Annotated in this window: 55 protein-coding genes, 7 tRNA genes and 1 riboswitch (2 of these 63 only partly in view); of the genes, 30 read left to right on the top strand and 32 right to left on the bottom strand. The window is 67.7% G+C overall.

The genetic code is table 11. The features are described 5' to 3' along the window. Positions 1–752 carry the 3' portion of an ROK family protein gene (locus OG817_RS17145; protein WP_406055829.1) on the top strand. The gene continues 469 nt to the left of window position 1, outside the view, so the window shows 752 of its 1,221 coding nt (coding positions 470–1,221); the start codon falls outside the window, past its left edge; it ends in the stop codon at positions 750–752. A gap of 60 nt (positions 753–812) precedes the next feature. Here OG817_RS17145 and OG817_RS17140 read toward each other — a convergent pair whose 3' ends face one another. From OG817_RS17140 to OG817_RS17115, 6 genes are read right to left on the bottom strand one after another with little or no spacing between them, the layout of a single operon-like run. Beyond that, positions 813–2,165 carry a GH1 family beta-glucosidase gene (locus OG817_RS17140; RefSeq protein ID WP_406055827.1) on the bottom strand — a complete coding sequence of 451 codons (1,353 nt, stop codon included), beginning with the start codon at positions 2,163–2,165 and terminating at the stop codon, positions 813–815. Beyond that, positions 2,162–3,109, bottom strand: a complete 948-nt coding sequence (locus tag OG817_RS17135; RefSeq protein ID WP_406055825.1) for an aldo/keto reductase — start codon at positions 3,107–3,109, stop codon at positions 2,162–2,164. Before OG817_RS17135 ends, OG817_RS17140 begins: the two co-directional genes overlap by 4 nt. Then, on the bottom strand, positions 3,106–3,882 hold the full coding sequence (locus OG817_RS17130; protein WP_406055823.1) for a VOC family protein: 777 nt from the start codon (positions 3,880–3,882) through the stop codon (positions 3,106–3,108). The genes OG817_RS17135 and OG817_RS17130 overlap by 4 nt, the downstream gene beginning before the upstream one ends. Before the next feature lie 18 nt (positions 3,883–3,900). Then, complete coding sequence (locus OG817_RS17125; RefSeq protein WP_406055821.1) at positions 3,901–4,740, bottom strand: carbohydrate ABC transporter permease; 840 nt, start codon at positions 4,738–4,740, stop codon at positions 3,901–3,903. Next, entirely contained in the window at positions 4,737–5,690 is a 954-nt protein-coding gene (locus tag OG817_RS17120; RefSeq protein ID WP_406055819.1) for a carbohydrate ABC transporter permease, read from the bottom strand. The genes OG817_RS17125 and OG817_RS17120 overlap by 4 nt, the downstream gene beginning before the upstream one ends. 4 nt (positions 5,691–5,694) lie before the next feature. Further along, the gene (locus tag OG817_RS17115) at positions 5,695–6,996 is read right to left on the bottom strand and encodes an ABC transporter substrate-binding protein (RefSeq protein WP_406055816.1); all 1,302 of its coding nucleotides are present in this window, start codon (positions 6,994–6,996) and stop codon (positions 5,695–5,697) included. A gap of 152 nt (positions 6,997–7,148) precedes the next feature. Here OG817_RS17115 and zapE point away from each other — a divergent pair, with 152 nt between their 5' ends. Both zapE and OG817_RS17105 read left to right on the top strand, forming a co-directional pair. Beyond that, positions 7,149–8,159, top strand: coding sequence for a cell division protein ZapE (zapE, locus tag OG817_RS17110; RefSeq protein ID WP_406055814.1), 1,011 nt, complete (start codon positions 7,149–7,151; stop codon positions 8,157–8,159). Positions 8,160–8,314: 155 nt separating this feature from the next. Further along, the gene (locus OG817_RS17105; protein ID WP_406055812.1) at positions 8,315–9,193 is read left to right on the top strand and encodes a polyphosphate kinase 2 family protein; all 879 of its coding nucleotides are present in this window, start codon (positions 8,315–8,317) and stop codon (positions 9,191–9,193) included. Positions 9,194–9,212: 19 nt separating this feature from the next. Here the strand turns inward: OG817_RS17105 and OG817_RS17100 are convergent, their stop codons facing one another. Further along, positions 9,213–10,304, bottom strand: coding sequence for a Clp protease N-terminal domain-containing protein (locus tag OG817_RS17100; protein ID WP_406055810.1), 1,092 nt, complete (start codon positions 10,302–10,304; stop codon positions 9,213–9,215). Next, positions 10,304–10,531, bottom strand: coding sequence for a ribbon-helix-helix protein, CopG family (locus OG817_RS17095; RefSeq protein WP_406055808.1), 228 nt, complete (start codon positions 10,529–10,531; stop codon positions 10,304–10,306). The genes OG817_RS17100 and OG817_RS17095 overlap by 1 nt, the downstream gene beginning before the upstream one ends. Before the next feature lie 53 nt (positions 10,532–10,584). On the opposite strand from OG817_RS17095, the gene OG817_RS17090 reads away from it, so the two are divergent. Then, positions 10,585–10,965, top strand: a complete 381-nt coding sequence (locus tag OG817_RS17090) for a VOC family protein (protein ID WP_360439183.1) — start codon at positions 10,585–10,587, stop codon at positions 10,963–10,965. Positions 10,966–11,081: 116 nt separating this feature from the next. On the opposite strand, the gene OG817_RS17085 is transcribed toward OG817_RS17090, so the two are convergent. Genes OG817_RS17085 through OG817_RS17060 form a run of 6 tightly spaced genes read right to left on the bottom strand, consistent with a single transcriptional unit; the run spans position 11,082 to position 16,620 of the window. Beyond that, positions 11,082–11,879, bottom strand: a complete 798-nt coding sequence (locus tag OG817_RS17085) for a sirohydrochlorin chelatase (protein WP_396390093.1) — start codon at positions 11,877–11,879, stop codon at positions 11,082–11,084. Then, on the bottom strand, positions 11,876–13,162 hold the full coding sequence (locus tag OG817_RS17080) for a sulfate adenylyltransferase subunit 1 (RefSeq protein ID WP_396390095.1): 1,287 nt from the start codon (positions 13,160–13,162) through the stop codon (positions 11,876–11,878). The genes OG817_RS17085 and OG817_RS17080 overlap by 4 nt, the downstream gene beginning before the upstream one ends. Continuing rightward, positions 13,162–14,067, bottom strand: coding sequence for a sulfate adenylyltransferase subunit CysD (gene cysD, locus OG817_RS17075; RefSeq protein ID WP_393384783.1), 906 nt, complete (start codon positions 14,065–14,067; stop codon positions 13,162–13,164). The genes OG817_RS17080 and cysD overlap by 1 nt, the downstream gene beginning before the upstream one ends. 38 nt (positions 14,068–14,105) lie before the next feature. Further along, entirely contained in the window at positions 14,106–14,792 is a 687-nt protein-coding gene (locus OG817_RS17070; RefSeq protein WP_360439174.1) for a phosphoadenylyl-sulfate reductase, read from the bottom strand. Then, positions 14,789–14,938, bottom strand: coding sequence for a hypothetical protein (locus OG817_RS17065; protein WP_360439171.1), 150 nt, complete (start codon positions 14,936–14,938; stop codon positions 14,789–14,791). The genes OG817_RS17070 and OG817_RS17065 overlap by 4 nt, the downstream gene beginning before the upstream one ends. Beyond that, positions 14,935–16,620 carry a nitrite/sulfite reductase gene (locus OG817_RS17060; RefSeq protein WP_406055804.1) on the bottom strand — a complete coding sequence of 562 codons (1,686 nt, stop codon included), beginning with the start codon at positions 16,618–16,620 and terminating at the stop codon, positions 14,935–14,937. Before OG817_RS17060 ends, OG817_RS17065 begins: the two co-directional genes overlap by 4 nt. A gap of 409 nt (positions 16,621–17,029) precedes the next feature. Between OG817_RS17060 and OG817_RS17055 the strand changes: the two genes are divergently transcribed. The 3 genes from OG817_RS17055 to OG817_RS17045 all read left to right on the top strand — a co-directional run bounded on the left by OG817_RS17055 (position 17,030) and on the right by OG817_RS17045 (position 20,773). Next, the gene (locus OG817_RS17055) at positions 17,030–17,599 is read left to right on the top strand and encodes an ArsR/SmtB family transcription factor (protein ID WP_406055802.1); all 570 of its coding nucleotides are present in this window, start codon (positions 17,030–17,032) and stop codon (positions 17,597–17,599) included. Continuing rightward, the gene (locus OG817_RS17050) at positions 17,596–18,810 is read left to right on the top strand and encodes an MFS transporter (protein ID WP_406055800.1); all 1,215 of its coding nucleotides are present in this window, start codon (positions 17,596–17,598) and stop codon (positions 18,808–18,810) included. Before OG817_RS17055 ends, OG817_RS17050 begins: the two co-directional genes overlap by 4 nt. A gap of 103 nt (positions 18,811–18,913) precedes the next feature. Then, the gene (locus tag OG817_RS17045; protein ID WP_406055798.1) at positions 18,914–20,773 is read left to right on the top strand and encodes a glycoside hydrolase family 9 protein; all 1,860 of its coding nucleotides are present in this window, start codon (positions 18,914–18,916) and stop codon (positions 20,771–20,773) included. Between the two features lie 68 nt (positions 20,774–20,841). Here OG817_RS17045 and OG817_RS17040 read toward each other — a convergent pair whose 3' ends face one another. The 3 genes from OG817_RS17040 to OG817_RS17030 are packed head-to-tail and all read right to left on the bottom strand — an operon-like array spanning position 20,842 to position 23,000. After that, a complete protein-coding gene (locus tag OG817_RS17040; protein ID WP_406055796.1) occupies positions 20,842–21,879 on the bottom strand; it encodes a CU044_5270 family protein in 1,038 nt (345 codons plus the stop codon). Continuing rightward, positions 21,876–22,469: an RNA polymerase sigma factor gene (locus OG817_RS17035; RefSeq protein WP_406055794.1), complete on the bottom strand. Its 594-nt coding sequence runs from the start codon at positions 22,467–22,469 to the stop codon at positions 21,876–21,878. Before OG817_RS17035 ends, OG817_RS17040 begins: the two co-directional genes overlap by 4 nt. Before the next feature lie 60 nt (positions 22,470–22,529). Beyond that, positions 22,530–23,000 carry a GbsR/MarR family transcriptional regulator gene (locus tag OG817_RS17030; protein WP_406055792.1) on the bottom strand — a complete coding sequence of 157 codons (471 nt, stop codon included), beginning with the start codon at positions 22,998–23,000 and terminating at the stop codon, positions 22,530–22,532. Positions 23,001–23,063: 63 nt separating this feature from the next. On the opposite strand from OG817_RS17030, the gene OG817_RS17025 reads away from it, so the two are divergent. Beyond that, positions 23,064–24,617 carry an MFS transporter gene (locus tag OG817_RS17025; RefSeq protein ID WP_406055790.1) on the top strand — a complete coding sequence of 518 codons (1,554 nt, stop codon included), beginning with the start codon at positions 23,064–23,066 and terminating at the stop codon, positions 24,615–24,617. Positions 24,618–24,670: 53 nt separating this feature from the next. Here OG817_RS17025 and OG817_RS17020 read toward each other — a convergent pair whose 3' ends face one another. Together OG817_RS17020 and OG817_RS17015 are read right to left on the bottom strand one after the other, a co-directional pair. After that, positions 24,671–26,119: a glycine hydroxymethyltransferase gene (locus tag OG817_RS17020; protein ID WP_406055788.1), complete on the bottom strand. Its 1,449-nt coding sequence runs from the start codon at positions 26,117–26,119 to the stop codon at positions 24,671–24,673. A gap of 28 nt (positions 26,120–26,147) precedes the next feature. Beyond that, a riboswitch (ZMP/ZTP riboswitch) is annotated at positions 26,148–26,229 on the bottom strand. A gap of 26 nt (positions 26,230–26,255) precedes the next feature. Further along, positions 26,256–27,881: an acyl-CoA dehydrogenase family protein gene (locus OG817_RS17015; RefSeq protein WP_406055786.1), complete on the bottom strand. Its 1,626-nt coding sequence runs from the start codon at positions 27,879–27,881 to the stop codon at positions 26,256–26,258. 18 nt (positions 27,882–27,899) lie between these two features. Between OG817_RS17015 and OG817_RS17010 the strand changes: the two genes are divergently transcribed. The 4 genes from OG817_RS17010 (at position 27,900) to OG817_RS16995 (ending at position 32,308) form a co-directional block, all read left to right on the top strand. After that, positions 27,900–29,297 (top strand): YhjD/YihY/BrkB family envelope integrity protein, encoded by a 1,398-nt coding sequence (locus OG817_RS17010; RefSeq protein WP_406055784.1) that lies wholly within the window; start codon positions 27,900–27,902, stop codon positions 29,295–29,297. Positions 29,298–29,444: 147 nt separating this feature from the next. Further along, entirely contained in the window at positions 29,445–30,512 is a 1,068-nt protein-coding gene (gene rsgA / locus OG817_RS17005; RefSeq protein ID WP_406055782.1) for a ribosome small subunit-dependent GTPase A, read from the top strand. A 31-nt stretch (positions 30,513–30,543) separates the two neighbouring features. Further along, positions 30,544–31,287: an SDR family NAD(P)-dependent oxidoreductase gene (locus OG817_RS17000; RefSeq protein ID WP_406055780.1), complete on the top strand. Its 744-nt coding sequence runs from the start codon at positions 30,544–30,546 to the stop codon at positions 31,285–31,287. A gap of 175 nt (positions 31,288–31,462) precedes the next feature. Beyond that, positions 31,463–32,308, top strand: coding sequence for an EamA family transporter (locus OG817_RS16995; protein WP_406055777.1), 846 nt, complete (start codon positions 31,463–31,465; stop codon positions 32,306–32,308). A 429-nt stretch (positions 32,309–32,737) separates the two neighbouring features. Here the strand turns inward: OG817_RS16995 and OG817_RS16990 are convergent. The 4 genes from OG817_RS16990 to OG817_RS16975 all read right to left on the bottom strand — a co-directional run bounded on the left by OG817_RS16990 (position 32,738) and on the right by OG817_RS16975 (position 34,078). Then, positions 32,738–32,809 (bottom strand) — tRNA-Val (locus OG817_RS16990). A gap of 32 nt (positions 32,810–32,841) precedes the next feature. Then, positions 32,842–32,912 (bottom strand) — tRNA-Cys (locus tag OG817_RS16985). A gap of 32 nt (positions 32,913–32,944) precedes the next feature. Continuing rightward, positions 32,945–33,017 (bottom strand) — tRNA-Gly (locus OG817_RS16980). A gap of 191 nt (positions 33,018–33,208) precedes the next feature. Next, a complete protein-coding gene (locus OG817_RS16975; protein ID WP_406055775.1) occupies positions 33,209–34,078 on the bottom strand; it encodes a sigma-70 family RNA polymerase sigma factor in 870 nt (289 codons plus the stop codon). A 91-nt stretch (positions 34,079–34,169) separates the two neighbouring features. Between OG817_RS16975 and OG817_RS16970 the strand changes: the two genes are divergently transcribed. Next, a complete protein-coding gene (locus tag OG817_RS16970; RefSeq protein WP_406055773.1) occupies positions 34,170–34,613 on the top strand; it encodes a pyridoxamine 5'-phosphate oxidase family protein in 444 nt (147 codons plus the stop codon). A 6-nt stretch (positions 34,614–34,619) separates the two neighbouring features. Here OG817_RS16970 and OG817_RS16965 read toward each other — a convergent pair whose 3' ends face one another. Next, complete coding sequence (locus OG817_RS16965) at positions 34,620–35,561, bottom strand: hypothetical protein (RefSeq protein WP_406055771.1); 942 nt, start codon at positions 35,559–35,561, stop codon at positions 34,620–34,622. Between the two features lie 284 nt (positions 35,562–35,845). Then, positions 35,846–36,745 carry an aminoglycoside phosphotransferase family protein gene (locus OG817_RS16960; RefSeq protein ID WP_406055769.1) on the bottom strand — a complete coding sequence of 300 codons (900 nt, stop codon included), beginning with the start codon at positions 36,743–36,745 and terminating at the stop codon, positions 35,846–35,848. A gap of 672 nt (positions 36,746–37,417) precedes the next feature. Between OG817_RS16960 and OG817_RS16955 the strand changes: the two genes are divergently transcribed. Further along, complete coding sequence (locus OG817_RS16955; RefSeq protein ID WP_406055767.1) at positions 37,418–39,052, top strand: DUF6119 family protein; 1,635 nt, start codon at positions 37,418–37,420, stop codon at positions 39,050–39,052. Between the two features lie 17 nt (positions 39,053–39,069). Here OG817_RS16955 and OG817_RS16950 read toward each other — a convergent pair whose 3' ends face one another. Further along, positions 39,070–39,603 carry a flavoprotein gene (locus OG817_RS16950; protein ID WP_406055765.1) on the bottom strand — a complete coding sequence of 178 codons (534 nt, stop codon included), beginning with the start codon at positions 39,601–39,603 and terminating at the stop codon, positions 39,070–39,072. Continuing rightward, positions 39,600–40,793 (bottom strand): helix-turn-helix domain-containing protein, encoded by a 1,194-nt coding sequence (locus OG817_RS16945; protein WP_406057457.1) that lies wholly within the window; start codon positions 40,791–40,793, stop codon positions 39,600–39,602. The genes OG817_RS16950 and OG817_RS16945 overlap by 4 nt, the downstream gene beginning before the upstream one ends. Positions 40,794–41,342: 549 nt before the next feature. Between OG817_RS16945 and OG817_RS16940 the strand changes: the two genes are divergently transcribed. The 9 genes from OG817_RS16940 to OG817_RS16900 all read left to right on the top strand — a co-directional run bounded on the left by OG817_RS16940 (position 41,343) and on the right by OG817_RS16900 (position 48,424). Continuing rightward, a complete protein-coding gene (locus OG817_RS16940; RefSeq protein WP_406055763.1) occupies positions 41,343–41,591 on the top strand; it encodes a DUF6284 family protein in 249 nt (82 codons plus the stop codon). Further along, positions 41,588–41,812: a hypothetical protein gene (locus OG817_RS16935; protein ID WP_406055761.1), complete on the top strand. Its 225-nt coding sequence runs from the start codon at positions 41,588–41,590 to the stop codon at positions 41,810–41,812. The genes OG817_RS16940 and OG817_RS16935 overlap by 4 nt, the downstream gene beginning before the upstream one ends. Further along, the gene (locus tag OG817_RS16930; protein ID WP_406055759.1) at positions 41,809–42,660 is read left to right on the top strand and encodes an ABC transporter permease; all 852 of its coding nucleotides are present in this window, start codon (positions 41,809–41,811) and stop codon (positions 42,658–42,660) included. Before OG817_RS16935 ends, OG817_RS16930 begins: the two co-directional genes overlap by 4 nt. Continuing rightward, complete coding sequence (locus tag OG817_RS16925; RefSeq protein ID WP_406055757.1) at positions 42,657–44,861, top strand: cell division protein FtsK; 2,205 nt, start codon at positions 42,657–42,659, stop codon at positions 44,859–44,861. Before OG817_RS16930 ends, OG817_RS16925 begins: the two co-directional genes overlap by 4 nt. Positions 44,862–45,048: 187 nt before the next feature. After that, positions 45,049–45,387, top strand: coding sequence for a hypothetical protein (locus OG817_RS16920; RefSeq protein ID WP_406055755.1), 339 nt, complete (start codon positions 45,049–45,051; stop codon positions 45,385–45,387). Beyond that, entirely contained in the window at positions 45,387–45,956 is a 570-nt protein-coding gene (locus OG817_RS16915) for an RRQRL motif-containing zinc-binding protein (RefSeq protein ID WP_406055753.1), read from the top strand. The genes OG817_RS16920 and OG817_RS16915 overlap by 1 nt, the downstream gene beginning before the upstream one ends. Positions 45,957–45,978: 22 nt before the next feature. Beyond that, positions 45,979–46,851 (top strand): bifunctional DNA primase/polymerase, encoded by an 873-nt coding sequence (locus OG817_RS16910; RefSeq protein WP_406055751.1) that lies wholly within the window; start codon positions 45,979–45,981, stop codon positions 46,849–46,851. Next, complete coding sequence (locus tag OG817_RS16905; RefSeq protein WP_406055749.1) at positions 46,848–48,143, top strand: DUF3631 domain-containing protein; 1,296 nt, start codon at positions 46,848–46,850, stop codon at positions 48,141–48,143. The genes OG817_RS16910 and OG817_RS16905 overlap by 4 nt, the downstream gene beginning before the upstream one ends. Further along, on the top strand, positions 48,140–48,424 hold the full coding sequence (locus tag OG817_RS16900; protein WP_406055748.1) for a helix-turn-helix domain-containing protein: 285 nt from the start codon (positions 48,140–48,142) through the stop codon (positions 48,422–48,424). The genes OG817_RS16905 and OG817_RS16900 overlap by 4 nt, the downstream gene beginning before the upstream one ends. Before the next feature lie 133 nt (positions 48,425–48,557). Here OG817_RS16900 and OG817_RS16895 read toward each other — a convergent pair whose 3' ends face one another. Beyond that, complete coding sequence (locus OG817_RS16895) at positions 48,558–48,710, bottom strand: hypothetical protein (RefSeq protein WP_406055746.1); 153 nt, start codon at positions 48,708–48,710, stop codon at positions 48,558–48,560. Between the two features lie 171 nt (positions 48,711–48,881). On the opposite strand from OG817_RS16895, the gene OG817_RS16890 reads away from it, so the two are divergent. Then, positions 48,882–49,643 (top strand): tyrosine-type recombinase/integrase, encoded by a 762-nt coding sequence (locus tag OG817_RS16890; RefSeq protein WP_406055744.1) that lies wholly within the window; start codon positions 48,882–48,884, stop codon positions 49,641–49,643. A 63-nt stretch (positions 49,644–49,706) separates the two neighbouring features. Here OG817_RS16890 and OG817_RS16885 read toward each other — a convergent pair. Further along, positions 49,707–49,778, bottom strand: a tRNA-Val gene (locus OG817_RS16885). 106 nt (positions 49,779–49,884) lie between these two features. Between OG817_RS16885 and OG817_RS16880 the strand changes: the two genes are divergently transcribed. Then, positions 49,885–50,451: a CGNR zinc finger domain-containing protein gene (locus tag OG817_RS16880; protein WP_238164653.1), complete on the top strand. Its 567-nt coding sequence runs from the start codon at positions 49,885–49,887 to the stop codon at positions 50,449–50,451. A gap of 59 nt (positions 50,452–50,510) precedes the next feature. On the opposite strand, the gene OG817_RS16875 is transcribed toward OG817_RS16880, so the two are convergent. Further along, complete coding sequence (locus tag OG817_RS16875) at positions 50,511–51,329, bottom strand: aminotransferase class IV (protein ID WP_406055742.1); 819 nt, start codon at positions 51,327–51,329, stop codon at positions 50,511–50,513. Positions 51,330–51,507: 178 nt separating this feature from the next. Here OG817_RS16875 and OG817_RS16870 point away from each other — a divergent pair. The 5 genes from OG817_RS16870 (at position 51,508) to OG817_RS16850 (ending at position 53,193) form a co-directional block, all read left to right on the top strand. Beyond that, positions 51,508–51,580: transfer RNA gene (locus OG817_RS16870), tRNA-Gly, on the top strand. Positions 51,581–51,612: 32 nt separating this feature from the next. Next, positions 51,613–51,683: transfer RNA gene (locus OG817_RS16865), tRNA-Cys, on the top strand. Between the two features lie 32 nt (positions 51,684–51,715). Next, positions 51,716–51,787 (top strand) — tRNA-Val (locus tag OG817_RS16860). A gap of 444 nt (positions 51,788–52,231) precedes the next feature. Then, the gene (locus OG817_RS16855) at positions 52,232–52,711 is read left to right on the top strand and encodes a GNAT family N-acetyltransferase (protein WP_406055740.1); all 480 of its coding nucleotides are present in this window, start codon (positions 52,232–52,234) and stop codon (positions 52,709–52,711) included. Next, a complete protein-coding gene (locus tag OG817_RS16850) occupies positions 52,711–53,193 on the top strand; it encodes a GNAT family N-acetyltransferase (RefSeq protein WP_406055738.1) in 483 nt (160 codons plus the stop codon). The genes OG817_RS16855 and OG817_RS16850 overlap by 1 nt, the downstream gene beginning before the upstream one ends. On the opposite strand, the gene OG817_RS16845 is transcribed toward OG817_RS16850, so the two are convergent. Both OG817_RS16845 and OG817_RS16840 read right to left on the bottom strand, forming a co-directional pair. Next, positions 53,172–53,783, bottom strand: coding sequence for a formylglycine-generating enzyme family protein (locus OG817_RS16845; RefSeq protein ID WP_406055736.1), 612 nt, complete (start codon positions 53,781–53,783; stop codon positions 53,172–53,174). The two genes, OG817_RS16850 and OG817_RS16845, sit on opposite strands and share 22 nt — an antisense overlap. A gap of 18 nt (positions 53,784–53,801) precedes the next feature. Next, positions 53,802–55,102: the 3' portion of an ArnT family glycosyltransferase gene (locus OG817_RS16840; protein WP_406055734.1), read on the bottom strand. The gene runs 157 nt beyond the window's last position; the window shows 1,301 of its 1,458 coding nt (coding positions 158–1,458); its start codon lies beyond the right edge, outside the window — the gene reads right to left on this strand; its stop codon occupies positions 53,802–53,804.

Below are 55,102 nucleotides of genomic sequence, written 5' to 3'. Positions count from 1 at the left end.
GGCTGCGGCTGCTGCGCACCGACCCGGAGAAGTACGCCTGGGAGCCGTTCGCCGTTCGCGACACGTTGATGGAGACGATCGACCACCCGATCGTGGTGGAGAACGACTCGACCTGCGCCGCCATCGGCGAGTTCTGGGCCGGCCGCATCCCGTCGGCGAACGACTTCGCCACCGTCTACATGGCGGCAGGGTTCGGCCTCGGCCTGGTCACCAACGGCGACGTGTACCGCGGCTCCTCGTCGAACGTCGGCGAGATCGGCCACATGGTCCTCGACGTGAACGGACCGGAGTGCTGGTGCGGCGGAATCGGTTGCCTGGAGAGTCTCGCCGCGCCGGCCGCGGTGGTGAAGCGTGCCGAGCAGGACGCGTCGCTGGTGACCGCGCTCGGGCTCCGCGGCCGCCGGACGTCGATCCGCTCGGACTTCGCCAAGATCGCGCGGCTCGCCGCCGCCGGCCATCCGCGCTGCACCGAGCTGATCGAGGAGTCGGCGACGTACCTGGCCAAGGCCCTGCTGTCGATCACGAATCTGCTGGACCTCGACCAGGTCATCCTGGCGGGCCCGGGCTTCAGCGAGGCGGGTGACATCTACGTCCGGATCACGACGACGGAGATCAACCGCCTGTCGTTCGTCCGCGCGATGCACCCGACCCGCGTCGAGCAGTCCAAACTGGGCCCGAGCGCCGCCGCCCTCGGCGCCGCGTCACTTGTCCTCCACAGCCAACTCACCCCCCACCAGAAGTCCGGCCGCTAACGGATTGTTTCATCGCTGCCGGACTGTAGCCGGTCAGCGAGCAAACAACCCGCCAGTCGGCTAGCTGGTGAGGAAGTCCTTCAGCCAGCGGCCGCTCTTCTTGACGGTCCGCTGCTGGGTCGCGTAGTCGACGTACACGATCCCGAAGCGGCGGCTGAAGCCCCAGGCCCACTCGAAGTTGTCCATCAGCGACCAGGCGAAGTACCCCTTGAGCGGGAAGCCCTCGGAGACCAGGTCCCGGCAGACCGCGATGTGCTGCTCCAGGTACTCCTGCCGCTCGTCGTCCTCGACGGTCCCGTCCGCGGTCACCTCGTCGAGGTACGCCGCTCCGTTCTCGGTCACGTACAGCGGGAGCCCAGGCGCGAGCTTGTTGATCGTGACCAGGATGTCGCGCAGCCCGGTCGCCTGGATCGGCCAGCCCATCTGTGTGCGCGGCAGACCGGTGTCGACGGCAACGACGTTCTCGCTGCCCGGCTGCGTGCTCGGCTGACCGGGGGAGGAGATCGGGCCCTCGGGTGCGGCCACCGTGGTCGGGCAGTAGTAGTTCACGCCGATGAAGTCCAGCGGCGCACCGATCAGTGGCAGGTCGGCTTCCTGCTCCGCGAACCAGCCGGTCAGCCCGGTGTCCTCGAGTACGTCGGCCGGGTACTTCGCCGCCAGCAACGGATCCAGGAACATCCGGTTCCGCAGTCCGTCGATCCGGCGCGCCGCGTCCAGGTCCGCGGCCGAGTCCGAGGCCGCGTGGATCGGCGCCGGGTTGAGCGCGATGCCGTACGTGCCCTCGTCCGACCGGATCGCGTCGAGCGCCAGCCCGTGCCCGAGCAGCAGGTGATGCACCGCCTTGAGTGCGTCAGTGCCCTCGGTCCGGCCCGGCGCGTGCTCGCCGTTCCCGTAGCCGAGGAACGCCGAGCACCATGGCTCGTTCAGCGTCATCCAGTGCTTGATCACGTCCGACAGCCCGGCGTGCGTGATCGCCGCGTAGTCGCGGAACCGCTCGGCCGTGTCCCGCACGAGCCAGCCGCCGGCGTCCTCGAGCGGCTGCGGCAGGTCCCAGTGATACAGCGTCGCGTACGGCGTCACGCCGTTCTCCAGGCATGCCTCAGCCAGTCGGCGGTAGAACGCCAGGCCCCCGGGATTGGTGACGCCGGACCCGGCCGGGATGATCCGCGACCAGGCGATCGAGAACCGGTACGCCGTCAGACCGAGGTCGGCGAGCAGCCGGATGTCCTCGGCGAACAGGCGGTAGTGGTCGTCGGCGACGTCGCCGGTCGTGCCGTCGGCGATGCGGCCAGGGGTGTGCGCGAAGGTGTCCCAGATGCTCGGGGCGCGTCCGTCCGTGGCGACCGCGCCTTCGACCTGGTACGACGCTGTCGCCGTGCCCCAGGCGAAGCCGGGTGGGAAGCCAGTGGTCACGTTGTCTCCTTTTGGCCTTCGAGCCAGTACTGCGGGTTGGGTAGCAGGGTACCTAACCGGTTAAGTAGCTCATCGGGCAGGTCGGTTTCGAGCGCGGCGACCAGCGCGGCGACCCGGGCCGGCTTGGTGATGCCGACCACGGTCCCTGAGACGTCCGGGCTGTCGACCGAGTGCCGCAGTGCCGCGGTGGCGAGGTCGGTGCCGTACTCCCGGCACGCCTTGTCCATCGCCGCGACAGCGTCGAGTACGGCGCCCGGCGCATCGCGGTAGCCGTACTTCGTGGCGCCGTCGGGGTTGGCGAGGATGCCGCCGCCGTAGACGGCCGCGTTGACCACCGCGATCCCCTCGCCGAGTGCCCGCCGGAACAGGTCACCGGCCGAGTGGTCGACCAGGCTCCAGCGGTTGTGCACGAGCAGCACCTCGAATCCGCCGAGGTCGAGGTAGCGCCCGAGCTCGGTCGTGTTGCCGCCGGCCAGCCCGACGTGCCCGATCTCGCCGTCTGCCTTGAGCTGCATCAACGTGTCGACGGCGTCACGCATCGAGTCGAAGTCGTGGAACTCCGGGTCGTGCAGGTGGACCAGCGGCAGGTCGTCGAGGCCGAGCCGCTCCTTGCTCTCGGCGACACTCGCCCGGACCCGCACACCGGAGTAGTCCCTGCCCCGGGCATCGACCTTGGTCGCGACCAGGAATCCTTCGGGCAGGCCGCCGTACTCCTTGATGGCCTGACCGATCCTCAGTTCGCTCTCGCCGTCGCTGTACCCGTTCGAGGTGTCGATCCAGGTGAGCGGGCCGTCGAAGACACGGAGTACGAGGTCGACGGCCTCCTGCCGGGTCACGTCGTACCCGAACACCTCGGGCATGCCCCCGATCCCACTGCCGCCGGCACAGACGGCGGAGACGGTCAGGCCGGTGGATCCGAGCGGCCGCAGCCAGTTGTCCTTCATGCCTCGGAGCCTACGGCGAACGCGAACCCGTCGCGATCGACGTAGACCTCGGTTCCATCGGGAGCGGTGTCCGCGGGCAGGTCCGGCGGGTTGCCCGCGAGCTCGGCGTACGCGAACCCGGCGACGTCGAGCTGCGGTGCCCGCGAAGTCTTCTCGACCTCGTAGGTGAAGACCTCGATGACCGTGTCGCCGCCCTTCAGGTAGCCGATGTGGAAGCCGCGCTGGTCGTGCGGCTGCTCGATCGTGCCGATGAACGAGAAGCCGTAGTTGTCGCGGTAGAACTCGCTGGTCTTGTCCCGGTCGTCGATCGTGACCGCGACGTGGTCGAACCGCGGCCGCCGCGGTACGCCGAGTGCCCGCTCCCGCGCCACGCCGTCGGCGTCGAGTACGGCGGCGTACTGCAGGTCGCCCTGGATCATCTCCAGCAGCGTGCCGTCGGGGTCGTAGAAGAAGCAGATCCGGACCTTGCCCTCGGCATCGAGCGGGTCGAGCTTGAACTCGACCCCGGCCGCCTTGAGTACGCCGGCCCGCTCGTCCAGCCGGTCGACCTTGAAGCCGATGTGCCGGAAGCCCTTCTGCAGATCGTCCGGCGACCACGTGGTCTGATCCCGGCCGTTGCCCACGGCCCGCAGTTCGATCGTCGCGGTGACCGCGTCCAGGACGGCGCGCTCCGGGGTCGGCTCGCCCACCACCGGCAGCTCCAGGAACTTCGTGTAGTACTCGACCGAGCGCTGGACGTCCGTGCAGTTGACCACGAGGTTCTTGATCGGCATAAGGCCTCTTTCTGTGTGCTAGTTCTTGACGGCGCCGAGCATCATCCCGGCGACGAACTGCCGCTGCATCCGGACGTACACGACGATGACCGGTACGACGGACAGGGTGAGGCCGGCGGTGAGGGCCGGCCAGTTGGTGGAGTACTGGCCCATCAAGGTGAACAGCACCGGCTGCAGGGGGAGCGCGTCGGTGTTGCGCAGCACCGTGTTGGCGATCAGGAACTCGTTCCAGGTGGACAGGAACTGGAAGATCACCACGGTCGCGATGCCGGGCCGGGTGAGCGGCAGGATGACGCGGCGGAAGATGGTGAACTCGCTGCCGCCGTCCACCCGGGCAGCCTCGATCAGTTCGTCCGGCAACGTCTGGAAGAACGCCCGCATCAGGAACATCGCGAACGGCGCCGAGCCGGAGATGTAGAGCACCAGCAACCCGACCTGGCTGTCCAGCAGACCGAGCGACTTGAGCTCCAGGTACAGCGGGATGATCAGCGCCGTCGACGGCATCATCAGTGTGGTCAGCAGTAGCACGAACAGCGTGTTGCGGAACGGGAACTCGAGCTTGGCGAACGCATAGCCGCTGAGCGTCGCGAAGACGAGGACGCCGATCACGGTGACCGAGGTGATCCAGACGCTGTTCCAGAAATGCAGCGGGAACTCGATCGAGGTCCACGCCTCTTTGTACGCCGAACCCGTGAACGACCGCGGGATGATCGGCCCGTTGAAGATCGTGTTCGGCTCCCGCAGTGAGGTGAGCAGCATCCACACGAACGGGAACGCCATCAGCGCACAGAACGGCAGCAGCACGAAGCTGGCGAACGACTTGCCGACCCATGGCCTTCGCGCGTTGGAGGCGCTCATCGGTCCGCCCTCCGCGTCAGCCAGAGCTGGGCGATGACGGCCAACGTGCAGAGCACCATTGTCACGACGCTGAACGCACTCGCGTAGCCGAGCTGCGGGATCGAGCCCGAGGTGGACCCGAAGGCGAGCGAGTACAGATAGGTGCCGAGCACCTCACTGGCGTGGTTGGGCCCGCCGCCGGTCATCACGAAGATCACGTCGAACGCCTTGAAGCCGTTCAGCAGGCCGAGGCTGACGATCAGGCCGGTGACGACTCGCAGACTCGGGACGGTGATGTGGCGGAACTGCTGGACGGTGTTGGCTCCGTCCATGGCCGCCGCTTCGTAGAGGTTCGGGTCGATGCTCTGCAGGCCGGCGTAGTAGATCAGCATGTTGAAGCCGATGCCGCCCCAGACCGTCACCACGATGATCGCCGGGAGCACGGTCTTCTGATCGGCCAGCCAGGCATGCTGCAGGCTGTCCAGGCCGATGGCCCCGAGCATCCGGTTGAGTGTGCCGATGTTCGGGTCGTAGATCAGCCGCCACAACACCGCCGACACCACGAACGAGACGATGCCGGGGATGAACAGGATCGTCCGGACCAGCACACCGACCTTCGACCAGACCGCGTTGACCAGCACGGCCGTGACGAGGCCGAGGAAGGTCAGCAGCACGGTGGTGACGCCGGTCAGTACCAGCGTGACGATCATCGCCCGGCGCGCGACCGGGTCCGACAGCATCCGGCTGTAGTTGTCGAAGTTGACGAACCGCGGCGTACCGAAGCCTCCCCAGGAGGTGAGGCTCAGGTACGCCGTGTAGAGGATCGGCCAGAGCACGAAGCCCAGGAACAGCACGAACGTCGGCCCGATGAAGACGTACCCCGCGACCCGCTGCGACTTCCGGAGCGGAGAACCGAACTTGTGCGTTGTGACCGTCGCGGTCCGGCTCGCCTTGTAGGTTGCCGTCGCCATCCGATCAGCCGCCCTTGGCGTTCAGCACGGCCTGCTGCATCTCCTTCGCGACCGCTGCCGGATCGCCGGAGCCGTCGAAGATCTTCGCGAGTGGATCGCCGGCCGCGACCGAACCGGGACCGAACGGGATGTGCGGGCAGCCGTCGCCGTCGAGCAGCCACGACGTCATCTGCTTCATGATCGGCAGCTCGATCCGGGTCGCCGCGCTCTTCGTGGCCGGCATCGAGTTGGACTCGTTCATGGTGGGGGAGTACTCGTCCGCGGAGTACAGGAACTTGAGGAACTCCAGCGCGGCGTCCTTGTTCTTGCTGGTCTCCGAGACCGCCCAGCCGGCTCCGGCCTGGTTCGCGGTCCAGTGCCGCTTGCCGGCCGCGATCGCCGGGGTCTTCATCACCTTGTACTTCTTCACGAAGGCCGGCGGAGCGTCGGTGGTCAGGCCCTGTGGCGTCCACGAGCCGTTGAACAGCATCGCGGCCTTCTCGGTGTAGAAGATCACCGGCGCCTGCTCGCCGCTGGTACCGGTGGTGCCGGGCTGGAAGACGCCGCCCTTGACGATCTTCTTCTGCAGCTCGATCGCCTGCACGACCTTCGGGTCCTCGTACGTCGCCCCGTCCTTCAACTGGTCGAGCTTGAGGTAGAAGGTCGGGTCGTCGGCGACCTGGGTGATGAGCGGCAGGAAGAAGTCCAGCGAACTCGTCGTCGGGTTGCAGCTGAGCGCGACCGGGAACTTGCCGATGGCCTTGATCTTGGCCGCCGCGGCGATCAGGTCGTCCCAGGTCTCGATCTCGTCCTCGCCGACCCCGGCCTGCTTGAGCAGGTCCGGGTTGTAGAAGATCCCGAACGTCTGCGCCATCCAGCCGACCGCGTACTGCTTGCCGTCCAGGGTGTACTCCTGGTTGGCCGAGTCGAAGAAGTCCTTCAGGAAGTCGTCGCCGAGATCCTTCTTCAGGTCGGCGGAGACGCCGCCGGTCCCGTAGGTGAGCGCCCGGGTGTGCGGCGCGAAGATCTCCGGGACGTCGCCGCCCGCCACTGCCGCCTGAAGGGCGGGCAGGTACTGGTCCGGGGTGCCGAAGACCCGGTTCTCGATCTTGATGTTGCTGTGTGCCGCTTCGAACTTCTCGACCAGCTTGGGGAACTGCTTCTCCTGTTCGCCGTACCAGGACCACATCCGGACGACGGCCTTCCCGCCGCTGGTCGTCCCGCCGCTGCTGTCGCTGCCACCACAGGCCGCGAGCGCCGACCCGAGTCCGAGCGCGCCCACCGCTCCCTTGAGTACTGTCCGCCGCCGTACGTGCCGTTCGCCCATTGCCGACTCCTAGTCGCTCACCTCACGAACCCCACATCAACTTCCTAACTGAAAGTAAGAAAGCGGTCAAGGTCGCGGCCGGGTTTCCGGACCTTTCCATCCGCAGAAGAACGGATCGTCATCCGCAGAGCGGATAGCCCTAAGGTTGAGACATGGTGATCCGGCTGAGTGAGCTGTGGCCGGAGGTCAGTTCCGATCGGCTGCTGTCCGAGTGCGTGCCGCCGCCGCGCTTCGCCGAGGTCCGCTTCGCGACGTACCGGCCGGATCCGGACGAGCCCTCGCAAGCCGACGCGTTGAGGGTGCTCGGCGAACGCGCGGTGCAGTTGGCCCAGCCGCGGCAAGCGCCGAGTTTCTGGTCGCGCTTCCGCGGACGTGGTGCCACCCCAGCCGGCAAGCCGGGCATCTACCTGGACGGCGGCTTCGGTGTCGGCAAGACACACCTGCTCGCGTCGCTGTGGCACGAGGCGGCCGGGCCGAAGATGTACTGCACGTTCGTCGAGCTCACCAACCTGGTCGGTGCTCTCGGTCTCCGCGCCGCCGTCGAGGCCTTGTCGTCGTACCGGCTGATCTGTATCGACGAGTTCGAGCTGGACGACCCGGGCGACACGATGCTGATCTCGCGGCTCCTGGGTCAACTGGTGGCCGCGGGAGTCGAGCTGGCCGCGACCTCGAACACGTTGCCGGACAAGCTGGGGGAGGGCCGGTTCCAGGCGATCGACTTCCTCCGCGAGATCCAGGCGCTGGCGGCCCACTTCGACGTACGGCGGATCGACGGGCCGGACTACCGCCATCGCGGGCTGCCGGTCGCGCCGGAGCCTCGGCCGGACGAGCAGGTCGAGAAGATCGCGGCCGAGCGGCCGGGTGCGTCGTGCGACCACTTCGTCGACCTGCACCGCCACCTGGCAGAGCTGCATCCGAGCAAGTACGGCGCTCTGCTCGACGGCGTGGAGGCCGTCGCGATCACCGATATCCGGCCACTGACCGACGAGAACGTCGCACTGCGGCTCGTTGTTCTGGCCGACCGCATGTACGACCGGGACCTGCCGCTGCTCGCCGGCGGCGTACCGCTCGACCAGCTGTTCTCCGTGGAGATGCTCAAGGGCGGCTACCGGAAGAAGTACCTGCGCGCCCTGTCGCGATTGATCGCCCTGTCCCGGGCATGACTGTCTGAGTGCATGAGCGCCGGTCGGTGGCTCGTCCGCGCCGCCGCCTGATCGCCATCCCCATGTGCCTCGTGGCGATCGTGGTGATCGAGTTTGTGCGGTGGCGTCGTACCAAAAGGCGCTGAAGTTGGGGATGGATGAGGCAGGATGGGCGAATGGCGAAGGAGAAGAAGAGCCAGAAAGCTGAGAATGCGGAAGCTGGGGGACTGGCCGCGCAACTGCGAGTGCCGTCGGGTCCGGTCGACCTGACGAAGTACGACACGCGCGCGACGACCGGGTTCGACGGGTCCAAGGAGGACGGCAAGCTCGCGCTGGAGGGCCTCGGCGCCGAGGTGTCGGACTGGCAGGAGAAGCTGTTCGCCGAGGGGCGCACGGGCGGCCAGCGCAGCATCCTATTGGTGCTGCAAGGGATGGACACGTCCGGCAAGGGCGGCGTGATCCGGCACGGCGCGGGTCTGATGGATCCGCAGGGCCTGAAGATCACCTCGTTCAAGGCGCCGACGCCTGCCGAGAAGCGCCGCGGCTTTCTGTGGCGGATCAAGCAGGCGCTGCCCGACCCCGGCCTGATCGGCATCTTCGACCGGTCGCACTACGAGGACGTGCTGATCGCCAGGGTTCGCAACCTGGTCACCCCGACTGTGTGGAACCGGCGCTACGAGCAGATCAACGACTTCGAGGCCGAGCTGGACGCGAACGGCGTGACGCTGGTGAAGTGCTACCTGCACATCTCCGAGGAGGAGCAGAAGGAGCGGCTGCAGGCCCGGCTGGACGACCCGACGAAGCACTGGAAGTACAACACCGGCGACGTCGACGAGCGCAAGTTCTGGCCGGACTACATGGAGGCGTACCACGCCGCGCTGGAGCGCTGTAACAGCGCCGAGGCGCCGTGGTACGTGATCCCCAGCGACCGCAAGTGGTACCGCAACTGGGCCGTCACGACGATCCTGCTGGAGACGCTGAAGGCGCTCGACCCGCAGTGGCCGGTGGCCGACTACGACGTGGCGGCCGAGAAGAAGCGCCTGGCTGCCACCTGACCGGCCTCAGCCGCGGGCCTCAGCTGTCCGGGTCGATGTCGTGCTTGCGGAGCAGGTCGCGTAGCCGCGTGACCTGCTCGTGCAGGCGTTCGTTCTCGTCGAGTACGGCGTTCAGCTCGTGGACCAGGTGGTGCCGCCGGCCGTAAGTGGTCCAGGTCGACGGGTCCTCGGTGAGCATGTCGGTGACCACTGCCTCGGTCCGCTGCCGGCGGTCGATCCACTGCTCGATCCGCGCGCGAAGGTCGTCGAGCTTGCCGCCGAGCCTCGTCAGGACCTGGGCGGCGACGCCTTCGCCATCGTGGAGCAGGGCGAGCAGGATGTGCTCGGGCCCGAGCTGCTCGGCGCCGAGCCGGCGCGACTCGTGGTACGCCTGCTCGAGCGCGTGCTTGGCTCGCGGTGTGAACGGGATGTGTCCGCCCGATGCCTTGTGCGCGCCACGTCCGATGATCTCCACCACCAGGTCGCGCACCGCCGGCGCCACGATCCCCTTGTCGGACAGGACTTTCGCCACCCCGCCCTGCCCCTCCTCGATCAGTCCGAGGAGGAGGTGCTCCGTCCCGATGAAGCTGTGATCGAGGCTCCGCGCCTCCTCCTGCGCCACCACGACGGCCCGCCGGGCCTCGTCGTTGAACCGCTCGAACATGCCTTCTCCTCTCCACTGCCAGTCGGTGTGCAGTGCTGCGACCTCGTCCTCCAGCAGCAGATCGAGCCGGAGGGGCTCGTGCAGGTCGGCGGCGGTCATCCCGAGGTGCTCGAGCCGGTCCTGGATGAAGCCGGCGACCTCATGCCGGTTGATCTCGTCGGCCACGATCCGGTCCAGTAGGTTGTCCAGTTCGTCCACCGGCTCCAGCCGCAGGTCGGCCTGGTTGAGCGTGACGAACTGCAGCACCACCGTGACCGTGACCGTCCGGTTCGCTCCGCTGAACACCCGGGACCGGATCAGCCCGGACAGCAGGACACCGGCCGCCTCGGCCAGTCCGCTGGTACGGCGTACGTCGGACAGTGCGCGTTCGACCGCGTCCAGGTCGGTCCGGCGTACGGCGTCCTCGGAGCTGCACCGGAGCACCCGGGCCGCCACCGCCAGGACGTCGTACACGCCGAGGTAGAGCATCAGTCGTCTCCGCGGAGGCGGCGCAGCGACTGCTCGTGCCGAGTGAGGTTCTCCTCCAGCAGCTGGCTGAACCGGCTGTCTTCTCGCCGGCGATCCACCAGTGCGGCGATCGCTTCGCGCGCGACGTCCGACACCGATCGGCCCTCGACCGAGGCCACCGTCTGCAGCTGCTCCGCCAACTCCGGATCCAGCCGCAGCAGGATGTTCTTCGTCGCATCCTTCGTCATAGATAGCAAGATATCACGCTATCTCCGCCAGGCCTCGTGAAAGGATCGGGGGCATGTTCAGGGCGCCCCAGATCACGTTCTACTCCGAGCAGCTCCCGGTGCTGCGCGACTTCTACCTCGGCCTCGGCTTCGCGCAACGCTTCCAGCACCCGCCCGAGGGCGATCCGATCCACGTCGAACTGGTCCTCGAAGGCTTCAACCTCGGCATCGCCGATGTCGCCTCCGCACGCAAGGACCACGGTCTCTCACCGGATCTCACCGGCCGGGCCGCCGAGCTCGTGCTCTGGTGCGAGGACACCGACGGCGAGTTCGCCCGCCTGACCGCGGCCGGCTGTGCGTCGCTGTCCGCGCCACACGACTGGCTCAGCAGCCTGCGGATCGCGTGGATCGCGGATCCCGACGGAAATCCGATTCAACTGGTGCAGAGCCGGTGACCGCCGAGCATGACTCGGCGACTGGTCGCCAACTCATGACGAAGGAGACGCCGTACGCCGACGTCTCCTTCATCGATCCGCTGCGCTTCGGCTGAGATCCGTAGCGCGGCGGTTGATCAGGCGGTGCGGACGAGCTCCGGGCGGCTGATCACTGTCGGGCGCGCGACCGGGGCCAGGGTCAGCAGGTCGAGGCCGGCCACGCCGTAGCGCAGCAGCACCAGCCGGGCGACCTCAGCACTCACACCCAGCGGCCGTGACACCGCGACGGCACCGGCCCGGCGAGCGGTGGACTCGGCTTGGTCCGGCAGGACGCCAGGCGCGAGGAACAGCGAACCGACGGCCACGTGACGGCGGCCCTCGAGCCGCCACTGCAGCACGGCCTCAGCCGGCGACGGCGAGGCGGCAGCGGTGAAGGCCGCGGTGACCGGCAGCTTGTGCCGCTGACCCCACAACCGCGCCAGCCGCGTCACGCTCGCGTTCGCCTGCGAGTCGCTCGACCCAGCGCACGCCAGCACGAGCGCGTCCAGCTCCCGCACCCGGCCGTCCTTGAGCTCGGCGCGCATCCGGCGATCCAGTACGTCGAGCAGCGTCTCGTCGTACCCGAGCACGTCGGAAGCGATGATCCGCAGGTCCGGGAACCGGCTGCGCGCCTCGTCGACGACGGCCGGGACGTCCACCCGGGCGTGGTACGCCGACGACAGCAGCAGCGGCAGGACGACGACCTCTTCCACGCCCTCGGCGGCGAGCTTGCCGATGACCTGGTACGGCGTGGGCGGGCAGTGGTCGAGGAAGGAGGCTTCGATCCGCAGGTCGTCGCGCAGGTCACGCAGGCACTTCACGAGGCCGTGGACGGTGGCGGCCGAACGCGGATCGCGGCTGCCGTGGGCGAGGATCACGAGCGCTGGAGCAGTCACAGCAGTTCCCCTTCTTCGTCGTCGATCATGCCGGCCGCGAGCGTCCACCCGTCGTGGGCGTCGATCAGCAGGAACGATCCGGTGATGGCGTTGCTGGAGTACGGATCGGCGGCCAGCGGTGCGGCTGCCTTGAGCTGCACCTTGCCGATGTCGTTGAGGCCCAGCTCGGTGGCATCGATGACGCCGAGTGAGTCGAGGTCCAGCGCCCCGTTGATCTTGGTGACGATCGCCTGGGCGGTCGTGGTGGTGTGCTTGATCAGCACCCGGGCGCCCACCGTCAGTGGGCGGTCGGACAGCCAGCACACCGTCGCTGCGACCTCCCGGCGGGTGCCGGGGGAGGCTTCGGCGGCCACGATGACCGAGCCGCGGGCGACGTCGATGTCGTCGGCCAGCCGGACGGTCACGGCCTCACCGGCAACCGCCGACGGCCGCTCGGCGACCGCGGTGCTGGTGGCGGTGACCACGGGCCGGTCGATGCCGGCGATCGACGTACGGCGACCGGCGGGCAGCACGATCACCGGGTCGCCGACCGCAACGGTGCCGGAGGCAACGGTGCCGGTGTAACCGCGGTAGTCGCGGTACTCGTCGTCGGTCTGCGGCCGGATCACGTACTGGACCGGGAAGCGCAGCGGCTGGTCGGAGGAGTCGATCCGGCCCTTCGCGTTCTCCAGGTACTCCAGCAGCGTCGGCCCGTCGTACCAGCTGGTCTCGGTCGAGTGGTCGACCACGTTGTCCCCGACCAGCGCGGACACCGGGATGGCCTGGACATCGGCGATCCCGAGCTGGTCGGCGAGCTGCGCGACGTCCTTCGCGATCCCGGTGAACACGGCTTCGTCGTACCCGACCAGGTCGATCTTGTTCACCGCGAGTACGACGTGCGGCACCCGGAGCAGTCCGGCGACGGCCAGGTGCCGGCGGGTCTGCTCGAGTACGCCGTGCCGCGCGTCGACCAGGATGATCACCACATCCGCGGTGGACGCGCCGGTCACGGTGTTGCGGGTGTACTGCACGTGGCCCGGGCAGTCGGCCAGGATGAACTTGCGCTTCTCGGTCGCGAAGTACCGGTAGGCGACATCGATGGTGATGCCCTGCTCGCGTTCGGCCCGCAGGCCGTCGGTGAGCAGTGCGAAGTCGAAGTCACCGCCGCGGGCCGCGGAGACGGACTCGACGTGGGCGATCTGGTCGGCCAGGATCGCCTTGCAGTCGTGCAGCAGGCGGCCGACCAGCGTGGACTTGCCGTCGTCGACCGAGCCGGCGGTGGCCAGGCGGAGGAGCGTGGTCATCAGAAGTACCCCTCTCGCTTGCGGTCTTCCATCGCGGCTTCGCTGACGCGGTCGTCGGCACGGGTCGCGCCGCGCTCGGTCAGCTCGCTGGCCGCGACCTCGACGACGACCTCGGCCGCGGATGTCGCCGTACTGGCGACTGCGCCGGTGCAGGACATGTCACCGACGGTGCGGTAGCGGACCACCCGGCGTTCGACCGTCTCGTCCTCGCGCGGCTGCGAGTAGGGGCCGACGGCAAGCAACATGCCGTCGCGCTCGAACACGTCCCGCTGGTGCGCGTAGTAGATGTCCGGCAGCGGGATCTGCTCGCGCTCGATGTAGTTCCAGACGTCCAGCTCGGTCCAGTTGGACAGCGGGAACACCCGGACGTGCTCACCCGGGCGGTGCTTGCCGTTGTAGAGCGACCACAGCTCGGGTCGCTGGTTGCGCGGGTCCCACTGGCCGAACTCGTCGCGCAGGCTGAAGATCCGCTCCTTCGCCCGGGCCCGCTCCTCGTCCCGCCGCCCGCCGCCGAACACCGCGTCGAACCGGTGCCCGTTGATTGCGTCCAGCAACGGAATCGTCTGCAGCGGGTTCCGGGTCCCGTCCGAGCGTTCCCGCAGCCGGCCGTCGGCGATGTAGTCCTCGACGCTGGCCACCTCGAGCCGCAGCCCGAGCGACTCGACCGTGGCGTCGCGGAACGCGAGCACCTCGGGGAAGTTGTGCCCGGTGTCGACGTGCAGCAGCGCGAACGGGACACCGGCCGGCGCGAACGCCTTCCGGGCCAGGTGCAGCATCACGATCGAGTCCTTGCCGCCGGAGAACAGGATCACCGGCCGCTCGAACTCCGCCGCCACCTCACGGAACACGTGAATGGACTCGCTCTCCAGAGCATCCAGCTCGGTGACTGTCTGAGTGGCGCTCATGGTGGTCAGGATGGCCTCCGGGGCGTCAATGATGGCGGTCATGTGTGGAGCCCGCATTCGATCTTTCCCTGGCCGGCCCAACGGCCGCTGCGAGGATCCTCGCCCGGTGCGACGCGCTGGGTGCACGGTTCGCAGCCGATCGACGGGTAGCCGTCGTACTGCAGGAGGTTGACCAGTACGCCGTTGTCGCTGATGTAGCTGTCCAGATCCTCCTGCGTCCACGGGGCGATCGGGTTGAGCTTCACCATGTCGCGCTTCTCGTCGTACTCGACGATCTGTGTGTTGGCCCGCGTCGGCGCCTCTTCGCGCCGTACGCCGGTCACCCAGGCCTTGTAGCCGGACAGGTACCGGTTCAGCGGCTCGACCTTGCGGAGCGCGCAGCACTGGTCGGGGTTGCGGTCGTGCAGCTTCTCGCCGTACTCCGCGTCCTGCTCCGCGACGGTCTGCTTCGGGAGCGCGTTGATCAGGTTGATCGGCAGCGTCGCCGCGACCGCGTCCCGGGTCCCGATCGTCTCGGCGAAGTGGTAGCCGGTGTCGAGGAACAGTACGTCGACACCGGGAGCCGCCTCGGCCGCCAGGTGGGGGAGTGCACCGTCGGCCATGGAGGCGGTCACCACCAGCTCGTCACCGAAGGTCTCCCGTGCCCACGCCAGCACCTCGAGCGCCGTGGCGTCGCCCAGTCGTTCGTTCGCCTCCTCGGCGAGCGTCTTCAGATCTGTACTCATTCAACCGCCACCCGCAGTCCGATCATCTTCAGCTGGAACACCCGTGCACACGGCCGGCACTCCCAGGTGCCGTGCCCGTCCTCCGCCGGCCGGAGGTCCTCGTCCCCGCAGTACGGGCAGTACAGCGGTGCAGCGCGCTCACTCATTGGAGTGCCTCCTCGTCCGCTCGGGTGGCCCACTGGGCGAAGCGCTCGCCTTCGTTGCGCTCCTTCAGGTAGTTCTGCGTGATCCGCTCGACGTAGTCGGCCAGATCCGCCGAGGTGACCTTGTGGCCGCGCAGCTTCCGGCCGAAACCGGCGTCCAGTCCGAGGCCGCCGCCCAGGTGGACCTGGTAGCCCGGGACCTGGTTGCCCTCGGCATCGCGGACCAGCTGACCCTTCAGGCCGATGTCGGCGACCTGGATCCGGGCGCAGGAGTTCGGGCAGCCGTTGACGTTCACGGTGATCGGTACGTCGAGCTCCGGGATCCGCTCCTCCAGCTCGTCGATCAGCTGGGCGGCGCGCGCCTTGGTCTCGACGATCGCCAGCTTGCAGAATTCGATGCCGGTGCAGGCCATCGTGTTCCGCCGCCAGGCCGACGGGTTGGCCTGGAAGCCGAGCGCGTGCAGCGCGGCGACCAGCGAGTCGACCTGCGACTCCTCGACGTCGAGTACGAGCAGCTTCTGCTGGGCGGTGGTACGGATCCGGTTCGACCCGTGCGCCGCGACCACGTCGGCCACCTTGCCGAGCGACGTACCGGAGACCCTGCCGACCACCGGCGCGACGCCGACGAAGTACTTGCCGTCGTTCTGCTTGTGAACGCCGACGTGGTCACCCTGGACGGCGGGGATCTCAGGCGCGGGCCCGTCGATCAGCTTCCGCTTGAGGTACTTCTCCTCCAGCACCTCGCGGAACTTCTCCACACCCCAGTCGGCGACCAGGAACTTCAGCCGGGCCCGGTTGCGCAGCCGCCGGTAGCCGTAATCGCGGAAGATGCTGGTGACACCCCACCAGGCCTCGGCGACCTCGTCGCTCGGGATCCAGGCGCCGAGCCGCTGCGCGAGCATCGGGTTCGTCGACAATCCACCGCCGACCCACAGGTCGAAGCCCGGCCCGTGTTCGGGGTGGACCACCCCGACGAACGCGATGTCGTTGACCTCAGGTACGACGTCGTGCGACGGGTGACCGGTCAGCGCGGTCTTGAACTTGCGCGGCAGGTTGGAGAACTCCGAGGAGCCGATGTACTTGTCGACGATCTCGTCGATGGCCGGCGTCGGGTCGATGATCTCGTCGGCCGCGATCCCGGCGACCGGGCTGGCGATGACGACGCGCGGTACGTCGCCGCAGGCCTCGGTCGTGTACAGGCCGACCGACTCCAGCTTCTGCCAGATCGCCGGCACGTCCTCGATCCGGATCCAGTGCAGCTGGATGTTCTGCCGGTCGGTGATGTCGGCGGAGTCGCGCGCGTAGTCGGTCGAGACTTCCGCGATCGCCTTGAGCTGCTCGGTGCTGAGCTGGCCACCCTCGACCCGGACCCGCATCATGAAGTAGCGGTCGTCCAGCTCCTCGGGCTCCAGCGTCGCGGTCTTGCCGCCGTCGATCCCGGGCTTGCGCTGGGTGTACAGCCCCCACCAGCGGAACCGTCCGCGCAGGTCGGCCGGGTCGATCGAGTCGAAGCCGGTGTGCGCGTAGATGTTCTCGATCCGGGCCCGGACATTGAGGCCGTCGTCGTTCTTCTTGTTCTCCTCGTTCTTGTTCAGCGGCTCGCGGTAGCCGAGGGCCCACTGTCCTTCGCCCTTGCCCTTGCGCGGGCGGGCCGGTTTGCGGGGAGCTGAGGTGACGCCAGTCATCGGGAACGTGTCCTAGTCCTCGTGACAGGTGCGTCCGCAGGCGGCGAGATCGAAGCGTCGTCGGTTCGATGCGTTCCGCGCGGTGCGCACCCAGCGGTGATCGGGGGTGATCAGGGGCCGTCATCGGGCCCGGCGGGGTCGCTGTCAGAACATCGAAGGACAACAGATGGCGCTGCGCATCCGCCCGAGGTCGACATGAATGCGACCTACGAGGTGGGTGGACTGGGCAGCGAGCATGTCCACAAGAGTCAGCTCCAGCGGCTGACAAATCAACCCACAATCCCACATCCTGAGCGCCGGTCTCACGATACGGCTATGTCTACCAGTCTGATGGAGATTGTTTCGGGCTCCGGATCTGTTCCACAAGAACTCTTGCACAAGAATTCTTGTGGAAGCTAGCGTGCTGCCCATGACACCCGCCAACCGACGGTCGGTGACACCGTCCGTACTCGCCGCGATCCACCATCCGCTCCGCCGCCGGATGCTCGACATCATCTATGTCGACGGCCCCGCGACCGCCTCCCGGCTGGCCGAGGCCACCGGTGAACTGGTCGGCAACATCAGCCATCACCTCAAGGTTCTGAGCGCGGCCGGGGTGATCGTCGAGGCCCCCGAGCTGGCCAAGAACCGGCGGGAACGGTGGTGGAGGCTCGGCGAGACGTCGTCGTACTCCTGGTCCATCGCGGATGCCCAGGGCGACCCGGCCGGCGAGTTGGTCGCGGCCACGGCCGAGGATCAGAACCTCGCTCATCACGTCGGCAAGGTGCGGCAGTGGTTCGACATCAGGTACCAGTTCGACGAGTCCTGGGTGCGGGCGGCGTACGCGACCGAGAGATGGCTCACATTGACGCCCGAGCGGCTGGACGAGCTCAGTGAGCGGATCGAGGTTCTGGTCCGCGAGTACTACGACGAACCGTCCGAGGGGGAGGACGCCCACCGGGTCTTCTTCTTCGCTCACGCGGTGCCGGCCCGGCCATGAGCGAGCTTCCGCCCACTGCTCCCGCCGTCGTGTTCCCGCCGCTGCGCCGGGACACCCAGGTGCACGCCTGGATCTTCGCAGCCGCCGTCTCGAAGGTCGGCGACATGGCCTGGTACGTCGGTCTGGCCTGGAGCGCCGCGCAGATCACGACGCCGGCCGGCGCCGGACTCGTGATGGGTATCGGCGCGCTTCCGCAGGCGCTGGTGCTGCTGTTCGGCGGGGCGCTCGCCGACCGTATCGACGGACGCCGGGTGATGGTCCTGGCGAATCTGGGCCGGATCGTCGTCCTGACCGTGGGCGCCCTGGTCGCTTCGATGTGGGGGTTGTCCCTGGCGTTGCTGCTCGCGATCGCGGTGGCGTTCGGCGTGGTCGACGCGATCTACACGCCGGCCGCCGGGACGTTGCCGCGCCGGATGGTGCAGCCGGACGACCAGGTGAAGCTGATGGCCGGCAACCAGTTGGCGGTCCGCCTCGCCATCTTCGTCGGGGCCCCACTCGGTGGCGTGCTGGTCGCGCACGGCGGCCTGGTCACAGTGATGCTCGTCGACGCGGTGTCGTTCGCGGTGATCGCGGCTGTCCTGGCGTTCCTGGTGAAGCCGCGGCTCCCACAACCCGCGTCCACCGGTACGTCGATCCGCGCGGACCTGAAGGAGGGCTTCGCCTACCTCGGCCGCGACGCCAAGGCGCGGACGCTGGTGATCGCGTTCTCCGGGCTGAACCTCTGCGTCGGCCCGGTGCTGGCGGTCGGTCTGGTGCAGCGGACGCATCTGGACGGGTGGGGACCGACCGCGCTCGGCTGGTTCGAGGCCGTCTCGGGGATCTCGGCCGCGGCCGGTGCGATCGTCGCGATGCGCTGGAAGCCGGCGAACCTTGCCCGCAGCGGGCTGATCGCGCTGATCTTCCAGGCGGCCGGCTGCGTGATGATCGGTGTGATGCCGCGGGCCGGCATCTTCCTGGCCATGGTGATGATCGGCAGCACGGCCGGGATCGCGTCCGCCCAGTTGTCGGCCGTGTTCCAGTTGTCGGTCGACGCGTCGTACCTGGGCCGGAGCTTCAGCATCGTGCATCTGTCCGACCAAGGCCTGATGCCGGTCGCGATGGTCGCCTTCGGTGCGTTCATCACGCTGGCGGGGATCTCGGTGGCGTGTGTGGTGATCGGTTCGGCCTTCGCTGCGCTGATGGTCTGGGCGGTCGTCCGGGTAGGACGCTGAACTCTGTACTCCGGCGGGGGACTGCGCTACCTTCCGACAAAATCAACAGGAAACTTTCCTATTGGTCGGGTCGACGTTGCTGGTCGGGTGGGAGGAGTCGCTCGTGAGGTCGTTGCGCCGGGTGGGGTCGATCGTCATGGCCGCGGGATTGGCCGCGGGATTGGTGGTGGGGCCGGTGCGTACGGTGTCCGCTGCCGCGTCCGGCGGGGTGGTGCGGGTGAGTCAGCTCGGGTACGGCGCCTTGGACGGCAAGGCGGCGTACGTGATGACGCGGGACGCGGCGGCCGGGAAGACGTTCCAGGTGGTCGACCGGCACGGGCACAGGGTGCTGACCGGGCGCGTCGGCGGTGACGCGGGGGAGTGGAATGCGACGTACCAGCATGTGTACCAGTTGGACCTGTCCGCGCTGAAGGTGCCGGGGACCTACCGGGTCGAGGTGCCCGGGGTCGCGTCGTCGGCGGCGTTCGAGATCCGGGCGAACAGCAACCGGATGCTGACCGCTGCCAAGGACAAGGCGGTCACGTTCTTCACCGAGCAGCGTGACGGCGCGAACGTCGTACCGGGTTCGCTCGGGCGGCAGCCGGCGCACCTGAACGACCGGGCCGCGCAGGTCTACGACTGGCCGGTGTTCGTCGATCCCGACACCGATCAGACCGTCGGTGAGCTGCAGCGGATCGGTGGGCCGGTCGACGTCGAGGGCGGTTGGTACGACGCCGGCGACTACCTGAAGTTCACGCACATCGCGGCGTACTCGGAGTCGTTGCTGTGGGCATCGGCCCGGGACGCGCGGAAGCCGGACAAGCAGGTGCGGGCCGAGGCGCGGCACGGTCTGGACTGGCTGGACAAGATGTGGGACGAGCGGACGAAGACGCTCTACATCCAGGTCGGAATCGGCACCGGCAACGTCGAGGAGACCTTCATCGGCGACCACGACATCTGGCGGCTGCCGGAGGTCGACGATCACCTGACCGATCCGTCCGAGCGGTTCCTGCGCAACCGGCCGGTGTTCCGGGCCGCGGCGCCCGGGCAGCCGATCAGCCCGAATCTGGCGGGGCGTACTGCTGCGGCGTTCGCTCTTGCTGCACAGGTCGAGGCGCGGACCAATCCGGCCAAGGCTCGCCGTCATCTCGAGACTGCGGCGCAGATCTTCGCTCAGGCTCAGACGAAGAACGCCGGGCAGTTGGTCACGTCGTTGCCATTCGCGTTCTACCCGGAGTCGGCGTGGCGGGATGACCTCGAGTTGGGTGCCACCGAGCTGGCGCTTGCCGCGCAGCGCCTCCGCGATCCACGAGGGCGCGCGTGGTTGAAGCAGGCCGGCTACTGGGCTGGGCAGTACATCGAGCACGAGGCCGGCGGCGACACGCTCAACCTGTATGACGTGAGCGCGCTGGCGCATGCGGACCTGATCCGGGCCAACCGATCGGATCGTGCGCTGGTGAAGAAGCTGGCTGATGATCTGCGTGCGCAGCTGGAGATCGGGGCGGAGCGGGCGTCCGCGGATCCGTTCCGCGCTGGGGCGCAGTACGACAACTTCGACGCCGTACCGCATACCTTCGGGCTGGCGGCTACCGCGCATCTGTACCGGCAGGTGACGGGAGACCGGCGGTACGACGACTTCGGTACGCAGCAGCTCGACTGGAACTTCGGCGCCAACGCGTGGGGTGTGTCGTTCATGGTCGGCGTGGGGGAGAACGCCGAGCGGTGCCCGCACCACCAGATCGCGAACATTCTCGGGCGCGAGCTCACGGGTGCGGTCGTGAACGGGCCGAACTCGGAGGAGCTGTTCGAGGAAGGTCTGGGTGATCATCTGGACGGTATGAACCCGTGCCCGGCCGACGGTGTCGATCAGTACGCTCAGTTCACTGGTCATGGTTCCCGGTACGTCGACGACGTCCGCTCCTGGCAAGCCTCCGAACCAGCCGACGACTTCGCAGCCATCGCGGTCTACGCGCTGACCACGTAGTCCCCTCCCCGCACCGGCGACGCGCGCACCTCTCCCCGCGCGCTCGCCGGTGCACCCAGCCGCCCCGTCTACAGGTAGAGCTTGTAGCTGATCACGGCGGGGATCCGGACGTTCAGACGCCCGGCGGTTTTTGTCAGGACTGTTTCGTCGGCCCAGAGGCGGCCGGTCCTGGGGTCGAAGATCAGGACGTGCCGGTTCGGCAGGCCGCCGTAGCTGCTGTCGACCGCGAACGCCCGGCCCTTGCGGCCGCTCCGGTCGGTCATCGCGCCCAGCGATACCGCGTTGCTGTGATCGGCGAGGATCTTGAGCACCGCCGCGCGTACCGCTGGGGCCGGCGTCGCCTCGCGGTACAGGTCCGTGACTGCGCCGGCCAGCTGGCCGGGGCCGTTGGCGTCGATGTCGTGGCCGATCTTCAGCACCGCCAAGAGCCGTGCAGGGTCGCTCGGCAGCGGATAGCGGTACATCGGCTGGTATCTCCCCGGCGCCCACGACTGCTCACCTTTCACCCTGCCGGGCTTGCCGACCGAGTCCTTGTGAGATGTCGGATCCGGGGAGTACGGCTGCCCGGTCCTGACCACCAGGTGCCCGGACAGATCGCTGTTCCACGTCAGGCTCACGTCCTCCGGAATGATCGCCGAGGTGACCCGCTCCTTACTGTCGACGGCCGTCGACAGGTTCCACGCCTGCAGCCGCACCGTGTGCGACCCGGCGTCGCCCGGCAGCGTCTTGTCGGCGGCCGCCGTCGCCGCGAGCGCCACCAGCGCCGCCTTGCCCGGCCGGCCCTGCGCGAGCTCGGCATCCAGCAACGGCGGAGTCGCCGCCATCGCGACCCCACCCGACCCGAACGGGTCGACGACCACCACCCCCGCGCCCGCGACCGCCACGGCCCCGGCCACGCCGACCAGCACCGCGCGCCGCCGTACCTTTCCACGACGGGCAAGCACGTCGGCCGCCCGTACGCCGTTGACCGGAGCAACGTGCTCCTCCGCCGCCAGCCGGGTCGCGATCCGTTGCAGTCCCGCCAGTTCGCGACCTGTCAGCGGGCAATCGGGGATCCCGGACGCCGGGTCGACGCGCTTCAGGGTATCGAGGTCGTTGGTGTTCATGAACGTTCTCCCTGCGTCTTGGACTCAGCTGTTCGCACGACCGTGGAACCGGCCGACCGTCCCTGGGTGCTCCGCGCGCGGTGGTCGTACTGCGCCTGCGCCGTCTTCAACCGAGCTCTCGCGCGGTGCAGCCGAACCGCCGCGGCCGCCCTCGAGCAACCAAGTGCCGTCGCGAGATCGGCGCCACGCAGTTCCTCCCAGCCCGCCAGCATCAGCGCCTCTTGGTCGGCCGCGCTCAGTGTCCGTAGAGCAGCCAAAGTCCCGGCCAGCTGGTCGTACCACTCGAGCCGCTCATCCGCGGGCGGTCCGGTCCTGGTCACGAGGTCGTTGCCGGCGCGTTGATATGCGGCAGTCGACCGCTGCCGACTGCGCCGTCGATCGGCCAGCACGTTCGCCGCGACCCGGTACAGCCACGGCAACGCCCGGTCCTGTGGCAAATCCGTCCGCCGCCTCAACGCCGTCAGGAACACGTCCGCGGTCACGTCGTGCGCCTCGTCGGCATCCCCGATCCGGCGTACGACGTACCGCAGGATCGCGCGATAGTGCTCCGTATACAGCTGCTCAAGATCGGCCCCGGTGGGCTCGGTCATCGGTTCCACACCCGTCTATTGCCGATCACAACAAACGATTACAGCCGATCAAAGGAGCGTTCAGCGGGGATGTTCGGCGCGCCAGTTCTTGATCATCTGGTCCATGTCGGCGTGGATGAAGGCGAAGAAGTCGGCGGCTTCGGAGAGGCGGCGGCCGACCGGGTTGCCGGGGCCGAACAGCTCCGCGCCGGAGCGGCTGCTGGACTCCCATTCGCTCAGCGCGAGATTGCGCCGTTCGAGGATGGCGGCGAAGACGTCGTCGCGGATCCGGTAGTGGTCCTTGCGTGAGCCGGGTTGCCGCTCGCGGGTGATGAAGGAGACCTGGATCAGCTGCCGGACCGCGCCGGACACTGCGGGCTGGCTGATCTTCAGCGATTCGGCCAGCTCGGCGGCCGTCATCGTCCCGGTCGGGCTGACCAGCATCCGGCCCATCACCCGGGCCGACATGGTCGGGACGCCACTGTTCGCCAGGATGCCGGCGAAGCGCTCGACGAACTGGCCGACCTCTTCGGGAGTGGGTTCGGGCGCCATGATTGAAGACTACAGTAATTTGATCTATCGCAACTATCACAAATATCTGATAATTTGCTGGGCATGACCACCTCCTCCGTTGCCGAAGGGCCGACGCTCACCGGCGCCCGCCGCTTCGGAGTCCTCTTCGCACTCTGCCTGGCCGTGCTCGTGCTCGGCCTCGACACGACCGTGCTGAACGTCGCGCTGCCGACCCTGGCCGCCGACCTCGACGCGTCGACCAGTCAGCTGCAGTGGATGGCGAACAGCTACAACCTGGTTCTCGCCGCGCTGCTGTTGCCGGCCGGTCTGCTCGGCGACCGCTTCGGGCGCCGCAAGATCATCGCGATCGCGCTGACACTGTTCGGCGCGGCGTCGCTCGCCTGTGCGCTGTCCGACTCGGCCGGCCAGCTGATCGGCGCCAGGGCCTTCCTCGGCGTCGGCGCCGCGATGATCGTGCCAGTCGCGCTGTCCTTGATCACCGTGCTGTTCCCCACCGAGGTCGAGCGCAAGAAGGCGATCGGCTTCTTCGTCGTGGCGAACAGCATCGGTATGCCGCTCGGCCCGATCGTCGGCGGCCTGCTGCTGGACCACGCCGGCTGGCAGTGGATCTTCTACCTGAACGTACCGATCGCGCTGATCGCCGCGATCGCTGTCAACCTGCTGGTCCCGGAGACCCGCAGCTCGCGCCGGCCGGCGATCGACTGGCTCGGCATCCTGCTTTCCAGCGCCGGCCTGGCCTCGCTCGTGTACGGGGTGACCAAGGCGGGGGAGACCTCATGGACCGACGGGACCACGGTGCTCTTCCTGGCGGTGGCCGTCGTACTCCTTGCCGTCTTCCTGCTCTGGCAGCGGCGGAACTCCGACCCACTGATCGAGCTGCGGCTGTTCGGCGAGAAGGTGTTCACCGGTGGGGCGGTGCTGCTCACCGTGTCGGTGTTCGCGATCTTCGGGTTGCTCTTCACGATGCCGCAGTACTTCCAGGGCATCAACGGGTCCGACGCGCTGCACACCGGCCTCAAGCTGCTGCCGTTCATCGGTGGGATGACGGTCGGGGCGAAGCTGGCCGAGCCGGTTGAGGCGAAGGTCGGAACCCGGCTGGTGGTGATGGCCGGGTTCCTGGTGATGGCCGCCGGGTTCCTGCTCGGAGCCTTCACCGATCTCGGCACCGGCTACGGCTACACCGCGGTCTGGTTCGTGGTGGTCGGGTTCGGCCTCGGCTGCTCGATGCCGCAGGCAATGAACGCGGCGCTGGGCGTGCTCGACCCGGAGCGGGCCGGCACCGGATCCGCTCTACTGCAGGCGTTCCGGCAGGTTGGCGGCACCGTCGGCGTCGCAGTCCTCGGCACGGTACTGAACTCCGTCTACCGGCACAACGTGGACACGGCCGGCCTGCCGGCACAGGCGGCTGACGCGGTCGAGAAAGGGCTGGGTGGCGGGCTCGCAGTCGCGACCAAGGTCGGGTCGGCGGACCTACTCGGCGACGTACGCGACGCGTTCATGACCAGCCTCAACACGACCATGTGGGTCTCGGCCGGCATCGCGGTCGTGGGCGCCGTACTGGCCGCCGTACTGATGCCGAAGCAGGCCACCAAGGCCTCGCAGGAGGCGCTGATGGGCATCAAGCAGGACGCCTGACAGAGCAGCGCGGCGCCTGCTCCCGAGGGGAGAGCAGGCGCCGCGCGATGACGTCAGTTGAGCTCGAGGCCCGGGTACAGCGGGTGCTTGTCGAGCATCTCGGCCGAGGCGGCCTTGACCTTGTCGGCGACGCCGTCGGCCAGCACGTACTTCGCCTTGGACGGTGCACCGGCGGCCGTTGTCGTCGGCGTCGTCGAAGACAGTACGTCGACCATCAACTCGGCGACCCGGTCGAACTCGTCGGCCCCGAAGCCGCGCGTAGTCAGTGCCGGCGTACCGATCCGGACGCCTGAGGTGTACCAGGCGCCGTTCGGGTCGCGCGGTACGGCGTTCCGGTTGGTCACGATGCCCGCGTCGAGCAGTGCCGACTCGGCCTGCCGCCCGGTGATCCCGTACGACGAGACGTCGAGCAGAGCCAGGTGGTTCTCGGTGCCATCGGTGACGAGCTTGACGCCACGCTTCATCAGGCCCTCCGCGAGCACGACCGCGTTGTCGGCGACGGCCTGCGCGTACTCCTGGAACGACGGCTGCCGGGCCTCGGCCAGCGCGACCGCCTTGGCCGCCATCGTCTGGCCGAGCGGGCCACCCAGAACCATCGGGCAGCCGCGGTCGACGGCGTCGGCGTACTCCGGCTGGCACAGCACCATGCCGCCGCGCGGGCCGCGCAGCGACTTGTGCGTGGTCGTCGTGGTGACGTGCGCGTGCGGGATCGGGTCGAAGTCGTCGGTGAAGACCTTGCCCGCGACCAGGCCGGCGAAGTGCGCCATGTCGACCATCAGCGTCGCGCCGACCTCGTCGGCGATCTCGCGCATCTTCGCGAAGTTCACCTTCCGCGGGTACGCCGAGTAGCCGGCGATCAGGATCAGCGGCTTGAACTCCCGCGCCTTGCGGGCGACCTCGTCGTAGTCGAGCAGCCCGGTCTCCGGATCGGTGCCGTAAGAGCTCTGGTGGAACATCTTGCCGGAGATGTTCGGCCGGAAGCCGTGGGTCAGGTGGCCGCCCGCGTCCAGCGACATACCGAGCATCTTCTGGTCACCGAACGCCCGGCGGAGCTTGGACCAGTCCTCCTCGGACAGGTCGTTGACGTGCTTCGCGCCCGCCTCGGCCAGCGCCGGGGACTCGATCCGCTGGGCCAGGATCGCCCAGAAGGCGACCAGGTTCGCGTCGATGCCAGAGTGCGGCTGGACGTAGGCATGCGGGGCGTTGAACAGCGCCGTGGCGTGGTCGGCCGCGGCCTGCTCGACGGTGTCGATGTTCTGGCAGCCCGCGTAGAAACGGTGCCCGATGGTGCCCTCGGCGTACTTGTCCGAGAGCCAGTTGCCCATCGTCAGCAAGGTGGCGGGGGAGGCGTAGTTCTCGCTCGCGATCAGCTTCAGCGAGGAACGCTGGTCGGCCAGTTCGGCCTTGATCGCGCCGGCGATGGTGGGTTCCACCGCGGCGATCACCTGGAGCGCGTTGTTGTACGCGGCCGACGCGGCGGCGGCGTCGAAGGGTTGAGTCATCGTTGTCTCTCCTGCGGTTGCAGTGGGTCGTGGGCACCCAGGCGCACGGTGCCGACAGTCTTCGCTCCCCGGTGGTTCTCCACCTCAGCGCGCCAGTCGCGACGCGGCCACCCTATCGTGCTGCCGCGGCTCAGAGTCAGAGGCTGCGGTCGGTGATCAGGCCGAACGGCGTGGTCCGCGGGAGGGTGCCGAAGACTCCACCCCAGTCGTTCGCCAGCCGGGACGCGACGAAGGCGTCCGCGACCGCGGGTGTGGAGTGCCGGACGACCAGGGACGCCTGCAGGCAGAGCGCCATCCTCGCCGCCAACCGGCGGGCGCCCGCCTCCGCGCCCTCGACGTCAGCAAGCGCTTGCAGTACGTCGTTGACCGCCGTGTCCAGGCGCTCGTCCGCACCCCGCGCTGCGCCGACCTCCAGCAACCACGCCTCGAGCGACTCGGGCCTTCTGAGGGCTCGCAGTACGTCGAGTGCGTTCACGTTCCCCGACCCTTCCCAGATCGAGTTCAGCGGGGACTCCCGGAACAACAGAGGCATCCCGGACTCCTCGACGAACCCGTTCCCGCCGAGACACTCCAGGGCCTCGGCGGCCATGAACGGCGTCCGCTTACTCACCCAGAACTTCGCCAGCGGCAGCCCGATCCGCCGGAACGCGGCCTCCTGCTCGTTGCCGTCGGTCGACGCGTCGACCGCCGCCGCAAGCCGCATCGCGAGCGCTGTCGCAGCCTCACTCTCCAGCGCCAGGTCGGCCAGCACGTTCTGCATCGCGGGCTTGTCGGCGAGCAGATCACCGAACGCCGAACGATGGCGGGTGTGCCAGAGCGCCTCCACCAGCGCGCGCCGTTGGAGAGCGGCCGAGCCGAGGACGCAGTCCAGCCGGGTCGCGGCCACCATCTCGATGATCGTGCGGACCCCGGCGCCCTCATCGCCGAGGCGGTAGCCGACCGTGCCGTGGAACTCGACCTCGCTGGACGCGTTCGACCGGTTCCCGAGCTTGTCCTTCAGCCGCTGCAGGGCAAACGCGTTCCGGTTGCCGTCGGCAAGCACGCGCGGGACGACGAAGCAGCTCAGTCCGTCCGGCGCCTGCGCCAGTACCAGGAAGACGTCGACCTGTGGCGCCGAGCAGAACCACTTGTGCCCGTTCAGCTGATATTCACCGTCGCCACCGGCCGGCGTCGCGGTGGTCAGGTTCGCCCGGACGTCCGAGCCGCCCTGCTTCTCGGTCATCCCCATCCCCGCGAGGACGCCGCTCTTGGTGGCCGCAGGCAACCGGCGTACGTCGTACTGGCGCGAAGCCAGCTGTGGGACCCACTCCTTGGCGAGCCGTTCGTCCGCCCTGAGGGCGGGGACGGCGGCGTACGTCATCGAGATCGGGCAGCCGTGGCCGGGCTCGACCTGGGACCAGACGTAGAAGCCGGCCGCGCGGGTCAGGTGCGGGGAGGGCCGGTCGCTCGTCCACGGCGCGGCCTGCAGCCCGAAGCCGACGGCGCGCTCCATCAGCCAGTGCCAGGACGGGTGGAACTCGACCTCGTCGATGCGGTTCCCGTACCGGTCGTGCGTGCGCAGGACCGGTGGGTTCTGGTTCGCCGGGAGTGCCTGAGCGAGGGCCTCTTCGGAGCCCGCGAGCTCGCCGATCCGGGTCAGCCCGGGATCGTCCGCGAGGTCGGCGTACGGACGCAGAGCGTCACCGAGGGCTGTGTCCCGGGTGAAGAAGTTCACCCCCTGGAGTGGGGGAGCCTGATTCGTTACCGCGAATGGGTCCGCCATGTCAGTACGGTAAGCGGTATGGCACGTTCAGGGGCAAGACCCGCGGGTGGGAGCTCCCTCTCATTGGCATGGGTCCGCAAAATCCCCGCGACGACCTGGAAGCTGCTCACCCAGACCATCGGTGTCTGTCTGCGCTACCGGGTCACCGGTCTCGCGGCGGAGGGGGCGTTCTTCGCGATCCTCTCGCTGCCGCCGCTGATTTTCGGGCTGGCCGGAAGTCTCGGTTACATCGCCGGCAAGTACTTCGAGGTCGAGACGATCGACGACATCAAGGCGCAGATCGTCGAACTGGCCGCCCGGGCGCTGACCGCCGACTCCGTCCAGGGTGTGATCGTGCCGACCCTGGACCAGGTCCTGAACGGCGGCCGGCCGGACGTCATCTCGATCGGTTTCGTGCTCGCGCTGTGGTCCGGCAGCCGCGCGCTGAACGTGTTCGTCGACACCATCACGATCATGTACGGGATGGGCGGCAAGCGCGGCATCGTCCGGACCCGGGCGCTGTCGTTCTCGCTGTACTGCGCCGCCCTCGTGATCGGCGTGATCGTCCTCCCGCTGGTGCTGGCCGGACCGGACGCCGTACAGGCTCTGCTGCCGCACCGCCTCGACTTCCTGAACCAGCTGTACTGGCCCGTCGTCACGATCCTGTCCGCAGGCTTCTTGAACACCCTGTACCACCTGTCGGTGCCGGTTCGGACGCCTTGGGTCTCCGATCTGCCCGGGTCGTTCCTGGCGCTCTCGATCTGGATCCTGGGCAGCTTCGTCCTGCGCTGGATCCTGCAGAGCACGGTCGGCGGTACGTCGATCTACGGTCCGCTGGCGGCACCGATCGCCGTACTGATGTGGCTCTACATGACCGCCATCGCGGTGCTGATCGGCGCGGCACTGAACGCGGTCGTCGACCGGCTGTGGCCGCACAAGGTCCGGGTGACGGAGACGGCGAAGGAGACCGTGGACGAGGTCGAGCCGGTGATGAAGGCGGAGTCTGAGCCGCATCACGACAACCCGCTGACTCCGGTCGAGCAGGAGCGGCCGGAGATCGAGGTCGCGCGGAAGGTCGAGGGCCTCGGCGTACCGGCGGCGGACCAGCCGCCCAAGGCCCCGTCGTCAGAGCGGCCGCCTACGGACAGGTCACCTACGGACAGGCCACCTACCGACCGGCCGCGGACGGACCGGCCGCCGAAGGCTCCGGCGGCCGAGCCGGGACCGAAGACCGAGGTCGCCGAGCCGGCCCCCGCGCCGGCGCCCCAGCGCAAGCCCGAACCGGCCTCCGGGCCGGCGCCCCAGCGCAAGCCCGAACCGGCCTCCGGGCCGGCGCCCCAGCGCAAGCCCGAACCGGCCTCCGGGCCGGCGCCCCAGCGCAAGCCCGAGCCGGTCGGAAAACCCGGTGCGCAAACTGACACCGACGACCTACGCTGACGCCATCAGCCGGTCCTGGACCAGGACCGCAGGACTTGGAAGGGAGGCCCCCGCCATGAGCTTGGATCAGGCCCACCGGGCCGATGTCTCCCACCCCGTCCGTCCGCTGAGCTGACCTCGCGGCCGGACCCTCCGAAAGGTTCGCCGATGTCAGCCACACTCCAGGCCCTGGGACTCGACAGTTCCACGGCCGACTACCTGAGCTCTGTCCCGGCCGAGCTCGTGCCGGGACGCGTCTCCCGGGTCGACAAGGGCCTGGCGACGGTACTCACCGAGGACGGCCCGATCCGCGCGACGTGGTCCAGTGCGCTCCTCGCCGCGGTGGCCAGTGACCCCCAGGCCGGCCCATGTACAGGGGATTGGGCCGTACTGCGGTACTGGCCGGACGACCGGATCACGGTCGAGTCCCTGGCTCCACGGCGTACGGCGATCGTGCGCGCGGAGGTCGGTGGTTCGTCCAGAGGCCAGGTGCTCGCGGCCAACGTCGACGTGATCGCGATCGTCGTCGGCCTGGTACCGGAGCCGAACATCGTCCGGATCGAGCGCTTCCTCGCGCTGGCGTGGGAGAGCGGTGCTCGGCCGGTCGTCGTACTGACCAAGTCGGACCTTGTCGGCGATGCCGACGCCCTCGCTGAGGATGTGGCGCGTGCTGCGCCGGGTGCCGACGTACTGGTGTGTAGTGCGACGACTGGTCAGGGCCTGGAGTCGGTACGGACGCTGCTGGATGGTGACGCGACTGTGGCGCTGCTCGGGTCGAGTGGTGCGGGGAAGTCGTCGCTGGTGAACGCGCTGGCCGGTGTGGAGCTGCTGGACGTGCAGGACATCCGTGAGGACGGGAAGGGCCGGCACACCTCGGTCCGGCGTGAGCTGATCGTGCTGCCGAATGGCGGCGTGATGATCGACACGCCTGGGCTGCGGGGGATCGGTCTGCAGGAGTCCGGTGAGGGGCTGGCTGCGGCGTTCCCGGACATCACGGCGCTGGCTGAGCAGTGCAAGTTCAAGGATTGCGCCCACGCCACTGAGCCCGGTTGCGCTGTGCGGGCTGCGCTGGAGGACGGCACGCTGCCGATCCGCCGCTTCGAGAGCTGGACCAAACTGCAGCGCGAGGCTGCGTTCATGGCCCGCCGCAACAACCTCCGCCTCCGCGCCGAAGCCAAGAAACAATGGGCCCGCCAGTCCAAGGCCTACCGCCGCGACGTGAACCCACGCCAATAGGTTGCGTGCTCCCGGTGAAAGGATCGGGAGCATGGATCGTGCTGTGTTGGTGACAGGGGCCTCGCGGGGGATTGGGGCGGCGACTGCGCATACGTTCGCGGCCGCGGGGGACCGGGTTGCGGTGCACTACGGGGCCTCGGCCGACGCTGCCGAGGCCGTTGTGAAGTCGCTGCCTGGATCAGGGCATGTGCTCGCGCACGCGGATCTGGCTGATCCGGCCGCGATCCAGACGATGGTCGACGACGCCGCGTCCGCTCTGGGCGGGATCGACGTACTCGTGAACAACGCCGGCGTCTACCACCCCCACCGCATCCGGGAGACGACGTACGCCGAGTGGCAGCAGGCCTGGGCGGACACCCTCGCGGTGAATCTCATCGGCCCATCGAACGTCACATGGTGCGCGGTCCGGCACATGGGCCGCGGCGGCCGGATCGTCAACGTGTCGTCGCGCGGTGCGTTCCGCGGCGAGCCCAACCAGCCCGCGTACGGCGCCTCGAAGGCGGGCATCGTGTCGTTCACCCAGTCGCTGGCCCGCGCACTCGGCCCGGAAGGCATCGCCGTGACCGCGATCGCGCCCGGTTGGACGACCACCGACATGGCCGCCGTACACCTGACCGGCGAAGGCTACGACCGCCGCCGCATGGAGAGCCCGCTCGAACGCGTCGCCGACCCGTCGGAAGTCGCGGCGGCGATCCTCTACCTGGCGTCGCCGGAGGCCGAGTTCGCCACCGGCACGGTCCTGGACTTCAACGGTGGCTCCCAGCTCCGGATGTAATTCGCTCGGCCGGCTCACGCTTTCGGGCTAGGGTCCTGTCCGTGCATCGCATCATCACCCCGCCGACCGCCGCTTAGGCGGACGGTCACTCGGTTAGCGCCCAGGTTCTGACCTGGGCTTCTTCGGGCTGTTCGCAGACGACCCATCTCTCCCGCGAACCTCCCGGAGTACTTCGATGCTGCACCGACCCACGAAGACGCGCGCCCTCGCCTACGTTGCCCTGGCCGGCCTCGCCTGGGGCACAGGCGGCCCCACCGGCGCTCTGCTGTTCCAATCGAGCGGCCTGACCTCGACCGCCATCTCCTTCTGGCGCCTGGCCACCGGCGCCGCCTGGCTGCTCTTGGCCAACTGCCTCTTCACCAAGACCTCGATCCGCGCCACGTTCATGGCCGCGCCAAGGCGATACATCCTCACCGGCCTAGGTCTGACCGCCTGCCAACTCGGCTACTTCGCCGCCATACCCCGAGTAGGCGTAGCAGTAGCCACCGTCATCTCCCTGGGCGCAGGCCCTCTCTTCATAGCCCTGGCAACCCGAGAACGCATCACGCCGGCGCTCCTGCTGGCAGTCCTAGGCCTGACCCTCCTGGTAACAGCCCCAGGCACTGCCATCACCACATCCCTCCCCGGCATCCTCCTGTCCCTCCTCTCAGCAGCCGGCTACGCCACCACCACCCTTCTCAATCGCAACCACCCAGCCCCCACCACCACAGCCCTCCTAGGCTTCACCACCGCAGCCCTGGCACTCCTACCCCTAGCCCTACTCGAAGGCCTGACCCCACACGCGGCAAGTTGGCCGACCCTCGCGTACTTCGGCTTGATCCCCACCGCCCTCGCCTACACCCTCTTCTACTCAAGCCTCCGCACCCTGACCCCCTCAACGGCAGCCGTCCTAGCCCTCCTGGAACCCCTAACGGCCACAGCCCTAGCCGTCCTCCTCTTCCACGAACACCTGACGCTCCTAACCCTCACAGGAGCCGCCACCCTCCTAACAGCAGTAGCCCTAAAAGCCCTACGCCCCTAACCGCCCGCGCTTGTGACTGGGTGTGGGCCACCCGAGACGTGGAGCCGGGACGGTCCGCGAATGTGCTGCCCCAGATCCCACACCCAGCAAGCACCCCACCCCCAGCCCGAAACCATCAAGCGGCGCCCAACCCCCGCGCGGAACCATCAACGCGGCGAGCAAAAATCGCCGGCACTGTCCCGCGCCGAGCAACCCTCGCCCGGAACCGTCAACGCGGCGAGCAAAAATCGCCGGCACTGTCCCGCGCCGAGCAACCCTCGCCCGGAACCGTCAACGCGGCGCCCAACCCCAGCAGCCGAGCGAAGCGAAGGCGCCAAAGGGGGTGCGGGTGGCGGAGCCCCCGCCCGCGGCAAGCGCAGCGCAGCCGCACAAACGACGAAGGCGACGCCGTCCGCGCACTCCGCGGACACACGTCGCCCATCGCCTTCGTGGACGATACTGGGATCGAACCAGTGACCTCTTCCGTGTCAGGGAAGCGCGCTACCGCTGCGCCAATCGTCCAAAACAACAACAACTCTAGTCTCAGGGCTGCGAGGTGGAGACGGGATTCGAACCCGTGTACACGGCTTTGCAGGCCGTTGCCTCGCCTCTCGGCCACTCCACCAGGAAGAAAGCTGGCCTGCCGAACCCTCTCCGAGCGGACGACCGGGTTCGAACCGGCGACCTCAACCTTGGCAAGGTTGCGCTCTACCAACTGAGCTACGTCCGCATCGCTCCGGCGGGGTGTTCCTGCTCGGTGCGAGAGCAGAACAGTAGCGCACTTTCGGCGTACGCAAAAACCAGATTCCGGGGTGTCGCGATGTGGACGGTCGGAGCGTGGATTTCGCCCCTCCCGTCACACCAGTCCCACGCGTCGAGGGTGACTCCAGGACGCCGTAGTACCCCGGGATCCGTGCCGCGTCAGCCGTTGGCCGGCGCGAGGTCGACGTCGCGCAGGTAGTCGGGATTGCCGAGGAGTTCGATCCCGGCGATCCGGCCGTCGGCGACCGTGAACGAGAACACGACGACCGGCTCGCCACGCAGCCGCCACACCGCTCCGGCCTTGCCGTCGACCAGCGTGAGTACGGCGGCCTGCGCGCGCCCGGAGAACGTCTCCGCGACGGCCGCGGCACCCCGCACCATCGCGCCTGCGCCGCGCGCCACGACCGTTTCGTCGGCACGCAGTACGACGTCCGGGTCGAGCAACTCGAGCAGTGCGTCGAAGTCTCCACCACGCGACGCGGCGAGGAACGCCTCGACGATCTCCTTCTGCCGGTTGGCATCCGCCCCTGCGGGTTCGGGCGTACCTTGCACCCGCCGCCGCGCCCGGCTCGCCAGCTGCCGCGCGGCCTCTGACGACTTGCCCACGATCGGCGCGATGTCGTCGTACGGCACCGCGAACATGTCATGCAGCACGAACGCCAACCGCTCGGCCGGCGTCAACGTCTCGAGTACGACGAGCAGCGCGAGCCCGACCGAGTCCGCCTGCACTGCCTCGAGCTCAGGATCCGGTACGTCGTCGTCCGTGAGCGCAGGGGAGTGGTCGCCGACCGTCTGCTCGGGCCGCCCGCGCCGTGTCCGCAGCATGTCCAGGCAGATGCGCCCGACAACAGTCGTGAGCCAACCACCCAGGTTGTCGATCGCGTCGGCGTCGGATCGGCTCAGCCGGATCCACGCCTCCTGCACCGCGTCCTCGGCCTCGACGCGCGACCCGAGGATCCGGTACGCGACCACACGCAAGTGTTCCCGGTTCGCCTCGAACCGCTCCGCCAGCCAGTCGTGTTCGCTCATGTCCCTCTCCACCTGTCACACTCCGGTCCGACCACCGTCAATTGGTGTGACGCGAAAACCCGACCACATGTGACACCCGTAGGAGTCCATCATGGCTGCCCCCAGGCCCCTCGCCGTACGCAAGCAAGACACCCTGCACCGACTGGAGCACGACATCGACGCCTGGGTGGCCACCGCGTCACCTGACGGCACGCCCTACCTGATGCCCTTGTCCTTCCTCTGGGACGGCCGAACGCTCCTGCTGTCCACCGCTGTCAACAACCCGACCGCCCGCAACCTCCGCGCCAACCCTCTCGTCCAGTTGACCATCGGCCAGACCAGGGACGTCATCCACATCACCGCCACGACCGAAGAACTTGCCACTGTCCCCATCGCCGAGGGCGACGCCTTCGCCGCCAAGGCCGGCTTCGACCCCCGCCAAGCCTCCACTCCCTACCCGTTCATCCGCGCGACTCCCACGACGATCCAGGCCTGGCGCGAGGGCAACGAGATCAAGGGCCGCCTCATCATGCAGTCCGGTGTGTGGCTCGTCTAGCCTGTTTCACCAAAGGAACGTGAGCTCGGCCAAGGTGACGTGCGGCCGGTCGGCGAGCCAACTGTCGAGGCAGGCCCTCAGGTCCGCCTCGGATCCCGCCAGCCCGAGCCGGACCGCGTCGTTCGAGGCCGGCTCGTGGTCGTGCGCATCGTCGGGCATGCCGTGCGAGCAGTCCGAGCACATCAGCCGAATCCCGGACCAGTCGTCGACGCCCAGGTCCTTCGGTCCGGCGAGATCGACCAGCGCGGTCAGGTCGTCGGGCCCGGCGCCGAGCACCTGCGCCTGCCAGGTCTGCAATCCCGATTCGTCGAGCAGGGCCAGCTCGTCGAAGACCGCCACCTCGTGGTCGCCGCGCCGCCGGCGGCCCTTCGGCTCACCGTCGTGGAGCACGACGTCCCGGAAACGGTGACCGGAGTCCGGCAGGGGCACACTCGAGATCACGGCATGCGCCGGGCTGCGCCGCCAGCACCACACCACCTCGGTGTCCCCGATCGCCATCGGAACCTGGTGCACCAGGCTCGGCCGATCAGGATTCAACCGGATCGGCGTCAATCCGTAGTCACCGTCGATCGGCTCGGACCCTTCCGAGATCCCTTCGACCCCGTACGCCGACCATGCCCGCCGAGCCGTGGCCCAGTCACCGAGCGCCGTCGCGGCGATCCCCAGGTTCCACGCGGCCGGATTCACACCGTCGTACGTGCGCCCGTCCTCAGCCGTGAACAACTCCACCGCCCGCTGATTCCGCTGCGCCGACTCCGCCCACTCGGCCCGAGCCTTCGAATACAACCCAGCCTCGAACCAGGCCCCGAACTGCCCGCCCGCCACCTTCACCATCTCGCGGGCCAACCGCCCGGCCGCCTCACAGTCCCCGACCCGATCAGCCTCCTGCCACTCCGCCCAAACCTCCCGCGCACCCCGCCGCCGTCCAAGTCGCCCAAGCAATCCCATCCCGCCATCCTGCCGCCCGAACAGACCACCCAGCCCGGAACCGACCCAGACCTATCGATGCACCGAGCAACGACAGGGCAGCCGGCAGGTCGAAGATCCCGCCGCAGTCGAGATCGCGCTGACACGTCTCGCCAATCTGCTGTCCGCCGGCGAAACCCACATGCAGCACCTCGGCAGACAAGACCTGGTCGGTGATCAATCTGGTCGTTGTCCGAATCGGCGGCCACGGCGCCATCGACCACACCGGCTGAAACCTTGTAAGACCACGCTGGGCCGCCTGCGAGTCAGCCTGTCTGTGTCAGGCGATCCGCCTCGGCAAGGAGGAGGTTGCCGAAGGGCTGGAAGCCGATTCTCACGCTGTTCAGTCCGCCGATCACGCGATGGACGGTTCCCCACTCCCAAATTGCGGTGGCGTCGACGCCAGTTCGGGCTGCCAGACGTTCCGTTCTAACCCGTAAGTCGTCGCCGGCGTCGGGGGTGCAACGGACGAGGGTTCCGAGGTCACATGCGGGTTCCGCCCTGAGGCCGTCGGGATCTATCAGCTTGAAGGTGTCATCTTCTGTCTGGAGTGCGTTCGCTTCATGAACGTCGCCATGCACGAGCACCGACGTTCGACGGTCGTAAGCGCGCTCGCGACGATCGGCACATTCGACGGCGTCGTCGATCGTCGCCGCCGAACATGGTCGTTCCAGCTCCTCCCAGAGCTGCGGTATGAGGTGCTGCATCCGATGTGCCAAGTCGGCGCCGGTCGGCAAGTCGATGTCGTCGTCGAGCGGGCGCCAGAGTTGTGCGGCGATGTCGCACAACATGTCGTGTTGCGAGCGACGGTCCAAAATCACGTCGTACATCGCCGGCCCGAGCCTCTCCAGCAGAAGTGCGTCTCGGGTGAGGTCGCGGCGGATCAGGCGTGCGCAGCTCTTCCCCGCAGCGAGATCGAGCACGGTCGCTTCGAAGCCGAGCTGGCGTCGATATCCGGGAACCCCGACCTTGAGGACCGACGGGGTCCCGTCGGCGAGCGTGGCTTCGACGACCAAGGCAGCGTGTCCCCCGCGCATCGTTGCGCCGATCGTCAGCGACCAGTCCTGGGCCAAGGAGTCCAGGACCGACGGTAGATCGTCGAGCCATGCCGCGTGCCCGTCGGCAAGCGCCTTGCTTCGGACTTCATCGGGAACGTCCAGTGTCATCCGATTCATTGTGCCCCTCACCAGCCAAGCAGTCCGCGCAATTTCCCCCCGGCCAGCGCCACCGGCGTTCGAGTCCGTTCAACACCCATCCCCAGCGGACCCCGGAAGCGAAGGCCCCCGCCGCGGCGGTCAACCACCGCCCGGAACCGTCAACGCGGCGAGCAACCCCAGCAGCCGAGCGAAGCGAAGGCCCCCCACCGCGGCGACCAGCCACCGCAGCCGAGCGAAGCGAAGGCGCAAGGGGGGTGCGGGTGGCGGAGCCCCCGCTCGCGGCGAGCGGAGCGAAGCCGCACAAATGACGAAGGCGACGCGGTCCGCGCTTTCCGCGGACATGCGTCGCCTGTCGACTTCGTGGGCGATACTGGGTTCGAACCAGTGACCTCTTCGGTGTGAAGGCGGATCTGTCGTCCCGACCCATCCCAACTGGTTCCCACGCCTTCGTACGCATCTGAAGCAGGCGCGCTACGTAGCCGCACGTGTCGCGAGGCTTGCTGTCTTTCCGCTGCCTGTCCGCTGTCTGAGGGTTCGGCACCGGCTCGGGGCATGCAGCCGTCACGTAACGCCGCCCCCTGATAGCACGATGACACCTGCATCTGGCCTAGACCTTCACTGTGCGTGCGCACGCTGGCACACTCGGGTCTGGGGATTCTGACAGTCAGTCCTAGGGGGACCGTGGCTCGCAAGACGCACTCTTTCTCGATCTATCTACTCAAGGACACCTTCGATGAATCGAACTCATTGGTTGCTGGCCACAAGCTGACAGAAAGCAAGCCAGGCAAGGCCACAACTGGAGTCAAGAAGGTTCTGATTCAAAAAGGCATCGCTAAGCCGCCTTGGTGGAAGGATTTTTTCCGGCTGACCGACCCACTCTCCCAGGAATTTCAGGGATCGTTGGTGTTCATCGAGGCAGGCGGCCGTCACTTCGCTTTGTCTTTCGGGAATAGCTACAACTATCTGCGAGAAGAAAGCTATGAGTATGACTTCGGATTGAGGGTCACGCTGAACTGTATCGATCCGGATAAGATCAAGAACACGGACTCTGTGTCCGCCGACTCGGCGAGGCGGCAGCGCACCCAGATGCCGAGCGATTCTGACCTTACATTCTTTGATATCGATAGCGATATGACGATTCTGAAGGCTCTTGCTGGCAAGGTGCGCGACGAATACAAAGGCAAGATTGGTAGCGCCACTGGCTCGAACAGCCTCCGGATAACCTCACCTGTCGATCCAGACGCTCTTTCGAGTCTGCTGGAAGAACTCGTTGACCTCTACGAGAGCGACACGTATCAGACGAGCTTTCCGAGCATCCGCAACATTCAGCCGATCAAGGATCCAGTGCTCGTCAGTGTTCTGAATGATGCGCTCGTTGAGGCAATCAAGGGAAAATCTGACGAGGTCTCAATGGCTGTGCCTGATCTCGTTGACTATCGCGATGAGGTCTTTGCCGACTTCACTGGTGCGGGCAAGAGCCAGCGATATGACAGCGTCTCGATCGAGGCCTACTACGAGTATCTCGACGATAATTCGTTCGATTTCTCGACGCTGACATACGAGATCCTTCAGAAACATCGCGCAAGGCTAATCAATGCCGACGACGAGCCGCGCAAGGGGTTCAGTGCGCATCGATGCTTCGTGTACGAGGCGACATTGCAGAATGATCCAGCTGTCTATCACTGCGTGGACGGCAGTTGGTACAGGGTCGATAAGCAGTTCCTTGAGGAGTTGGCATCGTATCTCGATGCAAAGATCACGCCTCTCGATCTGCGGGATTGCGCGGAGCATCTAGAAGGTAAGTACAACGAAAAGACGGCGGAGGCAATTGGCATCATTTGTCTCGACACTAAGAACATTAGTCCGACCGGCTCAACAAACGTCGAGCCCTGCGACCTGCTGACGATGCGTGACGAGCGGCTGTTGTTGGTGCACGTGAAGATCGGAACTAGCGCCCGGGAGCTCAGTCACCTTTTCAATCAAGGAACTAATTCGGTGGAGCTACTTAAGACTGAGGAGCGGTCGCGGGCAAAACTTCGAGATCTGATTCAGTCTGAAGGCAAGTCGGGTGATCCTGTGGACAAATATCAGGACGCCGTCGGCACCCGCCGTTACTCAGTGATGTATGCAATCATCACGAAGAAGGAGGCCAGTAAGAAATCGAAGAATCTGCCGTTGTTTTCCAAGATATCTCTTCGGCGTGCCCTACGGGCTCTGGAAGACAATATGGAAGTCCCTGTGTTCTGTGGTTTCGTGAAGGATAACGTAGACCGGAGCGGGACTACCAAGAAGCGCAAGCCTCGGAAGAAGAAGTGACTGTGCAGTCTCGCCCGCTACGTCAGCAGTAAGTCGAGCGCCCAGCGCCATTCGAACCGCTCGGCAACGTCTCCGCCAGTTCCAGATGCGACGGGTTCTATCTTTGCTGATGAGCCGTCATGTGGATCGATCAGAGAGACTCCGGCGTATCGAAGAACCGCTAACGATGCGAGCCACGCAGGATGCCCTGCGAGGTCATGCTTGGCAAACGGGACGGAGACCGTCGGAGTCCGAGAGCCGAGTGCGGCGCACAGTGTCGTCAGGGCGTATGTGTGAGCGTTGCCGTTGGCCCAGGCGTTGAGTGTGTTGAACGTTGTAGGGACGACGGCGACGGCGTCCGGTGGTGGTGTGCGCTTCGGCTGGTCTGGGGTGCGGTTGCCGGTGATGACGGGGGCATTGCCTAAGTCCTGGTCTGCGAGCCACGGTAGGGCGGCTTCGGTGGGGATGACGTAGGGGTCCCAGCCGTTGGCTCGGGCGGCCTTGACGCCGTCTGCGGTGCGGGAGGCGAGGGGTGCGCCGCAGACGACGATGTAGAGAGTGCGGTTGCTCACGCGAGGACTCCTGCGCGGGTTGCGATAGCGGTCAGGGACGGGCTGGGTTTGCGGGAGCGGCGGAGGAGCTCGCGGACCAGCTCGCGGGCGATGGTGTGGTACTTGATCGACTCGGGAGCTACGCGCTCGGCTTGCTGGAGGTGGAGGATCGCTTCCATGTCGTTCTTGGCTTGAGTTTGAGCCCACGCCAGGTCGATGTGCAGGCGGGAGCGGCGGCCTTGGAGTCCGGCCGGCATGGCGTCGAGGTCGATCTCGGTCGCAACGCGCAGGACGTTGGACGGCTCTCCGAACTCGGCTGCGACGGAGGCGCGATGGATCAGGACGTTGGTGGGACCGAACGCCGTCCACCAGTGGTTGCCGTCGTGCGCCAGGAGGTCGCCGAGCTGTCCGGCTGTCGTCAGTCGCTCGGTTGCCGTCGCGCGGTCCGAGCGCCGCGCAGCGATGACCGAGGAGATGAGCCAGAGCGATCCGGCGAGGGATACCGTGTCCGGCGCGTCCGAGCTGGTCATTGACATGAGGCCTTCGGCGGATCGGACGGCGATCCGTTCGGCGTCGTCGGTGCGCTCGCTGCGGAGCAGCGCACAGACGACCTGGTACGCCGCGAGGCCCTGTGCGGCCTTGGATTCGGCGGCCATAGCTGCGTGGGTGGCACGGTCGGCGGCGAGCCAGCCGAGCTGGTGCTCACCGACCTTCGTGAGGAGCTTCGCGGCGGCCGAGTAGACCGAGCATCGCGCTAGGTGGGTCTCTCTGCCGTCGCGGCCCTGGTAGCCGTCGTAGGCGTCGGCGGCTCGGATGAGATCCGGGAGCATCGTCGTGGCCGTGTGGTAGTTGGCTGCCTGGTAAGCCTGGTGGACCTGCACAGCGCCGTTACGGAGCTGGGGGAGAGGCCAGGGACTTGCTGGCTCACCCAGGAGATGGTGGTAGCTGGCCAGTTGGCTTCGGACGGCGTCGACAGCCTTGACGTGCTCTGGTGCGTCGGGTGCGAGGACCCACTCCCGGCCGATGAGGTCGGTCACGTCGATGCGCAGGACGGTTGCTAGGTCGTTCAGGGTGGACAGTCGATCGACACCACGAATGCCACGCTCGACCTGTGACAGCCAGGAGCGCGACATTCCGATGAGGCCCGCCAGGGCGTCTTGCGACATACCGCGCCGCTTGCGGTACGCCCCGATGCGCTCACCTACGTGCATCTGCACTTCCCCTCGTTGATGTGGTCCCTCTAGTCAACCGCCAGGTGGCGCGAACAATGCGCACAAAAGTGCGCAGCCTGCCGAGTGCACATCCATCGATCGTTTCGCCTTGACGCTGGAGGCATGAACGAGCCGACCACTCAGGAGCTCACCCGCTTCGGCCCCGGTGCCGCTGGCGGGACGCCCTCTGCGCGGGCAACTCTGCGGATGTACGCCGCAGTGAATGGAGACAACCGCTCGACCTCAGTAGGAGGCACGCCGCCACGGAGTGCCGCCAGGACGGCCGCCAGCATCTCCGTTCGGGATTGCTCGTGGGCGCTCTCGGTCTCGCGGTATCGACGGGTGGCTGAGGTCAACTCTTCGCGTAGATCAGTCACCAATCCAGGGTATCGCACCTTGCTTGCGCAACAGATCGTCAAGCGCTACCGTGGTGCGCACCTTAGTTTCGCTTCATGTTCTGGTCAGGCCCGACAGAGTGACGCCCCGGCGGTTGCAGCCGCCGAGGCGTCCGGGCCGGTCCAGTCCCTTCACGAACAGGAGCACAACCCAATGAGCATCATCCACCTGTCGGCTGTTGGCGGCCAGGAACCATCGGCTGCGGATCTTGCCGGTATCGAGCAGGAGTGGCCGCTGATTGCGGCTGAGCTGGACCTGTTGGAGGCGCAGATCGCGTTCATCAATGCCGGTCCGTACGCGTCGGCACTGGAGACACGCCGCGTCCGGCGCGCCGAGCGCCGGGTGCTGGACATCGGCCGGGAGTTGGCCGACCGCGAGCCGGAGACGGAGGACGCGGCATGACCGCGCAGATTGCTGAGATGCCCGCGCCGACGCTCGTGCGCGTCGATCTGAGCTGGTGGAAGGTCGCGGGCTATGACCTCGTCCAGGTCGTCTCGCCCCGGACGGCGTTGGGAACGGCGTGGATCGTGTGGCGCGGTGACCACGTCTTGCACACGACCGACACGCTGCCCGACGCGGGCGGCTGGGTGCTGAGCCAGGTTGACGGGGGTGGTGTGCGATGAGTACTCCGCTTCGTTCGTCGTACCCGGTCCCGGTCGAGGACCTGATCCCGGCTGGACGCCGTCTCGTGTCCGAGCTGGGGGAGGTGCCGTCGCAGAACCGGCTGATGAAGCACCTGCGGGTTGGCAAGGACAAGGCCAAGGCCGTTCATGCCGCCCTGATCGAGGAGCGCACCGAGGACGCACCGGAGACCCGCCTGCATTCGGTGCCGGACCCGGACGAGACCACCGCTGACGCCGACACGACCTCCGCTGCTGCGGTCGAGTTTCCGCAGGTCACACCGCCTGCAGACCTGGTTCCGGCGACCGACGCCGCACCGGTCGATGCGGTCCCCGCGGCTGCCAAAGCGGGGGGCATCTCCCACGCCCCCGAGGCGACCACGGACACCAGCGTTGAGACCAGTGACGAGATGCCCCCGCTTCGGTCGTGGCCGGTGCTGTTGCTGGCGCTGCCCGCGTTCGTCGCGGTCTGGTCGGGATGGGTTGGGCTCGGTGAGCTGACCGGGTTCGGTGTGGTGCATCCGCTGCCGGGGATCGCGGACGGGTTCACGATCAACTCTGCGATCACGCTTCCGATCGGTGTCGAGACCTATGCCGCGTTCGCGCTGCGGGTGTGGCTGTCCGGCCGCGTCCCGGCCAAGGCGCGCCGGTTCGCCAAGTGGTCGGCCCTGTCGGCGCTCGGTCTGGGTGCGCTGGGCCAGGTCGCCTATCACCTGTTAGAGGCCGCTGGCGTGACGCGTGCGCCGTGGCAGATCACCACTGTCGTTGCCTGCCTGCCCGTTGCCGTACTCGGCATGGGCGCCGCGCTGGCGCACCTGATCCACACCCGCGAGAACGGGAGCAACCGATGACTGAGCCGATGAACAACGAACTTCCCGAGCCGATCGACCTGGACGCCCGCCGCGCCCGCCGCGACGACGACGCGCAGACCCCGGAGGAATCGGCCGGCGCTTTGGTGCCGCTGTCGCCGTCGGAGGTGGAGTCGATGGACACCGCCTATGAGATCGCGCTGGACGACACCGACGACGACCCGGCGACGGGCAAGGTCATCGTGCCGGTGGACACGCCTGGCCTGCCGGTGCCGGTGAGCGAGGGTGCGCGGCTGCCGATCATCCCGACGCACCTGCGCCGGGAGAACCTGCGCGCGACCACGACCCGGGCGCTGGCGCGTGCTGGGCACGTGACGGCGTTCCACGCGGTCCGCTCGCCTTGGTACGCAACGAAGTTCGGGTGGTTCGCCACGCGTGGCCTGTCGCGGCTGATCGGGCAGCAGATGCGCTGGTGGTGGGTGCCGAACTCGGTGGTGCTGGAGCAGAAGGCGGCCGACGCGGGCGAGCTGAAGGAGTGGGAGAAGATCCACCGCCAGCTCAAGGCCACCCGGCTGTGGCGCGGCGGCGTGCTGGCGTTGCAGAACCTGGGGTTGCTGATCGGTGTCCCGATCGCGTGGAACGCGGCCCCGGCCGCCGGTCTCGCTGCCGCTGGTGTGGCAGCGGTCGCCGGGTTGGCGCACTACGGCCGACCCGCAGGTCAGACCGTGCTCGGTACCGCTGTGGTCGCGCCCCGGTACCGCAAGCTCAACTCCGACATTGTGCTGCGCGCCTACTACGCGGCCGGTCTCGGCAAGCCCGACCGCGCCGACCAGGAAGTGCGGTTCGGGTCCCCGATGTCCCGCGACGCCCGCAACACCGGGTCGCAGGTGATCGTTGATCTCCCGTACGGCAAGGGCTGGTCCGACGTGGCCGGTGCCCGGGAGAAGATCGCTTCCGGTCTGGACGTGCATGTGAATCAGGTGTTCCTGACCCCGGACAAGACCAGCTCCAGGCGGCACACGCTGTTCGTGTCCGACCGTGACCCGCTGGCCGTGGCGGTGGGCCGCACGGAGATGCTGGACTGCAAGCCCCGCTCGATTTGGGAGCCGGTGAAGCTGGGCAAGGACGAGCGGGACGCGCTGGTGTCGCTGGTGCTGATGTGGAACTCGCTGCTGGTCGGTGCGCAGCCGCGTAAGGGCAAGACGTTCTTCGCGCGCCTGGTGGCGTTGTGGGCCTCGCTGGACCCGTACGTGAAGATCATCGTTGCGGACGGCAAGAACTCCCCGGACTGGCTGGCGTTCAAGAAGGTCGCCCACCGCACCGTGTTCGGAACCCACCCCAACCCCAACGACGACAACCCGATCGAGCGCCTCCAGGCAATCCTGGACGAAGTCCTCGCCCACATCGACCGCGTCAACAGCATCCTGACGACGCTGCCGGTCACGATGTGCCCGGACGGCAAGCTCACCAAGGAACTCGCCCGCGACCCGCGCTACCCCGACCTGCGCGTGCTGGTGATGGTGATGGAGGAGTTCCAGGTCTACTTCGAGACCGAGGACCAGGCGGTGAACAAGGAGATCGCGGCCAAACTGTCCCGCATCCAGGCCGTCGGCCCGTCGGCCGGCGTGGTGCTCATCTCGTCCTCGCAGAAGCCGTCCGGTGTCGGCGCGGGCGACGTGTCGCGGTTGTTCAACCGCTACCGCGACAACCACTCCGCACGGTTCGCGCTCAAGTGTGGCAACCGGACCGTGTCCGAGGCGATCCTGGGCGGCGACGCCTACCAGGAAGGCTTCGACGCCTCCACCCTGCCGGTGGGCGATGAGTACCGAGGTGTCGGCTACCTGTACGGGGTCACCGACAACACCCCCACGGTGCGGTCGTTCCTGGCCGACGCTGCCGACGCGGACAAGATCCTCACCGCCGCGCGCAAGCACCGCGAACAGCTCGCCACCCTGACCGGCGAGGCGGCCGGGGAGGAGCTGGAGCGCGCCACCCGCGACGTGCTGGCTGACCTGCTGGCGGTGATGGGGCCGGACGGCACGGCGCATTGGGACACGATCGCCGGGCGCCTCGCGGCCCAGATGCCCGAGCAGTACGACGGCACCACTCCGGAGGCGATCTCCGCGCAGGCCCGCGCGCAGGGCGTCTCGTCGGTGAACGTCAAGCGCGACGGCGTCGTGCGCAAGGGCGTGAAGGCCGACGACCTGCGCGCCGCCATGGCTCGCCGCGACACCACTGGCTGATCTACGGAGAGTCACCAAGTGAACGAGGGGTGCGGGATGGTCGAGTAGCGGCCGGAACGCTACCGGTAGCGGCCGCGCTACCCGTCCCGCTACCCCACAACCCGAGCCTGACCAGGCCGTTTGCTCACGCGTAGCGAGTAGCGGCCACGGCTCCTCACGCCCAAAAACAGGCCTCTGGAGGCTTCCAGTGCTGAACCCCGCCGCTACCCCTACCGTCACCGCCGCTACCCACGGTAGCGACCTCACCGCCACCGTCCACACCGCCGCGCAGGCCGCCACGGTGGCACTCATCGTGATCATCGCCGCCTCGCTGTACCTGCTCGGCTGCCTGATCTGGCCGTTCGGCAAGTGCCGCCGCTGCAAAGGTGCAGGCAAGTTCAAATCCCCGTTCGGCCGCGCCTACCGGCACTGCGGACGCTGCCAAGGCTCCGGTCTGCGCATCCGGCTCGGACGCCACGTCATCAACCACCTCCGCGCCGTCCACGGCGCCGGGGAGAACACCACCACGAGCAAGGGCAAGCGCTGATGCCCGCCCCGATCGACCGCGCCACGATCCACCCGGCCGCGTCGCGCTGGATCGAGCTGTGGAACGGCAAACAAGCCCTCGGCTGGGACCACCACGGCACCCCAGTGTTCCGGTTCCGCTGGGCACCCGCAGGACTCGCCACCCGCCGCCAGCTCCGCGCAATGCGCCTGTGCCCGGGGCGCCAAGAGCCGTACGCGCTGCTGGTCTGGCGCAACGGCAAACGCTGGGCCTGGCTGTACCGGCTCGACCTCGCCCGCCCCTCGCGGCTGCCGTCACCCGCGCAGCTCAACGCCTTGGACAAGGCCATGAAAGCGCGCCGCACCTGCCAGCTCTGCCGCACCGTCACCGACTACTGCATCCCCACCACAGACGGTCGCTGCAACAACTGCATGACAGGCCCAGTCCCCACCTTGGGACGGACGGCAGGGACTGGGCCGCGCGCCCATCCCGTCGCAGTAACGCCGGTCCCCAGGAGGGTATCCGGGACCGGCCGGGAAAGGCCTGAACTTCACGCTACGCCCCTTTGCGAACTCGAACACCACCCTGCAATCGACGCACCCCAAACGTGATGTCACCTCGAGGAGGAGCACGATGAACGACCTACTGAACGCCGCCCTCGCAGCCGCTGAACGTGGCTGGCCAGTGTTCATGCTCGGTCGCTCCAAGCGGCCCGTTGCCAACTGCCCCGAGTGCCCGAAAGGCGCCCACGACCCGGCCACCTGCGGGCACCTGACCTGCCACGGCTTCTACGCCGCCACCACCGACCCCGACCGCATCACCGCAATCGTGACGGCCGTACCGACCGGACAGCTCGCCGTCCGAACCGGAGCTGTGTCCGGACTCCTGGTGGTCGACGTCGATCCCGCACACGGCGGCAGCCACAGCCTGGCCGACCTCGTCGCGCGCCACCTGGTACCGCGCACGCTGTGGGTTCACACCGGATCCGGCGGAGTGCACCTCTACTACCACCACCCCGGCCGCGAGATCCCATCACGCCCGATGCCGGACCGGGCTGGGATCGACATTAAGGCAGACGGCGGCTACGTCGTCCTCCCGCCCTCGACCCACCACCGCACCCGGCTCCCGTACCGATGGGACGTGAGCGGTGGCGAGCCGATGGAGATGCCCCCGCCGCTGATCGACGCGTGCCTACCCAGCCCGCCGGCCAATCCCACGACCGCCCCGGCCGGGCCGATCCCGACCACCGGAGGCGGGGGCATCTCCCGTCCGGAACGACTGCTGGAAGCGCACCTGGACGCCGTCCGCAACGCACCCGAGGGCAAGCGCCGAACGACCCTCTACGGCGCCGCGAGAGGCGTCGCGCGGATGGTCGCGGCCGGTGCGATCGACCAGGCCGACGCGGTCGCCGTACTCACCGCTGTGGGGCAGCAAGCCGAACAGACCGCCCGCGACATCAGGGCCGCCATCGCTGGTGGTTTCCGTGACGAAGGGATCGCTGCATGACTACCCCGACCGACACCACGCCCGAGCCGATCGACGGCGCCGAGCTGCTGGACGACGTAGCCGCCACCATCGCCCGCTACGTCATCCTGCCCAGCACGTCCGCCGCGATCGCCGTCGTGTTGTGGATCGCCGCCACCCACGCCGTACCGGCCTGGAACTGCGCGCCCCGGCTGGTGATCCGGGCACCCGAACGGCGCTGCGGCAAGTCCCGGTTGCTCGACATGGTGGAAGGCATGAGCCACCGACCGCTCATGACCGTCAACGCGTCGCCGTCAGCGGTCTACCGATCCATTGGGGTCGCACCGAGCGATCCGCCGACGCTGCTGATCGATGAAGCCGACACGATCTTTGGCCCCAAGGCGGGGGAGAACGAGGACCTACGCGGCCTGTTGAACGCCGGTCACCAGCGCGGCCGCCCCGCGCTGCGCTACGACGCCGGATCGCGCTCGGTGGAGAAGATCGCCACGTTCGCTATGGCTGCCCTGGCAGGGATTGGCGCGATGCCGGACACGATCGAGGACCGGGCCGCCGTCATCCGGATGCGTCGCCGCGCGCCCGGCGAGAAGGTCGCGCCGTACCGCGTCGGCCGCGACGGTCCCGAGCTGGACGAGCTGCGGCAACGGCTCAACCAGTGGCTCACCGGCCACATCAAGACGCTGCGGGCCGCGACCCCGGACATGCCGTTGGAAGACCGCGCAGCCGACACCTGGGAGCCGATGATCGCCATAGCTGACCTAGCGGGCGGGCAGTGGCCGCGCGCCGCCAGAAAGGCCGCCGTAGCGCTCACCAGCGACCGTGACGCAGGCGACGAGGGTTCCATCCCGACTCGGCTGCTGGCCGACTGCCGGACCGCGTTCCAGGACGCCGACGCGCTGCCCACCGCGATCCTGCTCGACCGGCTCCGCAGCGACGCGGAAGCGCCCTGGGCAACGATGGGCGCGGCCGGACTCACCGCGATGCGGATGGGCAACCTGCTGCGGGACTTCGAGATCCGCAGCGACACCATCCGGTTCCCCACCGGGCAGGCGAAGGGCTACCACCGCAGCGATTTCGCGGACGCGTGGAACCGCTACTGCCCCGAGCCGAAACCGGCCGGTGGGGAAGCCGTACCAGCCGTACCAGCCTCAACATCGCAGGTCAGCCCCGATGAGGCTTCCACCACTGGTACGGCTCAAGCCGTACCAGGCACCCAAGCCTCCTTGGGGCTGACCAGGCAAAACGAGGCTGGTACGGCTGGTACGCCTTGGCCCCTGCGAGCTGTCAGCGACGACTCGACCTCTGGAGCTGCATGAAAGGCCAAGCACCCATGCCGCACCTAATCCCTTTCCCAGACGACGAATCGACGGCGACCGTTCACGACTTCCGAGCACTCGTCTACACGGTCCCGGAGGTGGCTCGGCTCCTCGCCGTCTCCCGCAACACCGCCTACCAGATGGTCCGTACCGGGCAGATTCCCGCGCGCCGACTCGGAACCCGCTGGGTCGTTCCGCGCCGCGCATTCCACACATGGCTTGACGCCACTCCGATACCCGACGACTCCGCAACCCTCGCCACCGCATCGAACTGGAGCTGACACCGAGATGGGTTACGTCCGAAAGACCCCAGCCGGAAAGTGGAAGGCGTGCTGGCGCGATGCGACCGGCCGCCAGCCGTCGAAGACCTTCCCGACTCGCCGGGAGGCGTCCGCCTTCCTGGCTACGGTCGAATCAACCAAGCACACCGGTACGTACATCGATCCACACGCCGCACGACGCATCAAGTTCAGCACCTATGCCGCGCAGTGGATTGAGTCGCACAATGTCGAACTGACGACGCGGGCACGTGATCTGTCCTTGCTCAAGAATCACGTAGTCGCGCACTGGGCTAACGCTCCGCTCTCTGCGATCGACCATTCGTCTGCACAGAAGTGGATCACCAGCCTTTCCCGCCAGCTATCGCCGTCGACCGTTGGTGAATGCAACCGTCTGTTCAGTGCGGTCCTGAAGACTGCTGTCCGCGATCGGCTGATCGCAGTGAACCCAGCCAAGGACGTGCGACTACCGAAGAAGCGGCAGCAGGCGGGGGACAGGCAGACGATCAGCCGGGAGGAATTCACCACCCAACTCCTCCCGGCCGTACCCGAGCGGCACCGCGCGATCGTTGCCCTCGCGGGCGGCACAGGACTTCGGTGGGGTGAGTGCGTCGGACTCCGGTGGGAGTCGGTCGACCTCTCGGCCGGCACTCTGCGAGTCGAGCGCGTCGCGGTCGAGGTCAACGGTCACGTCACTCCGAAGCCCTACCCGAAGTCGCGAGCCGGGAGGCGCGTCGTACCTGTGCCGTCGATGGTGGGCCACCTCCTGGAGGAGTACCGCGAGCTGTATGGGACGGGTCAAGCGGGGGAGGTGTTCATCAATGAGGCGGGTACCCCGTTGAGGCGGACCCTCTTCCGGGCACGGATCTGGCGGCCGTCGCTCGTGCGGGCCGGACTGCTGGGCTGGGTCGTGCAGGAGGGTGACAAGTTCCGAGGCACCTGGCCGACCCCGGCCGGGGACGAGACCGAGCTATTCAAGACGAGGCCGCAGGCTGTGAAGGCTGTGTCGCGCCACGCGGAAGGTGGGCTGCGGTTCCATGACCTCCGACACTCGTATGCATCGTGGCTGATCACTTCGGGTGTGCCGGTTCCCGACGTGCAGCGGGTGATGGGGCACGAGCGGCCGACGACGACGCTGATGATCTACACGCACGTCCAGGGAGGGTCTCAGGAGCGGGTTCTAGGGGCTCTTGCTGCCTTTTCGCTACCTGACGAGGGCTGAAACGACGAGAGCGGGGACTCGGCTGGTGCCGGGTTCCCGCTCTGACCTGCAACTTTCCGGGGGTGGGCGATACTGGGTTCGAACCAGTGACCTCTTCGGTGTGAACGAAGCGCGCTACCACTGCGCCAATCGCCCGGGTGGTGCTGGTGTTGCGTGTGAAACCATAGCGCATCAGTCAGCGACGATCTAATCGGGCCGGGCTACTCTTGCTGCAAGACGGAGACCCCGTCGCGTTGGAGACGTGATTGTGACTTTCTCGCACGACACCGAGCAGGCGCTCGGCACGCTGGTCCGGCTCGTGAACACGTTGCCGGGTCCGAACAGTCAGGTCGACACCCTGGAAACGCTCGAGGAGTTGGAGAAGTTCGTCCACGAGCGGGAGTTCAGCGCGGTCGGCTCACTGTCGGACAAGGACCTGGCCGAGGTCAGGGATCTGCGGCCGCTGTTCTCGCCTGTCTTCACGACCGGGTCGGATGCCGACGCGGCGGCGATGATCAACGCGATCGTTGCCCGGGGTACGACGACGCCGCGGCTGACGAATCACGACGGGCACCCGTGGCACATCCATTATTCGCGGGACGGCGCGTCGTTGGCGTGCCGGATCACGGTGGAGTGCGGGATCGCCTTGGCGCAGGTCATCTCGGCCGGCGAACGGGAGCGTCTTCGCCGCTGTGAGGCGCCGGACTGTGACGACGCGTTGATCGATCTGTCACGTAACCGGTCCAAGCGGTACTGCGACGCGCGCACCTGCGGCAACCGTCTGCACGTCGCTGCCTACCGCGAACGCCGCAAAGCCTCCGGCGAGTAAGCCGCACGGCCTCCTGCGAGTAAGCGCCGGCCCGGCCTCCGGCGAGTACTCGACCGTCCTTACGGGTTCGGCTCGTCGGCTGAGCGGTCGGCGAAGATCTTGGTCACCTGCGCGGTGATCGGGCCCGGGGCAGGCAGGTCGCGGTCGTCGACGCGGTGGATGGCCTGTACGTCGCGGGTCGTGGACGTGAGGAAGACCTCGTCGGCCTCGAACAGACGCTCCATCGGTACGTCGCGCTCGGTCGCGCCGAACCACTCCAGGACAAGCGCACGCGTCACACCCGCCAGTGCCCCCGAGTCCAGGGTCGGCGTAACGAGCTCACCGTCGTACACGCAGAAGATGTTCGAGCCGGTACCTTCGCAGAGGTTGCCGATGGTGTTCGCGAAGATGGCCTCGCTGCCGCCGCGTTCCTTCGCGTAGGCGAGGGCGCGCACGTTCTCGGCGTACGACGTGGTCTTCAGGCCGGCGACCGCGCTGCGCTCATTGCGGACCCATGGGACCGTGACGATCGCGGACGTCGGGCCTGGGCGTTTGACCGCCTGCGTGGCAACCAGGATGGTCGGACCGGACGTGCCGCGTTCGGACGACAGCGGTGAGACACCACCCGTGTACGTGATCCGAAGCCGGCCGAACGGGATGCCCGGATCGGCCTGCACGACCGTCTCGATGCCGACCTCGATCTGAGCCACGTCCGGCTCGGGCAGACCGAGCCCGACCGCCGACCGGACCAGTCGGTCCAGATGCCTCGTCACCGCGAACGGACGGCCGTTCTCGATCTTCATCGTCTCGAACACACCGTCGCCGGTGGTCAGCCCGTGATCGAGCGGCGAAACCGTCGCCTCGTCGTCCAGCAGGGCGCCGTTCAGCCAGATACGCATGTCGTGCTCCTTCCGCGGAACACCTTAGTGCGCAAGGCATCCGGGCTTGGCAGGCAGTCCGAAGGTGACCGGACGATGACGGTACGTCGACGTGGTGGGGCAACCCCGGTTTTTGAACTCAGGCGGAGATGGGCTAGTGTTCTTCTCGCGTCGGGGAGCACGAAAACCCGGTCGCGATGCGGACGTAGCTCAGTTGGTAGAGCGCAACCTTGCCAAGGTTGAGGTCGCCGGTTCGAACCCGGTCGTCCGCTCGGAGAGGGTTCGGCAGGCCAGCTTTCTTCCTGGTGGAGTGGCCGAGAGGCGAGGCAACGGCCTGCAAAGCCGTGTACACGGGTTCGAATCCCGTCTCCACCTCGCAGCCCTGAGACTAGAGTTGTTGTTGTTTTGGACGATTGGCGCAGCGGTAGCGCGCTTCCCTGACACGGAAGAGGTCACTGGTTCGATCCCAGTATCGTCCACGAAGGCGATGGGCGACGTGTGTCCGCGGAGTGCGCGGACCGCGTCGCCTTCGTCGTTTGTGCGGCTGCGCTGCGCTTGCCGCGGGCGGGGGCTCCGCCACCCGCACCCCCTTTGGCGCCTTCGCTTCGCTCGGCTTGCTGGGGTTGGGCGCCGCGGTGACGGTTCCGGGCGGGGGCCGAGCGCCGCGGTGATGGTTCCGGGCGGTGGTTGCTCGCCGCTCGAACGGTTCCGGGCGAGGGTTGGCCGCCGCTTGATGGTTGCGGGCTGGGGTTGGTCGCCGCGGTGATGGTTGCCGGTGGTTGGTCGCCGCTCGAGCGGTTCTGGGCTGTGGTTCGGCGGCGCTGGAATGGGTTTGGTCGGTTGGGAGGCAGGTCCGGGTGGGTGGGGTTAACCGGTCGCGGTTGGGGGATTGCGGGCTGTAGCTTCCTGGGGTGATGGGTTTGGTGAGGACTGAGCGGTTGGAGTTGCGGTGGGCGGGGGTGGGGGATCTCGCGGCGTTGTGTGAGATGTGGACCGATGAACTGGTGGGGCAGTACATGGGGGATTACGGGCCGCGGGATGAAGAGGCTGTGCGGGCTTGGTTGACGGGGTTTGTGGATGACGGGACGCATGTGCAGTTCAGCCTCACGCGGCGGTCCGATGGTGAGGTGGTGGGGTGGCTCGGGATGGGGCAGAGCGAGGAGCCGGTGGCGGACTGGAGCTTCGGGTACGCCGTACGGGCGGCTCATCGTGGGCAGGGATACATGACTGAAGCGTTGACCGCGGGACTCGAGTACTGCCGTGACGAGTTGGGCGTCGCGAGTTTGTGGGGTGAGTGCTTCGTGGGAAACGGTGCTTCCGCGCGGGTGATGACCGCCGCGGGGATGGTGGAGATCGAGCCTGTTGAGCGCAGCCGGCGATTCCGTATCCCGGCGGTGTCCTGATGATCGATCAAACCCAGGTCGATGTTGCGGTGCACCCCGATCTCGATGAGTTGGTGCGGTTGGAGTCGCAGCTCTTCAGTGAGGATGCTGGAGCTCACGACCCTCAGGTTGATGTCTCCTGGCCGACGCGGCACGGGCGCGAGGATTTCGCTCGGTTGATCAATCTCGACTCCGCACTGGTGCTGGTCGCGCGGCGCGAGGGTGTGGTGGTCGGTCATCTCGTTGGATACCTGACGGCACCTTCACCGACACGCTTCGGACGGCGTACTGCCGAGATTCGCAGTCTCTATGTGGACAGCGCTTCTCGCGCAAGCGGCGTGGGGCAGGCGCTGGTCGGCCGATTCAGTGCGTGGGCGCGAGGGAACGACGTGACCAGCGTCAGCGTCACGTCGTACGTCGCGAATCACAGTGCGCGGGCGTTCTACAGCCGGCTGGGGTTTGCCGAGCGTAGCGTTGTCTTTCAGGCCGTCCTCGGAGACTGAGCGAGCCGTAGCCCCAGGTCCTCGATGGCGAAGGTGGGGTGGGAGCGGCGGCGGACGGTGGAGCCGATGGAGCGGGGTGGGTCGGCGTGGCCGCCGCCTCGGAAGATTCGGTAGGCGCCGTAGGTGGCGGGGTCGTACAGGTCCCAGCACCACTCCCAGACGTTGCCGAGCATGTCGTGGAGGCCCCAGGCGTTGGGCGTCTTCAGGCCGACCGGATGCGCGACACCGCCTGAATTGCCGGCGTACCAGGCGATGTCCTCAAGCGGTCCATAACGGTACGCCGGAGTGCCCGCGGTGCAGGCGTACTGCCACTCGGCCTCGGTGGGCAAGCGATAGCCGGATGAGCTCCAGTCGCACGTGACCTCCAGCCCATCCACCACATAGGCAGCGGGCAACCCAGCCTTCTCCGACAACTCGTTGCACAAGGCAATGGCGTCGTACCAGCTGATCCCGGTAACAGGTACACCGTCCGAACCAACGACGGGACAGCAGGCCAACCGGAAGGCGGACAACGACACCTGCCACCGAGTGCCGAGGCGGTCGTCCCGGAGGGCGATGGTTCCCGCAGGGACGTCGACCATGGTGGGCATCGGCCAACCCTAGGGGCGTCAGTAGTAGTGGCGGAGGTCTGGCCAGAGGGTGGACCAGGGGGCGCCGGGGGAGTCGCACAGGACCAGCGCGGTGCCGTCCTCGTCGTTGGACACGATGTTCTCGACCGTCCCCACCTGCTCGCAATCGCGGAAGAGCGCCTCGAACGTCGGCGACCGCTCCTGCTCGACGAGTACCACCGGGCCGGTGTTGCTGTCCGGCGGCCGCTCCCAGTCCGCGAAGCTCATATGACCCGAGTACGCCGGCGGCAGCCCATGCGAAGGTCCGAAGCGCCGCAATGCACCCGCCTCACCGTAGTTGCCGGTAAAGATCGTCGCCGACCCCCGCTGCTCCGAGGGGATCCGATTCCACACGTCCGCGACAGCCGTCGTCAGCTCCGGCCACCCGATCTGCTCGCCCTGCTCCTTGTTCACCGGTATGACGAAGTCCACCGCCGAAGCCGGCAACACAGGCAACGTGAACAGCACCGACGTGACTGCGGCCAGCGCGAGTCCAACCGCGACGATCGATCGCCGCCACGCCAGCACCGGCTCAACCCCAGCCGCCACCAACACGAGCAGCAGTGGCAAGGCGTAGTACGACTTCCCGCCGACGGCCAGTACGACGACACACAGCACGGGATAGGCCAGCGCGACTGACCGTGCCCACGGCATCCGCCACATCTGGCGGAACCCGGCCACCCACACCGGCACCAGGAACGGCGACAACTGCAGGATCTGCAGCGGGATGAACATGATCCGGTTCTCGGTCCCGTCGTCCTCGCTGATGCCGCCGGCGACGGTGAGCTGGGGCCAGTCGTGCTGGAACTGCCACAGCACGTTCGGCAGCGCGACGACCCCCGCGACCGCGACGCCCGCCAGCAGCCACCACGAACGCAGTACCTCACGCGGACCGACGATCAGCACCGCGACAAGCAAGGCCCCGATCGGCAGCACCACGAGGTACTTGTTCTCCAGTGCGATCCCCGCGGTCAGTCCGAGCGCGAGCCACCACCGGCCGTCGGTCGTTCGCAGCAGCTTGATCGTGAAGAGCGCGATCAGCATCCAGGCGAGCAGGTCGTACGTCGCAGTCGACACCAGATGCCCGACGCCGAGCACAAACCCGGACACCGCCGCACAGATCGCGGCCAGCAGCTGGCCGCGCCGCTCGCTCCCGAACTCCCGCGCGATCAGTGCGACCACCACGATCGTGACCGCACTGGCCACCGTCGACAGCACCCGCAGCCCCATCGGGGTGTTCCCGAACACTTCGGTCGAGATCCGAGCGAGCAACGGTGTCAGCGGCGGCTGGTCGACGTACC

Origin of the sequence: Kribbella sp. NBC_00889, assembly GCF_045207705.1 — a bacterium.
GTDB lineage: Bacteria > Actinomycetota > Actinomycetes > Propionibacteriales > Kribbellaceae > Kribbella.
This window is presented reverse-complemented; position numbering and strand designations above follow the sequence as displayed.

Coding starts and splice junctions, on each gene's coding strand:
- OG817_RS16965 (WP_406055771.1), bottom strand. CDS start 35,561: ATGGGATTGCTTGGGCGACTTGGACGGCGGCGGGGTGCGCGGGAGGTT.
- OG817_RS17125 (WP_406055821.1), bottom strand. CDS start 4,740: ATGAGCGCCTCCAACGCGCGAAGGCCATGGGTCGGCAAGTCGTTCGCC.
- OG817_RS17000 (WP_406055780.1), top strand. CDS start 30,544: ATGGATCGTGCTGTGTTGGTGACAGGGGCCTCGCGGGGGATTGGGGCG.
- OG817_RS17060 (WP_406055804.1), bottom strand. CDS start 16,620: ATGACTGGCGTCACCTCAGCTCCCCGCAAACCGGCCCGCCCGCGCAAG.
- OG817_RS17080 (WP_396390095.1), bottom strand. CDS start 13,162: ATGACCACGCTCCTCCGCCTGGCCACCGCCGGCTCGGTCGACGACGGC.
- OG817_RS17035 (WP_406055794.1), bottom strand. CDS start 22,469: ATGACCGAGCCCACCGGGGCCGATCTTGAGCAGCTGTATACGGAGCAC.
- OG817_RS16845 (WP_406055736.1), bottom strand. CDS start 53,783: ATGCCCACCATGGTCGACGTCCCTGCGGGAACCATCGCCCTCCGGGAC.
- OG817_RS17100 (WP_406055810.1), bottom strand. CDS start 10,304: ATGCTCTACCTCGGCGTGTACGACGTCCTGGCGGTGGCGGCCCGGGTG.
- OG817_RS16945 (WP_406057457.1), bottom strand. CDS start 40,793: ATGCACGTAGGTGAGCGCATCGGGGCGTACCGCAAGCGGCGCGGTATG.
- OG817_RS17070 (WP_360439174.1), bottom strand. CDS start 14,792: ATGAGTACAGATCTGAAGACGCTCGCCGAGGAGGCGAACGAACGACTG.
- OG817_RS16970 (WP_406055773.1), top strand. CDS start 34,170: ATGGCTGCCCCCAGGCCCCTCGCCGTACGCAAGCAAGACACCCTGCAC.
- OG817_RS17090 (WP_360439183.1), top strand. CDS start 10,585: ATGTTCAGGGCGCCCCAGATCACGTTCTACTCCGAGCAGCTCCCGGTG.
- OG817_RS17130 (WP_406055823.1), bottom strand. CDS start 3,882: ATGCCGATCAAGAACCTCGTGGTCAACTGCACGGACGTCCAGCGCTCG.
- OG817_RS16925 (WP_406055757.1), top strand. CDS start 42,657: ATGACTGAGCCGATGAACAACGAACTTCCCGAGCCGATCGACCTGGAC.
- rsgA (WP_406055782.1), top strand. CDS start 29,445: ATGTCAGCCACACTCCAGGCCCTGGGACTCGACAGTTCCACGGCCGAC.
- OG817_RS16910 (WP_406055751.1), top strand. CDS start 45,979: ATGAACGACCTACTGAACGCCGCCCTCGCAGCCGCTGAACGTGGCTGG.
- OG817_RS17115 (WP_406055816.1), bottom strand. CDS start 6,996: ATGGGCGAACGGCACGTACGGCGGCGGACAGTACTCAAGGGAGCGGTG.
- OG817_RS17050 (WP_406055800.1), top strand. CDS start 17,596: ATGAGCGAGCTTCCGCCCACTGCTCCCGCCGTCGTGTTCCCGCCGCTG.
- OG817_RS17065 (WP_360439171.1), bottom strand. CDS start 14,938: ATGAGTGAGCGCGCTGCACCGCTGTACTGCCCGTACTGCGGGGACGAG.
- cysD (WP_393384783.1), bottom strand. CDS start 14,067: ATGAGCGCCACTCAGACAGTCACCGAGCTGGATGCTCTGGAGAGCGAG.
- OG817_RS17015 (WP_406055786.1), bottom strand. CDS start 27,881: ATGGCGGACCCATTCGCGGTAACGAATCAGGCTCCCCCACTCCAGGGG.
- OG817_RS16975 (WP_406055775.1), bottom strand. CDS start 34,078: ATGAGCGAACACGACTGGCTGGCGGAGCGGTTCGAGGCGAACCGGGAA.
- OG817_RS16905 (WP_406055749.1), top strand. CDS start 46,848: ATGACTACCCCGACCGACACCACGCCCGAGCCGATCGACGGCGCCGAG.
- OG817_RS16850 (WP_406055738.1), top strand. CDS start 52,711: ATGATCGATCAAACCCAGGTCGATGTTGCGGTGCACCCCGATCTCGAT.
- OG817_RS16875 (WP_406055742.1), bottom strand. CDS start 51,329: ATGCGTATCTGGCTGAACGGCGCCCTGCTGGACGACGAGGCGACGGTT.
- OG817_RS17055 (WP_406055802.1), top strand. CDS start 17,030: ATGACACCCGCCAACCGACGGTCGGTGACACCGTCCGTACTCGCCGCG.
- OG817_RS17040 (WP_406055796.1), bottom strand. CDS start 21,879: ATGAACACCAACGACCTCGATACCCTGAAGCGCGTCGACCCGGCGTCC.
- OG817_RS16915 (WP_406055753.1), top strand. CDS start 45,387: ATGCCCGCCCCGATCGACCGCGCCACGATCCACCCGGCCGCGTCGCGC.
- OG817_RS17105 (WP_406055812.1), top strand. CDS start 8,315: ATGGCGAAGGAGAAGAAGAGCCAGAAAGCTGAGAATGCGGAAGCTGGG.
- OG817_RS17020 (WP_406055788.1), bottom strand. CDS start 26,119: ATGACTCAACCCTTCGACGCCGCCGCCGCGTCGGCCGCGTACAACAAC.
- zapE (WP_406055814.1), top strand. CDS start 7,149: ATGGTGATCCGGCTGAGTGAGCTGTGGCCGGAGGTCAGTTCCGATCGG.
- OG817_RS16935 (WP_406055761.1), top strand. CDS start 41,588: ATGACCGCGCAGATTGCTGAGATGCCCGCGCCGACGCTCGTGCGCGTC.
- OG817_RS16960 (WP_406055769.1), bottom strand. CDS start 36,745: ATGACACTGGACGTTCCCGATGAAGTCCGAAGCAAGGCGCTTGCCGAC.
- OG817_RS16940 (WP_406055763.1), top strand. CDS start 41,343: ATGAGCATCATCCACCTGTCGGCTGTTGGCGGCCAGGAACCATCGGCT.
- OG817_RS16900 (WP_406055748.1), top strand. CDS start 48,140: ATGAAAGGCCAAGCACCCATGCCGCACCTAATCCCTTTCCCAGACGAC.
- OG817_RS17095 (WP_406055808.1), bottom strand. CDS start 10,531: ATGACGAAGGATGCGACGAAGAACATCCTGCTGCGGCTGGATCCGGAG.
- OG817_RS17025 (WP_406055790.1), top strand. CDS start 23,064: ATGACCACCTCCTCCGTTGCCGAAGGGCCGACGCTCACCGGCGCCCGC.
- OG817_RS16995 (WP_406055777.1), top strand. CDS start 31,463: ATGCTGCACCGACCCACGAAGACGCGCGCCCTCGCCTACGTTGCCCTG.
- OG817_RS17030 (WP_406055792.1), bottom strand. CDS start 23,000: ATGGCGCCCGAACCCACTCCCGAAGAGGTCGGCCAGTTCGTCGAGCGC.
- OG817_RS17010 (WP_406055784.1), top strand. CDS start 27,900: ATGGCACGTTCAGGGGCAAGACCCGCGGGTGGGAGCTCCCTCTCATTG.
- OG817_RS17135 (WP_406055825.1), bottom strand. CDS start 3,109: ATGAAGGACAACTGGCTGCGGCCGCTCGGATCCACCGGCCTGACCGTC.
- OG817_RS16930 (WP_406055759.1), top strand. CDS start 41,809: ATGAGTACTCCGCTTCGTTCGTCGTACCCGGTCCCGGTCGAGGACCTG.
- OG817_RS17120 (WP_406055819.1), bottom strand. CDS start 5,690: ATGGCGACGGCAACCTACAAGGCGAGCCGGACCGCGACGGTCACAACG.